Origin of the sequence: Asaia spathodeae NBRC 105894, assembly GCF_025994195.1 — a bacterium.
GTDB lineage: Bacteria > Pseudomonadota > Alphaproteobacteria > Acetobacterales > Acetobacteraceae > Asaia > Asaia siamensis.
In genome coordinates this window covers 1-57,671 of sequence record NZ_BAPY01000037.1, presented here as the reverse complement: position 1 = coordinate 57,671, position 57,671 = coordinate 1, and the positions used below count along the sequence as shown (strand labels likewise).

Below are 57,671 nucleotides of genomic sequence, written 5' to 3'. Positions count from 1 at the left end.
ATGCTTGTACTGGCCATGGCAGCCTTCGTGACGCTGCTGACGGAAATCATGCCAGCCGGGTTGTTGTCGTCCATCTCGACCGGGTTGCGCGTTCCGCAGGCTGTGGGGGGGCAGTTCATAACGGCGTTTGCCCTTGGAGCCCTATCGGCCGCTCTGCCTTCCACAGCGTTTACTCACCGCCTGGCGCGCAAGAAGCTCCTTCTTGCCGGGCTGATCGGTTTTACGCTCGTCAATTTCGGCAATGCAGTCGCGACCAGTTTTACCCTATCCCTGATCATCCGTTTTATTGCCGGGTGTTGTGGGGGCCTTATCTGGGCGATGTTCGCAGGCTATGCGACGCGTCTTGCCCCAGAGGGGCAGCGAGGGCGTGCGATCGCTCTGGCCGGATCGGGGGTAACGCTGGCCCTGGTGCTCGGAGCGCCGTTGAGCGCCTTTCTCGGGCAGTTCATAGGGTGGCGCGGCGCCTTTGCGGCTTTGGGTGGGCTTTCTGCCCTGCTGCTGCTCTGGGCGATTATCGTATTGCCCGATGCGCCAGGGAGCCAGGGCGAGGTCAGTTTCAGTATCCTGCGTACCGTGAGACTTCCCGGCGTGCTGGCCAATCTCGCCATTATCTTCAGCTTCGTCTCGGCGCATAGCCTGCTTTATGTCTATATCGAACCTCTGCTCGTGCCATCAGGGCTGAGTGGCCGTATTGATGCGCTGCTGCTTCTGTTCGGTGCCGCATCAGTGTTGGGGCTGTTTGTCACAGGGGTGCTGATAGACAGGCACATGGCCTCTCTTATCCCAGCCAGTATCACGCTATTTGCTGGTGCAAGCCTGATTTTTGCGTGCGGATTGGGTCACCCGGTCGCGGTATGCCTTGCGATTATCCTCTGGGGGCTGACCACAGGCGGATTTGCCGCCCTGACGCAGAGCGCGATGGCGCATGTAAGCGGTTCATCCATCGATGCGGCGCAGGCTATGGCGACGACATCATGGAATCTGGCCGTCTCTTCTGGTGGTTTGATAGGAGGAATTCTCCTGACCCAGGCCACCATTGCGGTCTTGCCACTCATCGCCATCGCGCTCCTTCTTCTCGGTCTGGCTGCCTATATCCGGGGCTTGAGCCCTCTTGTCAGATAGCCAGATCGGAAGTGCGCGCTCAGAGCGTCTTGATATGGGAGGTATGAAGACGCTTTTTCTTCGCCGCCCTGACAGTCACGGCGATGACTGAAACAACAACCAGTGTTGCAACGATACTCAGTGCCAATGACTGAACGTCGGTCATGGCATAATGCTCATGGATTGGACCCCACCATTTCATCACTAATACTCCCTTTTAACGGAATAAATACAAGACCGCATCCTAACTGAGGATAGGAATTGTTCTATGGAAGCGGGTCCGTTCATTCCTTGCATTGACGATGCGCTCAAGGAATGGCGGTGGTCAATATTCAGTTTGGGAAATAAACTTCACGTTCAATCGATATTGATATAGATCAATACACGAACCAAAATGCGAAACATAAATAAAAACTTTCGTGTTCGTTCTAACAATTTCCTGTGCAAATGGAAGTGACACGATTTGTCGCGAATAGTGACTTTGTTTTCCCGGAGGCTGGAGGTCAGATTCGTGCAAAGTCGTCACTCGACTGATCTGACTATCTCATTGTTTATCTGCTGACATTTCACACCAGATGATGAAGGAAGATGCCCATTTGTCGCTAGATCGGGTTTATTAGACTATTTACTTTTGCGGAAGTTAATGGGGCGGCTTCATAAAGGAATTCCACAGTATCTATATAATATTCTCTTTTTATTTTCAAAATTGTAAAGTTTATGAATTTTTATTTACGTATATCGAGATTTTACTATAGTGATACATAATATTCGTAAGTGGAAAATATCATATTGTCGACCGGATTTCCCCAATATCCATGCCGTTGCTTGCAGATAATGTATCTGATTATAACGAAACATCTCGCGAGATAGTTTGTCGCAACAAAACTCGGGGTAATCGTCTAGACTTGGTCTACAAAAAAAAGAGAAAAATGACGTGAGCACAGTTTCAAATCATCTTCCGAACCAGATTTCCAGCGTTTACGCTTATCGCTTGAACGTGGACGGAACCTTGACCGCGTTGTATGGCAATGAAGCCATTGGCCCCCTTACGGCTAAGTATACTAGCAGTTACTTGCAATACGTCGACTCGCAGGGAAATATCATCCTAAACACGCAAAGTCCTACTGCGGGCATATATCAGACGTCGAACGGGTTTATTTCTTATAATTACCAGGCTCCCGATTGGGGCATAACACTTTTTACAAACGACCAAATTCAAAATCCGTCTCAAGTACATTGGGTCAACCAAAATGGCGTGCCTATTGGTTCGAAAGCCCCCGCAGATTATTTCGGTAATTCTACCTCGTTAACCTTGTCTGATTCGTCCGGATATTATCCAATAACGTACCCACAGGTTCTAGGTGGTGCCAACTCATCGGCCGGAAGTTACGACGAAGCGGCTCATGCCAACATGCCCGGGGTGGCTTACCCCTATGGTTATCTGCCGACCACATTGCACAATGTTTATCTTTATGTCCTGAAGGCCGATGGCTCGATCATGGCTGGCTATGACAACGAAGCCATCCCTACCATGACGGCCAGTTATGACGGCACGACCTGGATCTATACCGATGGCGATGGAAATCGGGTGTCAAGCTCTCTGGCAGGTATGACCGGTATCTATCAGACAGAAAACGGATTTGTCATCCATACCGACTATAATCTGACCTATCTGATCAGTAACGACAAGATTGCCAAGCCCGCCGAGGTAAGTTGGTCCAATCAATCGGGTGCCGTACCCGGCGCCGCCGGCTTTCCAAGTTTTATGGGTTCGACAACCTCGATCACGCTTACTGACAACAAGGACAATCAATCAGCTTCTCTGTCAATCGTGCCGGGCGGGGTGACCTCTCAGGGTACCTATGATCCAAATGCCCATAATGTTATGCCGGGCAATCCACTCCCTGACGTTTTTCTTCCGAAAAACATCAATAGTATCTATGTGTATTTGCTGAATTCAGACGGCACTGTAACGGCGACCAATAATAATGCAGCTATCGGACCGCTCCAAGCCAGTTTCGACGGCAAGACCTGGACCTATACGGACGCCTCCGGAAACATCGTTGCGACATCGCCAAATGCATCAACGGGCATGTACCAGTCCCGCAGTAGCTTCGTCACCTATGATTCGTCTCGTGGGGCCCTTCTGTTCAGTAATGACCCGATCAACGATCCCGAGCATGTAAGATGGTCCAATCAGGCTGGTTCTGTTCCGGGCGCTAACGGGTTTCCTAACTTTGCGGGATCGACCAGCTCGATCGTTCTTTCGGATACGATTGTCGATAATTCGCTGTACCTTTCGCAGGTCTCCGGCGGCGTTGTTACGCAAGGCAACTACGATCCTAACGAGCATGTTCTCATGCCCGGGTTGCCGCTACCGGACACTTTCCTTCCGACGACGCTCGATAATGTCTACGTCTATCTGCTGAATGCAGATGGTACGGTCACAGCAACCAATAATAATAACGCAATCGGACCGCTCAAGGCCAGTTTTGACGGCAAGACCTGGACCTATACGGATGCTTCTGGAAACGTCGTTGCGACATCGCCCAATGCATCAGCGGGCATGTACCAGACCCAGAACGGCTTCGTGACCTATGATTCGTCTCGTGGCGCCCTTCTTTTCAGCAATGATCAGATTACCAATCCTGAGCATGTTAAGTGGGCCAACCAGGCAGGTTCGGTTCCTGGCTCCACAGGCTTTCCGAATTTTGCCGGGTGGACGACCTCAATCAAGTTGTCGGATACGGTTGTAGACCAATCGCTCTCGCTCTCGCAGGTCTCAGGCGGCGTTGTCACGCAAGGTAGCTACGACCCCAATGCTCACGCTGTTATGCCGGGTGTGCCCTTCCCAGAGGGCTATCTTCCGACCAATCTCGACAATATTTATGTTTATCTTCTTAATTCGGATGGCACGGTTACGGCGACCCACGGCAATGCGCCAATAGGGCCGCTCACGGCGAGTTTCGATGGCAAGATCTGGACGTATACCGATGCTTCCGGAAATGTCATCTCCAGTTCGCAGAACGGTGCAACCGGGATGTATCAGACGTCCAATGGTTTTGTTTCGTACGATGTCTCTCAAGGGATCTTGCTCTTCAGCAATGATAAAATTTCTGATCCGTCGAAGGTTACCTGGGCGAATCAGAACGGGTCGATACTCGGGTCGAGCACCATCCCTGATTTCATCGGTTCTAGTACCAGCATAAAATTGAGCGATACGGCGGGAGATTCTTCGCTCGCGTATGGGCAGGTTCTCGGTGGCGTCGTCTCACCAGGAGTATACGATCCGAATGCCCATGCTGCCATGCCGGGTGTGGCCCTTCCATCGGGCTACCTGCCCTCAGAGCTGAACGACGTCTACCTTTATATCATGAACAGTGACGGCACTTTGGCCGCAAAAAATGCCAATGAGGCAGTTGGTCCACTCAAGGCTCAATATGACGGTACAACGTGGACTTATGTCGATGCCGAAGGCAATATTGTCCTGACTGGGCCAAATACGACCACAGGTGTCTACCAGACCGAAAACGGCTTCGTCTCCTATAGCGTTGGTGGCGGCTGGATACTTGTGAGCAACGACAAAATTCCCGATGCTTCCGAACTCCGCTGGTCAAACCAGAGCGGCGAGACACCAGGCAATACACCATTTCCTATCTGGGCGCCGGGGAGCACGTCGCTCATCATTCAGAATGCGACGGGAGACAAAAATGTCTCCTACGATTTTTCGACTGGTGGTGCTACCGCACCGGGGGTGTATGACCCGAATGCGCATCAGGATATGCCTTGCTTCCTCGAAGGCACGCGCATCCTGACGGCGGCCGGATACAAGAATGTCGAGGCGCTTGCGCTGACGGATGAAGTGGCTGTCTTCAGGAACGGTGAAGCAGTCTGGCGCCCGATCAAGGCGCTGGCTGTGGGGGTATGCCAGGTCAAGGCTACAGAGCATGATGACCGTGCAGGCTACCCGGTTGTTATTCGTCAGGGTGCGCTCGGCCATGGTGTGCCGTTCAAGGACCTGCGAGTGACTGCCGATCATGGGATCGAGGTCGAAGGCCGACTCTTCTTGGCAAGAAGCCTGGTCGATGGAGAAAAAATTTACTTCGACAAGAGCATTAGTACTTATCGCTATTTCCATATTGACCTGCATGATCATGAGGTGATCGAGGCTGACGGTGCTCGCGTTGAGAGCTATGGCGATGATGGTTATCGCGCCTTGTTCAACAATGCCTCGATGCTCATCAACACAACGCTGAGCTTTGATACTGCCATTTCTCTCAAGACAGTATGCGTCGAGCCTGACGTCATTCTGGCCATGCGCGAGAAGCTGGGTCTGAAGGAGATGCAAGACGACGGCGCAACGCCGGATGCCCTGAACTTCCACCTTGTCACAGAGGATGGTCAGGAGCTTCGTCCCCGTTCCATGGCGGGATCGCGTTACAGCTTCCTTCTGCCGGAACATGTTTCGACTGTGCGCATGGTCTCGGCGGCTGCGCGGCCATATGACGTCATCGGTGTTCACCGAGACGACCGGCGCGCGCTTGGTGTTCTGATTGGCGAGATCACTGTTTTCGAGGCCTCGGCAGCCATCCGTCAGGATGGTCATCTTCTGAATCGTCGCTGCGTGGGATGGACCGCTCTCGAGAACGACCAGTGCCGCTGGACGAAAGGCGATGCCCGCCTCGACCTCGAGCGCGAAGACACGGCCAATGCAGCGATCATCTCGATCGACGTGCTGGATGATTGCGTGCGTTTCGGCAGGGCCTGATTAAATAAGCATGCCTCTGTTTCGTTCAGCGCCCGGCGTCTGAACGAAACAGATTAGAGGGCATGAACGAAAAGCGCCTCGGCGACGGCATGATGTCCGCTCGCACGAGGCGCTTTTTTTATGGGGTGGGAGCGAACTGCGTTACGCTGGCTTGAGGGAGCGGACTTGACGTCTGTTGGCAGGGAACGGCCCTATGCCGTCGTCAGACAGACATCCGGGCCTGATCAGGGCTCAAAACAAAAATGCTCTGGAATACCGGATCGACATCGCGGCATCCCAGAGCGTGAAAGGTCCGATCAAGGACATATCGAAACGGGATTATCCCGGCCGAAGAGGCCGGAACGGAATACCCTCAGTTCTTGGGCCAGTTGCTGATCACGGCATCCTTTACCGACTGCGGCAGCGGGACGTAATCCAGCTTGATCGCATCAGGGTTGCCGCTCTTGAGGCCGAAGCTGAAGAAGTCCCTCACGGCCTTGCCCTGCGCGGGGTCCTTCGGATCGGTCGGAACCAGAACAAACGTTGCGCTCATGATCGGCCATGCATTGGCGCCAGCAATATCCAGCAGATCGACTGCATAGCGATCGGCGTGGTCCCAGTCGGCATGAGAGGCGGAAGCCGAGAATGATGCAGCATTGGGGCTGATGAAGGCGCCGTCATGGTCGCGCAGTTGCGCCATGTTCAGATGGTTGCGGCTTGCATAGGCATATTCGACATAGCCGATACCGCCCTCGGATTCCTTGACGCCAGCGGCCACGCCATCATTGCCGCGGGCGCCTGCGCCCCCGGCCCAGGCGATCGACGTGCCTGCGCCGAACTTGCCCTTCCATGTGGCCGAAACCTTGGAGAGGTAAGAGGTAAACACGAAGCTGGTGCCCGATGCGTCGGCGCGGTGAATGGGGGCAACATCTGAGTCAGGCAGCTTCAGGCCTGGGTTCAGGGCGGCAATACGTGGGTCATTCCAGGTGGAAATCGTGCCGTCATACAGGCCGGCGATGGTCGGGCCGTCGAGTTTCAGCTTGCCCGGGGCAATGCCAGGCACGTTGACGATCACGACAATGCCGCCCATGACGGTCGGGAACTGATAGAGCTTGTTGCTGTCGAGCTTGGCCGCTTCCATCGGCTTGTCCGACGCGCCGAAATCGACCGTGCGCGCGATAGCCTGGTTCTGTCCGGCGCCCGAACCGACGCTCTGATAATTGACGGAGGTGCCAATGGCTTTCTGCGCCGTCTCACCCCAGGCGCCATAGATCGGCGCGGCGAAGCTCGACCCGGCCCCGGTGATGGTGGCTGCGTGCGAAACGCCGCAGCTCAGAGCCAGGGAGAGGGAGAGAGCGCCGAAAATACGGGAAAGCTGCATTGTATGACCTCAATAGATCTAGATGACGGCTCGTTCTATCGGCGGCAGCAACAAGAAGATACAGATATAAGATGATAGTTTTATGAAATGCCCACCCCTCGGAGGCCACCCGTGACTTGCCCTTTTTCTTGACCGTATCTGACGGAAAGGGCGGGGCTCAAACGACAAACGCCCCTCCGGAGAAGGGCGCTTCCTTAAGCGTTGTGACGGGCTTCAGAAGGTGACGCCTGTCTCGAAATCGAGGAGAAGGGCATTCTTGTAGCGGTTCGTCCCGCCGGGATGCCAGATATACTGCAGGCCCGGTCGCACAGTGAGCCATTGCGTAGGACGCCACCCATAGTTGAGTTCGCCAGCATGTTCACCGCTCGGCTTCAGCAATCCGTTATCGGCGCCTTGCTGGACCTGTAGCGCGCCGACATAGGCACCGAGCTTGGGATTGACGAAGTTGAACTTCCCGCCAAGGCTGATCGTATCGTTCGGTCGGTTCCAGAACGTTCCCTTGCGCACGACACCCCAGGTGATGAAGTAGGGCGCAATGGCAGTGCGTGGATCACCCCAGGTGAACGACAGGAACGCCACTGTCGAGCGTGATGAGTCGCTTTTGTCGCGCTGAAGCATCTGGTCGGCCATGAACCAGCCGCCGTAACGGCCGCGCACCTTTTCGATGGGCAGATTGCCAAGCGCGGCATTTGACAGTTCAAAGCCAGCAAGCTGCGCATAGACGTTATTGACTTCAGACGTGTCCCAGTAGCCGCCAAACTTCACATTGGTGGGCAGGCGGCCCTTGCTGTCCGTGCCACCGAAATGATAGCCGACCTGGAAGGGAAGATAGGCGCCTGTCGAATTATGCAGGCCAAGTTTCCATGCATAGCCGGTGTTCGAGATGGTGGGGTCGACGTTATAGATACCGGCTGACACCAGCATCCGCTCATCACCAAACGGGTAGAGCTTGAGGAAAGCGCCTGGATGCGCGGTCGGGTAGTAGCCATAGCCCGAATTGCTTGCGAGTGCCTGGGGCATACCGCAGATGGCGTTCGATTCAAACTGGCAATAGAGACTCATGCCCCAATGCATGGTCGACTGACCGAAATCGTTTTCGGTATTGATCCAGCCGATTTCGGTATCGGCATATCGGCTCCACTGCATCTCCCACGAAAGCCGTGTGAAACGGATCGTCTCGCCCGAACCAAAGATCTGCTGCGGGCTGTTGAGTGTCGGGATTTTCTGGCCGATGCCTAGACCAGCACGCTCAGTCAGCAAGACGTGGAACATGCCGTAATTATGGCCAGTCAGCTGCGCGAAATTGACGTCAGCGCCGATACCGACTTCGTGAGCGTAACGAACCGCCTGCGTCTTGCCGCCAACAGGGTTGCCGGCACTGTCCTGCAGATAATGGCCCTGGGGCGTGATGCCCATGTTCTGCAACCGTGTGCGCAATCCGCCCCAGTCACCCGTCATGGTCGGCTGTTTGAGCCAGTCGGAGAAACTCTTCGGAAAAAGGGCCTCATTGCCAGGAACGGGGATATAGGGGTGACGAACCGTGCCGAGTGTGGGCTGTGAGCGGTCATATGGGCTGCCGAAGAGGCTCGCCGGGCTATCTTTGTTCACGCCGGAACTATTGGTCGTTGTCGAGACCTTTTCGATCGGATCGAGCGTTGCGGCGGTCTCGTTACTTGAGCTCGTCTGCTGGCTTTTCGTCTGGGCGTATGCCTGAACGCCGAGGAAGCAGCTCCCCAGAACGGTTCCGGCAACCCAGAGAGAACGGAGCCTCCCGGTTCTTGAAACAAGCATGTTCGCGCACACTCTTTAGGTCTGAATGTTGGCCTCCTGAGTGGCCGATTGGCCCCGTCCTATCAATATTTCATTCTATGACAAGCGGATTGGAATTTTCGGGCCGAAACCCATGATTTGAGCAAGTTAGCGTGATTTTTTCGCCACACTTACGGTCCGGGTGTACAGTCCGGAGAAATTACCTGATCCTTACTTCATATCCTTACTACATTGACGGTACTGATCTATATTTGCTTGATTACATGCGAAATTCTCTAATAGATAATGCCTGTTTCTCTCATCGGTTTAACTATATCCTCAGGTCGGGTGACGGGTCATTGACGATCTTTGTGCGAACAGTGGTCAGGTCCGATCGGGGCAGAGACGGGCTCAGTCGGCAGAACAGGGAGAATCGAAGCCAGGACCGAGAACATCGCGGATACCATCGGATTCAGGGTGACTGAGCGATCGCAGGCACAGGCATGAGCGCCATGACCCGTTCCTCGCTATGCATTCCCCCGGGAGAGGGCGGAAATTCCGTAGTGAGGAAACGAGGGTGGTCCTGCCTGCTGGTTTCAGAACCAGCTTCTGATGCCAAATGTCAGACGCAGATTGCCCGCGCTGTCGTTCCGCTCGCGGGCGAACCGGCGTGCCTGTTGCAGGGCGCCGTCATAGGTCATCGCGACATAGGGGGCGAATTTGCGCCATATCTCATAACGCAGCCTGAGCCCCGTATCGATTTCGGAGAGTCCGGCGCCGTTGCCACGCGCCTTGTCCTGTTTCGAATAGAGATTCAGCTCTACCTGTGGCTGCAGGATCAGGCGGTTGGTGATCGGGATATTGTATGATCCCTCGAACCGACCGGCAAAACGGCCACGATCGCTCACATAGGCCGTTGCCTGCACTTCAAACTGATAGAGTGCCAGCCCCTGTATGCCGAACGCCCCCCAGGTGCGGGTGGGGCCACTATCCAGATCCACTCGCACACCGCCCTGAACGTCGAAATAGGTCGAGACCGAGCGGCTGTAGAGAAGCTCCTGATCGCCGTCGCTCATGCGCCCCTTTGTCAGCGTGCCCTCTGATCGCAGCCAGAGGCGGTTGTAATCACCTCCCACCCAGGCTTCGCCGTCCCAGCGAAAATTCGAGTTCTGTCCGGCCACGCGTCCCTCGAACTGGTTGAGCAGGCCATGAACCCAGACACCCTGATCCATCACGGGCATGATGCCGTCTATATAGCTCGGCATGGGCTGCATGGCAGTTGTCGAGGCGGATTCAGCTCGCGCCTGTGAGGCACCAGCAAGAGACAGGGCGGCAAACAGGGCAGGTCGTATCAGGTGCTTCATGACACCACCACCGTTCTGAACATGCCAAGATGCATATGGTAGATAAGATGACAATGAAGCGCCCACATACCTGGCGTATCTGCCGTGACGAGATAGCTCAGCTTTGAGCCCGGCTGCGAAATGATGGTGTGCTTGTTGGGGCGCAGATTACCCTGGCCGTTTTCAAGTTCGCTCCAGAACCCGTGGAGATGGATCGGATGCTCCATCATCGTGTCATTGATAAGCGTTATTCTTACCCGCTCGTTAAGCGCGAGATGGATCGGCCCCGCCTCTGAGAACTTTCTGGCATCGAAGCCCCATATATAGCGCATCATATTACCCGTCAGATGCAGAATGATCTCCCGGCTGGGCGGGCGCAGATCGGGAGCAGGTTTGAGGGCCCGCAGCATGGCATAGCTCAGCACCTCTCGCCCATTCTGCTCCAGCCCGTCGCCGGGTTCTGCCAGACGATCGACCGGGTTTGTCGCCACGTTCTGGTTTTCAACATTTTTCGGCGGTGGCCCGGGGTCATCCACGACGAGGGTTGGCGTCGCGACGGACGGTGTTTCATGGGTTGACGGCGTGGATTGAGGTGATGTCATGCCGCTCATGCCGCTCATGCCGCTCATGCCGCTCATGCCGCTCATGCCGCTCATGCCGCTCATGCGACCCATACCCATATCCACCATGCTTCGAACCGGGCGCGGGTCCATCGGCGGAACAGGGCCTGCCATACCCTTCTGGGGGGCAAGCGTGCCACGAGCGAAGCCGGTGCGATCTTCGGACTGCGCGAAAATCGTCCAGGCCCTGCCATCTGTCGGCTGCACGATCACATCATAGGTCTCGGCGGGAGCAATGCGAAACTCATCCACCCTGACAGGCTCGACATCCTGCCCATCAGCCGCAATGACATCGAATGACAGTCCCGGGATACGGAAATCGAACAGGGTCATGGCTGAGGCATTGATGACCCGCAACCGGATACGCTCGCCCGGCCTAAATACACCCGTCCAGTTGGCGTCGGGTGACTGCCCGTTGATCAGATAGGTATAGATCACGCCGCTGACATCGGAGATATCGGTGGCGGACATACGCATATGCGACCACATCAGCCGATTATCGATGGCATTGCCCAGCCCGCTCTCCCGCGCTTCGCGGAAAAGCGAGGCTACGGTGCGCTGGCGGAAATTGTAGTAATCGTCCTGCTGCTTGAGATTGCTGATGATGTCATGCGGGGCGACGTCGCTCCAGTCTGAAAGCACCATTACATAGTCGCGGTCAGGATGATGAAGTGGCGCGCCCATCGGGTCGATCACGAGGGCGCCGAATAACCCCTGAGCCTCCTGCATGCCGGAATGGCTGTGATACCAGTAGGTGCCTGACTGCCTTACCGGGAAGCGATAGGTGAAAGATCCTTTCGCAGGCACACCGGCGAAACTGACGCCAGGGACACCATCCATATTGGCGGGGAGGCGTATACCGTGCCAGTGGATTGAGGTCGGTGCATCAAGCCGGTTGATGACATCGAGAACCATGTCATCGCCCTCGCGCCAGCGCAGGGTTGGCGCTGGCACGCTGCCATTCACCGTGAAGCCGCGACCGGTCTTCCGCCCGATTGTCCACGGGCAGGTATCGATTGTGAGGGCATAGCGAGAGGCGGCGGCAGGCGGGATCGCAGACGCATCGGTCGCAGCCGAAAGAGGCGTATCGGGCTGCAAATTTGTGCAGGCAGCAAGGCCAAAGCCAGTCAGCCCCGTGACGAATTGTCGGCGGGAAAAACCGGCCCCTGCGCGGGGACGAGTAATCATGAAACAAGACCTGAGCGAATGAAACATGGCTTGGCAGGACGCGCGCGGCGTCGCTGCCAGAACGAAGTCAATGCGTCAGGAAACTCTCGGTGGTCTCAGATCAGGCGGTGCCCTGCGCCCTGAAAGGGCAGGGGGAAGAACCGGTTCGAACCGTGCTGCGTAGATCAGACGCGGCGTTGAAAGCGCGCCACTTACAGGGGCATCGAAGCTGGAGATGCAGGAGGAACTCGGAAGACAGCTTCCGCAGGCATGGCCGTGCTCATGACCAGGCACTGGAGCCTCATGATGGCCGCTGCATCCGGATTTGAAGGCAGCCGCAGAGAGGCCATGAGCAGGAGACATCGACGCGCAGCCGCTCTCACTTGCCTGAACAGGCGTAATGCCTCGCAGTACAAGAAAGAAAATCATCAGGACGACGATCCAGAAAGGATGGCGCGGCCGGTTCATGAGCCTCATGATCTTAGTGAATTCGGTTCACTCTCTCAGAGGTGCGAGTTGATTGCAACGGGTTTGATGCCTAACTAGAGGCTCTGGTGACCGAACAGAGGAAAACATCATGAGTGACGTATTGCATTTTCAGGTTGAAGGCATGTCCTGCGGTGGCTGTTCGAGCAAGCTCGAAAAGAACCTGGCCGAAATCCCCGGCGTGGAGGCAGTTAAGGCCAGCCATGAGACAGGCGCTGTAGACGTGACTCTTGGCGGCCAGTCCGTGCCGAGAAGCGCTGTCGAGACGGTAATTGAGGAAACCGGTTTCGACGTGGTGCGGGGCTGAGACCGGCTCCTTCCGGGGCTGCATCCGGACATACGGCCGGGAAAGTACGCTCTTTTCTTATCTGAAGCAGATCGGGGCTCCAGCTGATGTCTCTCCAGACCCTTGATCTTGAAGTGACGGGTATGAGCTGTGCCGCCTGTGCGGCACGGCTTGAGAAAGTGCTCAACCGTCAGACGGGTCTGGAGGCTGCCGTCAATTTTGCTTCCTCGCGTGCCGTCATCACACGTGCGGAAGGGGCGCCCGATCTCGCGGCCATCGAAAAACTGGTGGAGAAAACCGGGTTCGGGCTCGCTCATAGCGAGGTAACGCTTTTGATTGGCGGCATGAGCTGCGCTGCCTGCTCTGCGCGTGTCGAGAAAATTCTCAATCGCCTTCCCGGCGTCACGGCCTCGGTCAATCTGGCCACGGAACAGGCGCTCGTACAGGTGGTCAACGGTGCGGCTGACGAGACTGTTCTTGTCCGCGCGATCGAGAAAGCCGGTTTCTCAGCCGAGCCTGCGCAGGAACAGGCGCCTTCCCGAAAAGACGGATCGGAGCAGCGCCGTGCGGTGATCGATCTGGCGATTACGGCTCTGTTCTGCCTGCCTTTTCTGATCGGGATGATTGGTATGGCGGTCGGGCGGCACGACCTTGTGCCCCTCTGGCTGCAAGGCATCTGTGCGTCTGTGGTGCAGATCTATTCAGCGCGCCATTTCTACCGCAGTGCCTGGCATGCGCTGCGCACAGGCGCTGCCAATATGAATGTACTGGTTTGCCTGGGCACAAGCATTGCCTATGGGTTCAGCCTGATCGTCACCATCTTTGATATCGATCTGCCTGTCTATTTCGAGGCAAGCGCTTTTGTAATCCTGCTCGTTTCTGTTGGTCGTCTCCTTGAGGCGCGTGCGCGGCACAGGGCGGCAGCCGGGCTTGAGGCCCTGCTTACCCTCAAGCCCGAGACGGCCAATCGCGTCGAGGGAGACAGAATTATCGTCTGCCCGGTTGCATCGCTACGCCTGGGAGATGTCTTTCTTCTACGCCCCGGCGAGGCCGTGCCGGTTGATGGCGAGGTCATTGATGGAGAGACGGAAATCAATGAATCCATGCTTACAGGAGAGGCCAATCCGGTTCTGCGCCGTAGCGGCGATACGATCTATGCCGGAACGCTGAATACAACCGGTATTCTGCGCGCACGGGCGACTTCTCTTGGCGCTGATACGGCGTTGGCTCGCATAGTTGCTCTGGTGTCACGCGCCCAGGGTTCCAAGGCGCCGATACAGAGACTGGCCGATCGGGTATCGGCGGTTTTCGTGCCGACGATCATCGTGATCGCTCTCCTGACCTTTTTCATTGGCTGGGCTGTGACGGGCAGCATGAGCTGGAGCCTCGTTTCAGCCATTTCCGTTCTCGTTATTGCCTGCCCTTGCTCACTCGGTCTTGCGACACCCACTGCGCTCATGGTCGGCACAGGAAAGGCGGCATCGGTCGGGATCCTTTTTCGCAACGCCGAGGCTTTGGAGCGTGCCTGTCGTCTGACTGTGCTGGCATTTGACAAGACGGGCACCATCACGCTTGGCGAGCCTTGCGTTCATGATATTCTTCCGTCTGCAGATATGACGGCTGAGGCTCTTCTTGCGCTTGCTGCGGCGCTTGAGCTCAACTCCGAACACCCGCTCGGCCGTGCGATCGTTGCCGAAGCGAAGGCGAGGGGGCTGGGCCGTCCTTTGAATTTCGAACGCTTCCGCGCTGTTCCGGGAAAAGGGATTGAGGCCTGGCTCGGAGAAGATCGCTATCTCATTGGTACGAAAGACTATCTCGTGTCAGAGGAGGTCGTGGGCGCGAGTGAGATTGTGACGGAAAGTGCGGCAACGCAGGCCGTTGTGGCACGAAACGGCTCCTGCCTTGGCGTGATTACCCTGACAGACCGGGTACGCCCTGAAGCGGGAGCAATCATGAGCTGGCTTCACGAAAGCAATATCCGCTCCGTCATGCTGACGGGAGACAGCCAGGTTATGGCTGAGACGATTGCCAAAGAGGTCGGTATCGATCAGATCTCGGCCTCGCTCAGGCCGGAGGGCAAGGTTGCAGCCATCGAAGCGTTACGTGGCCCGGGGGAGGTTATCGGTATGACCGGCGACGGCATTAATGATGCTCCAGCACTGGCAGCAGCCGATATCAGCATCGCTATCGGATCGGGTTCAGCCGCAGCGCTCGAAACCGCCGATCTGGTGCTGATGAGTGCCGATCTGCGCGCCATACAGGATGCGCTTTCGCTTTCGCGGGCGACTGTAAGAAAGATAAAGCAGAATCTCGGCTTTGCTTTCGGTTATAACCTGGCCGCCATCCCGCTTGCCGCCTGTGGCTTTCTGAGCCCCGCGATTGCTGGTGGTGCCATGGCGCTTAGCTCCGTCTCAGTCGTGACGAATTCGCTGCTGCTCAATCGGTGGCGGTCGCAACGTATACCGACCAGATCGTCGCGCGGTATATAAAACGGCCTCTGGCTGGCAATCTGGCGTGCCGCCCTTTCTCAGTGCCGATGGACGTAGAACCCCACGACGATAGCGCCGACTTCGATCAGGAAGGCGCCCAGAAACATGAGGCTTGCAAGCCTTGTCTTCGGGTTTTTGCGCGCATCGAATGGATAGGGTTTGTTGGTCAGCGCCCATGACAGCGTTCCAAGCCACCCTGCAAAGGTGAGCCCGGTCACAAGATTGCAGACAAATAGCTGGCGCAGGTAGGACCGCCGTAGCACTGCGGCGACAAGGCTTGGCAGCAGGAAAAATACAATGCCAAAAGCACCGGCCCAAGCATAGATCTTCATAGGTCACCGCATTCTGTAAGCAACTCGAGTCTCCGTCAGCGTTAATGTTACGATAATAAAACATACAAGCTGAGTAAAGCCGGTAATTATCGCAGGGTGATTTCGGCGTTCATCCGGGGGCGTAATTTCTGAGAGTGTGCCGCCACTATTTGACTATTATCCGGCCGTTCAACGCCTGAGACACCAGCCTGCCTCGCTCTTACCGCAGACAGGAAAAGAGACAGCTTTGTTAGGTGGACCGCGCCGCAGATGGTGCTCTGTGTGCGTGGGCAGCAAGCACTGTTAACTAATGTTGCGCGTTTACAACATAATTGTTGCATTATTGCGTTTCTTTTCGATTTCGTAACCCTGACCGTTGCATGTCATGCGGTGTTTCTGCAACGAAACCGTATCGAAACATTGTTTCTCCTCTCTCCTTGGGTGACTTTCTGTATGAAGTGCCATTCGATCCTCGCAAGGGTTCTCGGTGCCACCGTTCTCACGTCGTCGTGGTGCGGCGTTACTGCAGCAATTGCTGCAACTCCGGCGCATAAACACGCCACCCATCGTGCCGCCAGCAGCGTGAAACCTGCGGTCAGGCAGAGTGTGGTAGCGACTGACGGCAGCCGTGCGGCCATCCCGACGGCTGCGCCTGCCGCCAAGCCGGCGAGCCGCGCACGCGTGCTCTCCACCGCCATGACCGACGGCGGTAACGAGAATATCGTCGTTACAGGCTCGATGCTCCGCAGCTCGAACAACCAGAACGCCAACCCGGTGCAGATCGTCACGGCAAAGCAGATCCAGCAGACCGCTGCAACCACCCTCGGTGACTATCTGCAGCGTCTGCCGTCCATCGGCAATTCCGGTGCCTCTAACACCCAGACCAATGGCTTCGGCGGCGTGTCCTGCACGGATATCCGTAACCTGAGTTCGAAACGCGTTCTCGTCCTGATTGACGGCAAGCGCGTGGCCCAGGATCCGGGCGCGGCTTGCGTCGATCTCAACACGATCCCGATCGAGCAGATCGCGAGTGTCGAAATTCTCAAGGATGGCGGTTCGGAGCTTTACGGCGCCGACGCGGTCTCGGGCGTGGTCAATATCAAGCTGCGTCATGATCTGACAACCGGCGGCATGACGATCCGCGGTGGTATCACCGATCAGGGCGATTCACGCACGGGTCTGATCTCGGCCTATAAGGGCTGGAACTTCGACCACGACAAGGGCAACATCACTCTGGCGGGTCAGTATCTGAGCCAGGGTCCCGTGATGCAGCGCGATCGCGACTGGTCGCGCCTTGTCCAGGCATCAAATGACCCCGGCGTGGCCCCCATCTATGGTTCTGGCTACGCAGCGAATACGCGCGTTCTGAGTGGCCCGGGTGCCGGTCTGATCTCGAATAATGATGGGTCGACCTTCTCGAAATACACGGCGGCAAACCGGTACAATTACGGCGACAACCAGAGCCTGACGAACTACGTGCAGAACTCGGTTCTTTCCGGCGACGCGCATTACAAATTCAGCGACCATTTCAATCTCTATGCCAATGTGCGCTATGCGCATAAGACGGCTGCTGCGTCGCTGGCTCCGTCGCCGGTCGCTGGCTCCATCTATCCGTCGCAGCTTTCCAATCCGCTCACCCTTCCTGCCGCGGCGCCCTACAACCCGTTTGGCGTCGATACAATCGTGCAGAAGCGCTATACTGATCTCGGCGACCGCCGACAGGAATATGCGACCGACAATCTGCAGATCACCGGTGGCATGAACGGCCTGATCACTCATAACTGGTATTACGATGCCTCGATGGGCTACGGGGTGAGCCAGGCACGCTACGACACCAATAATATGGGCAATTATCGTCATATTCTCCAGGAATATGGCATTCGACAGACGGACCCGACCGACGCCAGCAGCTCTGTGGTCTATGATCCGTCGGTCTGCCAGGCCGCCGCCGGTTGCACGCTTCAGAGCCCGTTTGCCCCCATGTCGCAGCAGGGCGCGTCTTACGCCAAATTCAACCAGCACGATCATTCGCAGTATATGATCCGCGATTTCAATTTGCGTGTGAATAACGATAAGGTCGTCAAGATGCCTTACCAGCATGGTGGCGATCTGGGTCTGGCGTTCGGTCTTGAACACCGCAGCGAGCAGCTGAGCTATTCACCCGATCCGCTTGCCGTCAATGGTGATACGACCGGCAACACGCAGTCCTATACAGGTGGTGGCTTTAACGCCACCGAGATTTATGGCGAGGCCAAGCTGCCGCTGTTGCGCGATGCATTTCTTGCCAAGGATCTGACCGTCGACGCCCAGGGCCGCTGGTCGCATTACAACACCTTTGGCAACACCCAGAACTGGAAGGTCGGCATCAACTGGTCGCCGATCCGCGATATCCGCTTTCGTGCGACGCTCGGTACTTCCTATCGCCAGCCCAACGTCTATGAGCTCTACCAGGGCCAGTCTCTGGGCTATGCAGCGGCAAACGATCCCTGCTCGGGAGCGACCAGCCCGACTGTCGTCGCCAACTGCATGAAGCAGGGGATTAACCCGGCCACGTTCGAGGTGGCCAACTCAGGGCAGGTGCCTTCCATCAGCGGCGGTAACAAGAATCTGCGCCCTGAGACGGGACGTACCTATACCGTCGGTACGGTCATTACGCCGCGCTGGATCCCCAATCTGTCAGCGTCGGTTGAATATTGGCATTACACGATCAAGAACGCGATCAGCGCCGTCTCCGCGCAGTATGTCCTTGATTCCTGCTATAGTGGTTCAGCACCGCAATATTGCGCCGATATCGTGCGATCGTCCAACCAGCAGATCAACTATGTCAACACGCTGTACGACAATTTGGGTGGTCTCAAGACGTCTGGTATCGATTTCGACCTCGACTATCGCTTCCGCATCAATCATGCGAACACACTGACCCTGTCGAACAATCTGCAGCAGATTGTTTCCTATCTCCAGCAGAACGAGCCGGGCGGATCGTGGTATAACTATGCCGGGCGCCTGTTCTTCCAGGGGTCGTCAGCAGTTGGCATGCCGAACGGTATCCCGCGTGTCACCAACTACACGACCGCATCCTGGCAGCATAATGCGTTCACCTTCACCTATATGCTTCACTATACCGGTGGCATGGTGTGGAACGACATGTCGGAAGACCTGACGCCGAAAACGGGTGGCCAGTGGCGTACGCCGGGCATCTTCACCCATGACGTTACGGTCAACTACCGTTGGAACAAGTGGAACTTCGAAGGCGGTGTGAACAACATCCTCGACAAGAACCCGCCTTTCGTTTTCGACACAGCTACGAACACCGCCAACGCGATCTATTCCAGCGCGATGATCGGCCGTTATGTGTTTCTTCAGGTCAATCGGACGTTCTGAAGCACCCCCAGCCCCTTCTGACCGGTCACCTAGGCCGGTCAGAGGGTCAGCCTCATGCCATACAAGACTAGATCTTCTGACGAAATCTTTAGCGTGTAATAAGACTGAGGGTCAGTACCCCACCCGCTGGTGTCAGTTTGACGGCGCAATCGTCGAAGCCCGGTGGCCCGTAGCTTACTTTGGGGTTACGTGAAAAACCGATGGGTTCTTTCGGGATCCCTATGAAGGACCGGTCGAGCTTCGCGTTACCATTGCGGTCCTGAAAGGCCTGCACCGCATAAACGCCCGGTGGAACATCCGCAAAGCTCACGCTCACCTTCTGAGCCACAGCTTTGATCTCGGCATGGTAGCGGCAACTTGGTTTGAGAAACTCATCCTCTGTGCAGATAGCGACACGTATCGTACCGCTATCATCGGGAACGTTTTCGACGACTGCCGTCACAGGCCCCGCGAAAGCGGGCAAAGGCGCCAGTACGCAGGTCAGGACGGCACCAGTCAGAAAATAGCGAGAGAAACTGGGCTTAAGTCTCATAAAGACGTCCTTTCCAGGTGACGGGGCGGCCAGTCATGTGGCGCAAACGCGCATGAAACTGGATCAAGAGCAGTAGAATCATGCCCAAGGGGCTGAACAACACGGTCAGCAAACCCTGGCGGCAACGCAAAGCCACCAGCAGTCTCAAGGCAATACTTGCTATGCGCGCAATCCATATCAAGGGGCTGGCGCGGAGGAAAAAAGGCAGTATGTGCCCACCCGCCAGAAGCGCGGTCCATATTGGCAGAGAGACCGGGCCAGCGAGCCCCTCTACGGCATTCTTCATCAGCCCGGCATAGACCTGGCTTGCACTGCGATACATCCGGCAATGAGCGAGATCGGTTGCGTCAACCAGTCTCGTGCCAAACCCGTGCTGGCGCAGCGAGCGCGCCAGAGCGAGGCCATCATGTAGTCGCGAACGGATCGCCTCGTGCCCGCCGGCTTCACGATAGGCCTGTGCCTTCACCAGGACGAGCTGGCCACATGCGGCAGCGAGGCTCGCCGTTCGCCCCTTGTCGAGCGGCAGCGGCAGATAGCCGAAGAGCAGAACATTGATGAAGGGCAGGAGCAGCCATTCAAAGAAGGAATGCGTTTCCTGATGGGGCACACCACTGACGAGAGAGATTGTCCTCTGTTTATTAACCACCGTCATCAAGCGACGGACAGCTTCAGGAGCGAGGCGCACATCAGCGTCGAGAAACAAAAGCCAGTCCTGGCGCGCGTGACGGGCAAGCTGCGCGCAGGCATGGCTTTTACCACACCAGCCGGGGGGCAGGGATTTTCCAGAGACGATCCTTATCCTCGGGTCCCCGACCTCCCTGGCCTTTATGATCGTATCGTCAGACGAATTATCGTCGAGCACGATGATCTCGCGCACCAGGGATCCATTGGCGAGTACCGCTTCCAACGCCTCTCTGATCTGACCGGCTTCATTGCGAGCCGGGATCAGGACGGAAACACCCTCGTCGGTCGACGGGGTGGGTTGAGGCGCGCGGGACAGGGCTCGCAGATTTAGCAGTCCCAGAATGAAAGGGAGTACAGCAAAAGCGGCCAAGGCTGCTTCAGCCCGCAAACGTGTTTTGTTCTCAACGTCGGGCATGGCTTGGCTCGTGACGGCGTTTGTGCAGCAATGCAACAAGACGCTGTATCAGGCTGTAAGGCCCTCCCATGCCTGTTCGACCGTCCATGAGTGGTCTGAAGGCCTCGTCCTGCTTTCCGATAACCTGCTCCGCGAGTGCATCACAGGTTTGTTCGAGGTGCAGCGCAAGATCTGCAGTCAGAGCCTCAATAGTTTGCGCCTGATACTTCATGGGTGCGCCGAAACGTATGGCGATATCCGGCCTGCTTTCCGTGCCGACGGCATAGTCGAGTGCAACAGGCACAACCAGAGCTTCCGGGTTGCGCCTAATGATATGGGCAAGGCCGGGCTGTAGTCTGATCGGCCTTGCGCGGGCGTCGGCAAACGCTCCCTGCGCCGTTACCCAGAATGCTCCGCCGGTTTTCAGAATGAGGCTTGAAGCATCCAGTAACTGGCGCACTGAGCGCGGAGAGGATCCATCAAGCGGCAGAAACCCGGCTTTACGGAGCAGTGGATAGTTCTTCACGGCCTGAGCATCGATGGGACCAAAGCCGGGGCGGTTCGGCATGAAATGCTGCTGAATCACGGAGAAAAGGGCAGGGTCCCACCATGACGGATGATTGGTATAGAGAATGATGCCCTGTCTTGGCCGAAGCAGAGGGAAATCTCCGCTCCAGCGGACCCTGCTGAAGCTTCCCTTGACGCGGTGCCTCAGTGCACGGCCCACCCAGTGCGCCAGAAATGGCGACCGTCCGCTTAGCCTTGCCGGATCAGACGGCGAGGGCAAGCGCGGGATCCCTGCTTGCCTGGCGATCCTGGTCAAGACAATCTGCAGCGATCCATCCCGACATCAGCGCCATGGGCATGCCTGGTCCGGGATGGGCGCTTCCACCGGCCAGATACAGACCGGCGAGATCACGCGAGCGGTTGGCGGGCTTGAACCCGCCTTCCAGACGCCCATGACTGGCAAGGCCATAGATCGCGCCCGCCTGCGGCGAGTATCGCAGGTGAATGTCCATGGGCGTCAGGTGATGCTCGGTTACGATGCGGGATTCGAGATCCGGCATCCCCCCCGCTTTCTTGAGCTTGTCGAGAATGACCTGACGATAGCCCGGGAACATCTGGGTCCAGTTCTGGCCGGGTCGTAGATAGGGGGTATGCACCAGCAGATAGAGCGCTTCGCCACCCGGCGGGGCGGTATCCGGGTCGGTCCGGGCTGTGGCCGCCAGATAACAGGTCGGGTCCGGGGCAGGGCGACCGTGTTTGTAGATCGCATCGAACTCCTCTTCCGCATCGCGGGAGAAGACGAAGTTGTGATGGGCAAGATGGTCGTAGCCGCGGTTGAGCCCGAGATAGAGCACAACGCCAGAGCAGGCGGGTTCGCGATGCTTCCACTGCCTCATGAAGCGGCGATAGGCCTGCGGTGCCACCTTGCGGTCGATCAGTTCGCGCATGGTGCGTACGCTGTCCATGTTGGAGATGACTGCGGATGCCTTCAGCGTTTCGCCGTCTTCCGTCACCACACCGGAAACCCTATGTTCGTCATGCATGATGCGCGACACACGGCAATTGGTTCGGAATTCAACCCCGTTTTCCTCTGCAAGACGTCTCAGCGCCTGCGGGACAGCCCGAGTGCCGCCCATCGGGTACCAGATTCCCTCGTCGACCTGCATATGGGCGATGCCTGTCAACACGGCAGGGGCCTGAAGGGGGTTTGAGCCGACATACTGCGTGAAATGGTCGAAGACCTGCACGGCCTGAGGGTTCGCAATACGCTTGCGTATCTCAGCGCCCAGCGTGGCATGCATCCGCAGGGCAAGCACGTCGCGCATTGTGCCAGGAGACATGGCCTCGCCGATCTTGAGCGTGTCCCTCAGACCGCCAACAGACTTCCAGAAAACGAAGCGGCGGGAAATATCATGCAGCTTCTCGCTTACGGCCAGAAGGTCTTCATAGCCTTTGCCGTCACCTTCATGGCGCTTTTCGAGCTCAGCCGCCATACGCGTGACATCCTCGACCAGATCGAGCGGTGTCCCATCATCGAAGAAACAACGCCATTGCGGATCAAGGCGATGCAGATCGAGGCGCTCGTCGATACGTAATCCGCTCTCGCCGAAAATGCGTTTCAGCACCGAAGGAAGGGTGAGAATGGTCGGCCCCATATCGAAGCGAAAGCCGTCCTGACGCCATTCCGCGGCCTTACCGCCCGTCCAGTCATTGGCCTCGCAGACAATGACCTTGTGTCCCCTCGCGCTAAGCGTGCAGGCCGCCGCGAGCCCGCCAAGTCCTGAGCCGATAATGATGATCGGTGCGGAAGAACTCGTCATGGTCGTATTCTCCGCTTATGGCTCAACCGCGTGAGCATTCAGGCACAAGAGCAATACCGGGCCCCGGAATTTCCGGAAGCCTGGCCGGTGTCCTGGCAAGATCCTTGATCAAAAGGTCAGCGCTGATACGTGCGCCTTCGAAAATAACAGGCAAACCACTACCGGGATGGGTGCCGCCGCCCGCGAGGTAGACACCCTTGACGTCTTCGAAACGGTTATGCGGCCTGAGATGCAGCATCTGGCCAAGGGAATGGGCCAGATTGAACACCGCGCCGCGATGGACGTCATGCTCTTGCTGCCAGTCCATGGGTGTGACCACTTTCTCGACCATGATCCGGCTTTCAATGTCGCCGAAACCAGCGTCCTCAAGCCGCTTGAAGACGATCGCCCGCGCTTTCGCGACGGCGTCCTCTGTCCACTCAAGACCGCCTTCACGAAGATTGCCGACGGGCATCAGCACGTAGAGGGCTGTGCAGCCTTCCGGCGCCAGGGCAGGGTCTGTGACGCAGGCATTCTGAACGTAGAGTGAGGCCCGTGAGGAGATCTGTTTGCCTTCTTCGATTTCCGCGAAATTGTTTTCATAATCGCTGGAGAGGAAGATCGTATGATGGGCTTTTTCCGGCATGGTGCCGCGCAAGCCAAGATACATCATGAAGGTCGAGCAGGAGTATTTCTTGCTGGCCAGCTTGGCATTGCTCCATTTGCGCCGCGAGGCATCGGGGAGCAAACTCTGAATGGTACGGGCGAAATCGCCGTTGACGACTACAGCGTCGACAGGCTGCACGCCCCCTGCCGTCTTGATGCCGACCGCCTTACCATCTCTGGTTTCGATCGTCTCGACGGCCTCGCCCAGTTTTATTGTGACGCCAAGGCTTTCGGCTGCGCTCTGCATTGCCGCCATAACCGCGCCGGTACCGCCTGTCGGGTGATAAATCCCGAATTCATGTTCCATATAACTCAGGATCGTGAAGAGGGAGGGGCACCGATACGGAGACATGCCCAGATATTTGCTCTGGAATGAGAAGGCAAGGCGCGTGCGGGGATCCTTGAAGTAACGCGAAAGATCCTTGTCGATAGACGACAGAGGGGAGAGCACCGGGAGTGCCTTCAACATGTCAGGCTTGAGCAAATCGCGCCATGAATTGAATGGCCGCTGAAGTGGTGCAATGAAGCGCGCGAATTTACCCTTGTTGTCGTTCAGAAAGCGCCGGACATTCTTCGCGTCAGCCTCGGATATCTTGGCAATTTCGGATTCCAGGCGAGACGGATCGGTCGTCAGAGCCAGACGCGGTCCATTTTCAAAGACGAGGTCATAGAGATGGTTTAGGCGCTTGAGCTCGACCATGCTGTCGAAGGCAAAGCCGCACCTCGCGAAGATTTCGCGGATGATCTCGGGATAAAGAAAAAAAGTGGGCCCGGTGTCGAAGCGAAAGCCGTCAAGTTCGAGACATGAGGACCGGCCACCGATCTTGGAGCTCTTCTCGTAAAGCGTAACTCTGGCCCCGGAATGGGCCAGCAGCATAGCCGAAGCCAGCCCTCCCGGACCGCCGCCGATAACCGCAATCTCTTTTGATGCGACACCTGAATGGGAAGGTGATTCGGGAAGGAACGAAGGGGCCATAAGGCGATAGATCCTTCCTGCGAGGCAGGCCTATCCGGAAATTTCCGGGTTGAAAACAACAATCAGCGCTCTTGAGGTCTAGGCTGCCGTTCAAGGTCGTGATTGTAGATGCTTGAAATCAAATCAGGTTGTGTCAACGGATCGTGATCCTGTAAGTTGCCGACATCAACGTGAAAATTTTCCATGCAAGATTCTGGCGTAATGGAGCAGGTGCAAAGCCCCGGAGCGGCGCGTTGAGACCGATACCGCCCGTGTCATTGAGAGCAATCCTTCCCGGCCTCGTGTCATGCCATAACCACTCGCTCTCGCCCCACCAAACGGAAGGCGAGGGTCCGCCGTAGGGGCAATCAGATCATTGATCGTGACAGACCCGGCCGGAATCTGTTTTGCCAACGCCCTGGCTTCCTTTTCTTCACCGAAAATGCTTGCACCCAAAGCGTGACGTGAGCGGGATTCGATCTCGATAGCCTCGGCCATGTCAGAAACGCCGATCAGGGCAAGCCATGGCGCAAACAGATCAACATCCGCAAGCCCTGCCTGGTCCGCGTCGAGCAGCAGGATCGTGGCAGCGCCCAGTTTCCTGACTGCCCCGCCCGCCTGTCCGACGGTGTGGGTAAGCTGATCAAGGGCGGGATAGTGCTTTTGATGGCTTGCGCCGGAGTTTTTCAAAAGCAGCGCCAATTGAGCTTCCAGCGCCTCACGATGGTTCCCGTGCACAAAAACGCGGCGCGGCGCGATGCAGGTAGATCCATGCTTGAGCGTGAGGCCGAAATGGAGGGCGCGAGCGACGAGAGACAGATTGGCTGACGGAAGAACAAAAACCGGGTCAGCCCCCGATAGCTCCATGATGGTCGGCGTAAGATTCTGCGCCGCTGCGAGAGCCACCTTCTTTCCCGTCTCCTCCGAGCCGGTCAGAACAATGAGATCGAATGCTTCCTGTACGGCCTTTGGCCCTGCGTCCTCAGGCAGAATATGGATTACGCCCTGAGGCAGGCCTGCCTGAGTGAGAAGGGACACGAAATGGGTTAGCAAAGCGGTTCTGCCCGGCGCAGGCTTGAGGGCAACAGTGTTGCCTGCGGCCAGAGCCTGCAGGGCCTGGATACCGGCCAGCATGAGCGGGTAATTGCCGGGCGCTATGATGAGAACCACGCCAAGCGGGCGGCGGTTTATATGGCTCCTAACCCCCCAAAGCCAGATCGGTCGTCCGAGCATCGAGAGCGGCGCGTCCTTGAGAAGAGACGTGGCTTCTTTTTCCAGAAACCGTATGGCCGATATCATAGGAAGGATCTCGGCCATCATGACATCGATCGGAGCATGATCCGGTATCAGCGCGAGCATGCCCGGTATGTCGAGAAGAAGCCGTTTTCTAAAACGTCTCAGGATCTGGAGCCGCCGGGAAACTGGTACGCGCGCCCATGCAGTCTGGTGAAGACGTAACGCAGCCACATCTGGCGCAAGAGCTTGCGGAGTGGGTTGCCCCTCTGGCACTCGCGTTTCCTGCGAGCCGAATGTCTCCTGACTGTCAGACCGCTCCCGCATCTGCTTTCCCCTGCTTGGTCTGATGAAACCCGGGAGCCAAGCATTGGTTTCGACGCTGTTTCTCGAAAAATCTCTAGTGCAGGAAAATAACCAGCTGCGCTTGGTTTAACCGTTTTCCGTTGTCAAGCGGCAGTCGAGCTTGCGTCCGTTGGGTAGTCGGCCAATGCCCGGAGATAGACCACGAGGTGACAAGATAGAGAGGAATTGGAAGCTGTCTCCCCCGTCTTCATTACCCTTACGCAGGCGTACCCTCTCGATAGGTCATAGGCCCAAGCAGATGCGCCGGATTCGAGCACCTTATGACAAAACTATCTTATGCCTTGTAGGCCTCCTTACCTTTGCTGCCGCGAGGGTTTGTATTGGTTCTCTCGCGGAAGCAATTTGGATGTTTTGATCCTAATCACGGTGTCTCCATTCAGGAGGACGGGTGATACTGGTCTGCCATTGCCAACCCGTCAGACTGTTTCTTAAGGTCTCGGGAGCAGGGAGGGGAGCGAGAAAATCCATAATTTGTAGATCCACGCGCCCTTCTCAGGCATTCTCAAAATCTAGGTCGGCGATATCGCTGAGCAGGTCGTGCCCCCGTGGTGTCCATCCCAGCCGATCCTGAGTTTTTGTGCTTGAGGCCGTCATGTTTTTGGACACAAACCCTTGCAGCCAGCCAAAATGTGACGATGCGTCTTTTGCAGACAAGGCCACAACCGGCATGCCAAGCCGTTTCCCGATGGCTTCAGCTATTCCGCGAACGGGCACCCCTTCCTCTGCAGTAGCGTGAAATCGTGCCCCTGTCGTCCCTTTTTCCAGCGCGAGACGAAACAATTGCGCTGTATCGACCAGATGGGCGGCAGACCACTGGGACACATTATCATCGATATAGGCCGATCGTCCGGTCTGCAGAGCAAGTTGTACGAGGAAGGTCACGAGACCCTGACGCGTCTCATCGTGAATTTGCGACAGACGTACTAACGAGACATTCATACCCCGCTCAATCATCTCCTGGGCCGCAATTTCGGAGAGGATGCGGGGGTTGGTATGAAGCGTGTTGAAAACATCTTCATCCGCGATGTGCCCAGGCGTCGCCTCTCCGAACAAGGTCGTCGATGTGATGACAAATGGCCGATGTGACCCGCACAGTGCCGCACCCAAAGCCTCAATGACGCGCCGATCCTGTTCGCAATTGGCAACGTAATTTGTGAAATCATGGTCGAAAGCTGTGTGAATGACGCCATCACAGTTTTCGGTACCGGCCTGTAGGCTGTGAAGATCCTCCAGATCACCTCGGTGAACTTCGGCACCCAAAGCGATCAGCTTCCGAGCACCTGCGTCCGAACGCGACAGACCCAGAACCTGATGCCCTGCGTTGATAAGCTCAGAGACCAGTCTGGATCCGATGAACCCGTTGGCCCCTGTCAGAAAAACTCTCATGGTCAAAACCTTCCGATTGTCTGACCTTCCTCATGATCCTAATATCTATCCCGTTACAGTAGTGACGTTATCCTGGTATAAAAACCAACAGGCTCGCCTTGACCTCTGCAGCATCTTTCGGCGCTTATCTCAGAGACCGTCGCGCGCGGCTTGACCCTGTGGCGCTTGGTTTCTCCGCCACAAGGCGGCGCACGCCGGGGCTTCGTCGGGAGGAGGTGGCCCAGCGTTCCAATATTAGTCCAACCTGGTATACATGGCTCGAGCAGGGGCGAGGCGGCGCGCCTTCCTCTGATGTACTCGATCGCCTGGCCAAGGGTTTGCTTCTGACAGAGCCCGAGCGTGACCATTTGTATATGCTGGCGCTCGGTCATCCCCCTGAGGTGAAATATCGGGCGTCGGAGGGTATTACGCCGCGTTTGCAACGCGTGCTTGACGCTTTTGAATACAGTCCTGCGATTGTTAAAACGCCCTTATGGGATATCGTGGCCTGGAACAAAGCCGCCGCGGCAGTTCTGACCAATTACGATGAACTGGCTCCGGACCAGCGCAATATTCTTAAGATCGTTTTCTGCACGCCTCATATACGCCAGATGCAGGTAGACTGGGCGCTTCTTGCAAGATCGGTTGTCGCCGCTTTCCGAGCAGACGTCAGTCGCGCAGGGGCCTCCACCGAAATCCATGAATTCGTAACGGAACTTGGCGCGCGCAGTCCCGAATTTCTGGGGCTATGGCAGAGCAACGATATCGAGCAACAGGGTGAAGGAACAAAACGTTTGCAGCACCCGGCAGTAGGCTTGATCGAGCTGGAATATTCAGGATTTACCGTAGAGGGCAGGTCAGACCTTGGGCTCATCGTCTATAATCCCTCTACAGATCAAGACCTGCAGCGTGTCAGAGAGCTGATGGCGATACCCTATTCGAATACGAATTAATGAATCTCGATTTGAAATGACCTGTCAATATTCTGCAAGGCACAAAAATCCGTGGTACTCCCGCTTTAGGCGAGTGAGTGATGTCACCTCAAATGCCTCGGGCAGGTCGCGCTAAGCATAGTAAGTCACCGCCATCCGCTGCGCAAACGAGCACCTCAAAGCTGTTCATGGAGTTGAGCAATCTGATCTGCTCGGCGCGATCGCAAAGCGTGCAAGAAATTGTGCGTTCGAAGATATGTTTTACAACGCTTGTACCTACTGCAATGATGCTGAAAGCAGACTATGTTAGCGATTTTTTCGTCTTGTAAAGCGACCGGGCGGTGATGAGCAGTGCGAGTCCGATGGCCATAACGGCTGTGTGGAACAGCCAGAAACGCGTCGAACCCCAACCCGGCAGGTTCTGGCCGATCTGACCGGCCATAATGTCTGCCAAACGCGCTACTAAAGCATAGGCAGCGGCTGCCATGCTTTTGGCGCTGACGGGCGCAAGTCTGATGAACAAGGCGAGGCTGATCGGCATGATCGTCGCCATGGCAAGATCATTCACGAAATGGAATATGAGCCCCCATGACATACTGATTTGACCACCATCAGAATGTAGTACGGAGGCGTAGGCCAGTACGAGAGGCGCCAGCAGCCCGATCATGCCAAAGCTGACGATCTGGCCCCATTCTCCGGGCGTCCCGCGATGACGCGTGTAAAAACGCCAAAATGCGATCGCTATGATCTGGGTGATGAAGCTCACGCCTGCGTCCAGCGACATGAGCCAGCTTGCCGGGAAGACCCACCCGAAGAGATGGCGGTCGTAGTGTTGTTCGCCCCAGATCAGATAGGTGTCATAGATCTGCTCATTGCAGATGAAGATCATCGCGAGCATCGGGATCAGAAGCGCAATACGCAGGCCAAGCCTGAGCAGCACGAGGGGTGACGACCCATGGCCCCGTGCTCCATCGCGCGATGGGGCAGGCGACGGCAGATGGCGCCAGCCCATGCCATAGGCAAGAGTGCCGGCAAGCATGACGCTTCCCGCGGCAGCGAACCCATAATGCCAGCCGTAACGCGCCGCCAGCCAGCCGCAGAACGTCGGACCGATGATGACGGCAGCCTCCTGTACCAGCGACATGATCTGATAGGCATCCGGGCGACGAGGATCGTCATCGACATACAGATCCCCCACCTGGGCGAAGAGATTCACGGCAAGCGAGAGGCCGAGAACGAAGCAGGGCAGCGCAAGAATGAAGCTTTTATCAAACGCCCAAAAGACCGGGGCCAGCGTCAGGAAAACCAACCCGGTCATGGCACCGTAGCGTCGTCCCAGGAAGCGATCTGACAGAAAGCCGCCGAGAATCTGTGTCGGGATCATGCACAGGGCCAGCAATCCGATCGTCGTCGAGGCCAGTGCTTGAGGGTTAGTGGTCTGTGCCTCCCATGAGAGGAGGCGACGCAAAGCATCAACCCCGGGAAAGGCGCCGCCCTGTGGCGCGGCGTATACGACATGGGCGAGATAGAGGACCAGTATCGCCTGGGTGCTGTAGCGAGAAAAATACCAGGCCCCCTGGGCGGCGGCTATGAAATACAGGCCCGCCGGATGTGCCTTGAGAGGGCGGGGCGCGGGATCAGACATGCAGCAGCACTTTCATAGGGCAGTGCGTGCCGCCCATTCGTGAATGACGAGGCTCAGAACACCTACCCCCAAATCGGTGGCGAGAGTACCGAGCGCGGCGTGGCCACCGAAGGGGCCGAGCCAGGAAAAAACGAGCAGACCAATGAGATAGCCCGGCATCCAGAGCACTGACCGGACCACGTTATCATTGCGCTTGCAGAACAGCATGAAAGCGCTCGCAATGACAATGACGAAAGGCAGAAGCCAGCTCAGTGTGGCCCAACCTGTCCAGACAACGATGAGACTTGCGATCATGAAAGAGACAGGAGAAAAAAAGCCAAAGCCGCGCAGCCGGAACGGGCGAGGCAAGGCAGGTTGGCTACGACGCAATGCGGCTGCACAGAGCGGTGCAAAGGCGTAACTCAGCATCAGGGCCGACGAGACAACCGAGATCAGAGCCTGCCATGAGGGAAAAGGGAGTGTCCAGAACAGGGCGAGGCCGAAAGTAAGCGCGAGAGCAGGATCAGGTACACCGGTCGTGGCATTGATACGTTTAAATACTGGGAAGAAAACGCCTGCTCTGGACCAGGCATAGATTACTCTCGGCGCCGCCGACATATAGACATTGCCGGTTCCGGTTGGAGAGAGGATTGCGTCGAGGACGACCACAATCGCGAGGCCGCCCAGACCAAGCAACAGCGCGATATCATGAAAGGGCAATGGCAGATGGCTACCGATCGCCCCCCAGCCATCATGCATCAGTGCGACAGGAAGACTGCCGATAAAGGCTGTCTGAAGTAGCACATAGACCAGAGTGGACAGAACAACCGAGGCGATAAGGGCTATCGGGATGGTGCGTTGTGGGTTTTTTACCTCGCTGGCCACCGACAGGATGGGTGTCAGGCCCAGATAGGCAAAGATTATCCCCCCGGTTGAGACGGCCGTTTCAATCCCCTTTGCGCCGAACGGTGCAAAGCCCTGCGCCGTGAAATTGTCAGCATCGAAATGCATAAAAAGAAGGATGATGACAGCAAGCGGAACAAGGAATTTAAACAGGGTGATCACATTATTTGCCAATGCGAAGCGTGACATGCCACTTCGGTTGAGGGCAAAGAGCCCAAGTAGCACGACGGCCTGCATCCCCCAGCCGAGCCATGTCGGATCGCCCGCTGCGTTGCGGTTGAGCCCGGTAATCCAGGCCCCCGCATATTGCCTTGCTGCTACAATCTCGATGGCTATAAGGCTCGTGAAGGCTATTGTTGTGATCAGCCCCATCACAAATGCAGCGGCCGGTCCATGAGAACACTCTGGGTAGTGAACAACACCGCCCGCCTTGGGTAAGGATGCACCGAGCTCGCAATAGACGAGCCCGATCAGAAGTACGGCCACGCCGCCTGTAAACCAGCTGACGATGCTGGCGGGGCCGGCTATATCTGCCACATGAGGCGCCGCGAAAAGCCAACCCGAACCGAAGATCGAGCCGAAGCCGATCATAGTGAGGTCGAGCAGGCCGAGCGATTTGCGAAAACCTTCGCTGTCATCCTGTAACATCGGTCATCCTCCGATGGGGGGGGGGCGCATGGTGAGGGCGATCACACTGTGAATGTGTTATATCGCCGGATCGACCCGACGTGGCAGCGCGAGAGGATTGGCATCCTGAAGCCCGTCAGGAAGGAGCTCATCGGGGATATCCTGATAGCAGACGGGTCTGAGGAAGCGTTCGATTGCCCCGGTGCCGACAGAAGTACTGCGTGGATCCGATGTCGCGGGGAAGGGACCGCCATGGACCATCGCGGCCGATACCTCGACCCCCGTTGGCCAGCTATTGGCAAGAATACGTCCGACCCTGCGTTCGAGAATTGGCAACAGATGTCGCGCGACCGGCAGATCCTCTGAGGTTATCTGCAGCGTGGCTGTCAGTTGCCCCTCGAGGCTGCGGGTTACATCCAGCATGGTGTCGATCGTGTCGCAGGCGATGATGAGCGAACAGGCGCCGAAGATCTCACGGCCCATGACAGGATCGGCCATGAAGGCCTGTGCGTCGCTTCGGAACAGGGCTGCGCGGCATCCGGCCTCGTGGTCGAGAATCCCCTGCGCCACGAGCACGGCACCCGGGCGGGAAGCCAAGGCTTCGACTCCTTCGTCATAGGCATGACGAATGCCCTGTGTCAGCATGGTCGCCGACACCGCTTTAACGATCGCGCCTTGTGCGCGCTCGACGAAGCGCTCCAGATCGGGGCCGGCCAGAGCCACAATGAGGCCCGGATTGGTGCAAAACTGACCCGCTCCCATGGTCAGAGATGCCACGAAACCCTCAGCAAGGGCCTCAGCCTTTTCACGCAGGGCACCGCCTAGGAGATAGACCGGGTTGATGCTGCTCATTTCGGCATAAACGGGAATGGGAACAAGGCGTGCCGCTGCGAGGCGGGAGAGCGCTAGCCCACCCTGACGTGACCCTGTGAACCCGACCGCTTGGATGGCGGGATGCTGCACCAGCAAGGCACCGATCTCATGGCCTTCGCCGCCGATAAGTGAGAACACCCCCTCATGCAGTCCACAATGCTGACGCGCCAGGATGATAGCATTGCCGATGAGTTCGCTCGTGCCGGGATGAGCGGAATGGGCGCGTGCCACGACCGGACAGCCTGCGGCAAGCGCCGAGGCTGTGTCGCCGCCTGCGACCGAGAAGGCCAGAGGGAAATTGCTGGCACCGAATACGGCGACAGGACCGATCCCGATGCCGATCTGCCTCAAATCAGCCCGGGGGAGTGGCTTTCTGTCAGGCAAGGCCGTGTCGATACGGACGTCGAAACAGCTTCCATCTCGCAGGAGAGAGGCGAACATCCGTAGCTGGCCCATGGTACGTCCACGCTCGCCTCTGATCCGTGCCTCTGGCAGACCGCTCTCGGCGCAGGCCCGGACAATGAGCGCGTCGCCGAGCGCCTCGATCTCGTCAGCAATTGCATCGAGGAATTCGGCGCGCATCTCGGGTGAGGTCGCGCGATAGGAGTCAAAAGCGGCATCGGCAAGCTGGCAGGCCTGGTCGACATCCTGGGCAATGGCGTTCGTGAAGTGGCCGTCGAGCGTCGCGCCGCTTCGGGCATTTCGCGCGCGGAAACCATTGGCGCGCGTGATACGCTGGTCGCCAATCAGGAGGGCACCTGTAAGGGTCATGAGCATTGTTTCCTCATTCTGCGAAAGAGCGGGCGGCCGAAGCGATCAGGACTGAAAGCCCGCATGGGTGCGCGGCCTGCAACGCTGTCCGCAAGCATCTCTGCTGTGATGGCAGCCAGCGTTAGACCGAGATGGTTATGGCCATAGGCGGCATGCAGCCCTGGCATGGTGCGGGAGGGACCGATTGCAGGGAGATAATCCGGCAGGGTCGGTCTGGCGCCGTGCCAGCGGGTGAAAGGAGACGCGACCGGCAGACCCAGCCTGCGTACCTGGTCTTCGAGCCAAAGCCATTTCCGTGGATCGGGCAGGCTGTCCGGACTGGTAAATTCGACAAACGATGTCGCGCGTAACTGCGTGCCGAAGCGGGTCACCACGAGCGCCCGATTTTCGAAGATCAGATTAGGGAGTGCCCAGTTCCCCCCATGCGCCCATTGGATATGATACCCCCTCTCGGCGATGAGGGGCACGCGCAGGAACGGGACCAGCTTGGCGGAACGCACGCCGCAGGCCAGAACAACATGATCGGCCTCCTGCGCGCCGCGCGTGGTCTCGACGCATATCACGCTGTCACGACGCTGAAGGGAAAGGGCCTCTGCCTCGATCGACCTTCCTCCCGCGTGCAGAAACGCCTCGAGAAGGGTATCAAGAACGCGGCGTGGATCGGTGACATGCGCCGTGCCCTGATATCGAAGCCCCGCATCGAGCGGTACCGCGATGCGGTCACGTATGGCGGAGAATTCGGCTTCAACGAGGGGCATCACCCTCGCTGTGCCGTGATCGGCGGATTGCGCAGCCAGTTGAACGTCCCGCGCCCGGGTGCCTTCCCATAATTTGACGACACCATGCCGGTCGAGAAGATCGGGAGCGCCTAGATCCGTTACCAGCCGTTCCCATGCGGGCAAAGCATGCCTCATCAATCGGCCGAGCGCTGCATCGCCACGGGCAGTCTGGTCGGGCAGACAGGCACGCATGAAGCGAAGGGACCAGGGTAGAAGGGTTGCAGGGCGTTGCCAGTCGATGGCGACCGGCCCGGCCGGAAAACGCTCAGTGAGGGCGCGGCGCATGGTTGAGAAGTGGGCGAGAGGGGTGATCTGTTCGGTGGCGATATGACCGGCATTGCCCCACGATGCCGGCTGCAGGTCCGGGATGGCCACAAGGGTCACGGCATGACCGGATTTCTGCAGCCTGTAAGCTGCGGCGCGACCGATGATTCCTCCACCGATGATGACGACGCGGCTCATAGCGGCTGGCAGACCTGATTGAGCCAGGCGCATTCATCATCGCCGAGATAGGGCGACAGCATCCGGAAGACACGCGCATGATAATGATCGAGCCAGTCGATCTCGGTCTGCGTGAGGAGTGTCACGTCGATGCCCCGGCGATCGATTGGTGCAAGGGTCAGGGTTTCGAAGCGCAGATATCGCCCCGCCTCGCCGATAGTGTCCAGCGTGGCCAGCATGGCGTTCTCCAAACGCATGCCATGCGATCCGGGGGCGTAATAGCCCGGTTCGTTTGTCAGAACCATGTGCTCGTGAACAGGGTCGAGCACCGGACGACGTGTGAAGCCAAGCGGCCATTCATGCACGCTCAGATAGCTGCCGAGCCCGTGACCCGCGCCGTGATCAAAGTCCAGTCCTGCCTCCCAGAGTGAGTGGCGCGCAAGAGGATCGAGCCGATAGCCGGGAGTAGCTTCGGGAAAGACAGCGCGGCTCAGCGCGATAAGCCCCTTGAGGACCCTCGTGTACTGATCGCACCATGAGGCCGGCGGCCGATCGCCTGTCCAGATCGTGCGGGTCACATCCGTGGTCCCGCTGCGATACTGGCCCCCACTATCGATCAGGAAAAACATCTCCCGACCGATGACAGCGTCCTCGCCGCGGTGCGGCATGTAATGCATGATAGCGGCGTTCGGCCCGGCGCAGGCGATGCTGTCGAAACTCGCTCCAAGACAGGAATCGGCCTCGAGACGGAAGGCGAGAAGACGCCCGGCCAGGTCGGTCTCGCTCAGCCCGATCCCGTTTTTCTCGAACCAGCAGAGAAATCGGGTGAGCGCGATCCCGTCGAGAAGATGCGCTTCGCGCATACCGTCACGCTCAGCTGCCGTCTTGCAGGCTCTTGGAAGCAGGCAGGGATCGACCCCGTCGAGGATGGTTGCGCCTGCTTCCCGCAGCGTCTGCGCGAACCAGACAGGACATCTCGCCTGATCGATGCGTATGGTTTTTCCGCCAAGAGCGATCAGGGCCCCCTGAAGGGCATCTGGGGTGTGGATCTGCGTTGTGGTGCCCAGATGAGCCCTTACCGGATCGGCAAGGCGACCGGGATCGATGAAAAGATCCACGGTGCCTTCCGCATGCAGAATGGCAATACAGAGTGCTACGGGAAGATAGGGCAGATCTGATCCGCGGATGTTCAATAGCCAGGCAATACAGCCGGGATCGGGAAGGATGACCGCATTCTGCCCTTCATCCCGCAGCGTCTCTGCCAGTGTCGCGACCTTGTCTTCCGCGCTGCGTCCGGTCCAGCGATCGGGTTGTATTGTGACCTGCGAGGCAGGCACTGCAGGGCGATCCCTCCAGATCGCATCGACCGGGTTTCGCCCGAGAGGGATCATGAGGCAGCCCGCGGCTATGAAGGGACGAAGTTCGACCTCGCTGATGATCTTCGGGTCGTAGCCGATACGGGCCAGACCACCATGGCGTGCAAGCCAGTTCTGTGGAGGCGTCTCATAGAGATGCCCGTATTGCCAGAGAGCGGGATCGATTTGCTGTGCAAGCTGAAGCTGGTAGCGCCCGTCTGAAAATATTATCGCCCGGTCGGGGAGGATGAGCGCGCATCCTGCCGAGCCGGTAAACCCCGTCAGCCAGGCAAGGCGGGCGGCACTATCTGGAACATATTCACCTAGATGCTCGTCACCCCGAGGGAGAAGAAAACCGTCGACGTCCAGTGAAGAGAGTTCGGCCCGGAGGGCAGCGAGGCGCGTCGCATGAGACATCATGGCCAGGCAATCTCCTGTGAAGGGTTCGTAAGGGGCGGCAAATTCGCGGCCGCCAGTAGTGCCAGGCCGAAGATAGGTCCGGCGCTGAAATCCAGCTCGGGGCGGAAGGTTACCGTGATGCGGCGCTTGTCACGTGTGAGGGCAAGTGGAACAGGGTAGCGACGGTTGAAGAAGCTGTCGGGTGCATCGTTTTCGAGACGTTCACGGGCAATCTCGATCCCATCCACCAGAACCGAGAAATGGCGTCGACGCTCCCCCCCCCAGTAGGTGGTTTGCAGCAGAAGCGGATCGTGCGATCCGCACCCCATCTGACAGGAGAACCAGCCCCCAGAGCGTGCGTCACGCCCGTTACGACCGCGATAAATGACGGGGAACGAGAAGGCGCTCGTGACGGCGTGATCACGCTCGGATTGCATCTCGCCGGGGTGGACAACGTCGATGGCATGGGACGCAATCAGATGACGGCGTTTCTCCTGCTCGGCATAGAGCACGCTCTTCTGTCGCCATTCCGCCTCGGTGAATACCGGGAAATAGACAGCGGCCCGGCGATCATGCAGCGCATGAAAGGGGCGCAGGACCAGATCTTGTGGACGACCGATATGACTTGTCTTCCAGCTCCCGGGCATGGTGGGGTCGGGAATGAGGGCGTCCAGAATCGATGTCCCGACGAGCACAGGCGCCATTTCGTCCCATGCCGCTGCTGCAGGGGCGAGATCGGCGGCCAGCACGGTAGGACCGTGCAGGAGGGCGATGACGGACTTGCTATCCGGGGTCGTCTCACTGCGCAGCGGCAAGGCCAGGGTGAAGGACAAAACATCTTCTGGTTGCCAGATACGCTCGATCCGCAGCATGCCGGCAGCGGCCTGCACGTCGAACGCCTCCCCATTCAGCAAAACGGCTTCCAGATGGCTCCAGTGCGGGATGCGGAAACTCAGGGTGCGCGCCTGTGAGGGCGCTTGCTCGATCACAAGCCGGATGTGACCGTCATCTGGGTACCTAGTCTCCAGGCGCAGGGTGATGCCGCCCGCGCTCCAGAAGACGCGTGAGGGGATATAGAGCATGACGCGCAGTGCCCGCTCGTTCTCCTGCCAGTAGATTGAATCCCCATGCTTGGCATGGCTCTCCATGCCCGTACCGACGCAGCACCAGAAATCATCGAAAGGCGTGGAATAGTCGCGCTTCGCCCCCGCCATCAGTGGCGTCATATAGCAGAACATGCCGGTGCCCGGATGCTGCTGCGCGCGGATATGGTTGAGCTGAGTGCGCTCATAGTAATCGAAGAACGTGTTGTCCTGTTGCCGGGCATAAAGCTGCCGCGTGAGTTTGAGCATATTATAGCTGGCACAGGTCTCGCAGGTCTGTTCTGTAATATGACGCGATATCGTATCCGGCGGTGGGAAATACTCCCTGTCTCCGTTGCCGCCGATGACATAGCTGTATCGTTGCGTCACGGCGTGCCAGAATGTCTCCGATGCAACAGCGTCGCCTGCCGCTCCAGAAATCTCATACAGACGTTCTAGCCCGATGATTTTCGGTATCTGTGTATTGGCATGGAGATTGGCCAGATTGTCCTGCCCCTCGATCAGGGGCGAGAGGGTGCGGCGGTCCCGGATGAGCCGGGCGAGCCGAAGCCATCTGGGATCGCCGCTGCGTGCATAGAGTTCTGCAAAACTCTCATTTAGCCCCCCATACTCGCAGGCGAGGACATGTTGGATTTGCGCGTCGGAAAGAGGATTGAACACGCCCTCGATATAGGTTCCCAGCCTTGTCATGAGACCGCGCGCGCGCGGATCGGCGCAATGGAGTTCCGCATCCAGCAGGCCCGCGAAGAGCTTGTGCCAGTTATAGAGTGGTGACCAGGCGCCATTCAGATCGAAACCCGTCGAATGGATCTGACCCAGCCGTATCTGCTCGAAAACGGTTTTGCCCGGCAGGATCTTGTTCTGCTGACGACTGGTGAAGCCGCCGATGTAACCCGATGGATCGCGAGCCTGACAGAGTGCAAGCTCGGCGGTGATATAGGCAACGCGCGCTCGGAACGCAGCATCACCGGTCTGGGCATGATGCAGACTGAGGGCGCTCAGATAATGGCCGAGCGTATGGCCTGCAATCGTGTCGGATTCCCATCCGCCATAAGCAGCGCCTTTGGGCGCCAGTCCGGCCTGACTGCGATAATGATGGAGGAGCCTGTCAGGCTCGAGACGCATTAGATAAGCAGCATTCACGGTCTGCGCCTGCTGCCAGGGTGAAGGCAGCAACCGCACCTGGTGCATGGGGAGGGCGGTGAGACGTGGGCCGCCCTTCATTGCGTCGGCCTCAACATTTCCGGCGTCGAAGGGGGGCGTGTTGGCCATGGCTGGGCAGGTGAGAGCAGCCACTCCGCTCAGAAGGGCTCTGCGCGTGAGGGCCGGGCTCATCCGAAAGGGTGCCTGACGTCATGGGCAGGGCGTGTGAACCACTCCGGTCCCTGTTCGGTCATGTAGAAGTGGTCCTCCAGTCGGATACCGAAGGCATTCGGAACAACGATCATCGGTTCGATCGACCCGCAATGTCCGGCACGCAGAGGAGTCTTATTGCCGCGCACAAGATAGGGTGCTTCATGAATGGCCAGCCCGACGCCGTGGCCCGTGCGATGCGGTAGCCCCGGCAGCGCATAGTCTGGTCCGAGGCCACGCGCCTCGAGCACCGCGCGCGCGGCATCGTCGACGGCATGGCAGGGCGCTCCTGGCTCTGCCGCAGAAAAGGCAGCAAGTTGCGCCTCTTTTTCGATCGCCCATATTTCTGCCTGCAAGTCGGGAATGCTGCCGAAGGCATAGGTCCGAGTGATATCGGAGTGATAACCGGCGATGCGGCAGCCTGTATCGATCAGAACGAGACTGTCCCTTTCCAGAATCTGGTCGCCTGCGAGACCATGGGGAAAAGCTGTCGCTACGCCAAATTGCACGGCGCAGAAATAGGAACCTTGCGGCGCACCGAAGGCAACGTGCTGTTCATCAATCATCCTGCAGATGGCACTGGCCGTGAGGCCTGGCTTCAAGGCGTGGAAAACGGCCTCATGGACACGCAGCGTCAGGGACATTGCATGCTGGATGAGGGAAATCTCGGAGGACGATTTCTGAGCCCGCATCGGATCGATCACCGATTCCGCGCTGCCGAAGCGCAGATCAGGACGCGCGTCTTTGAAACCGCTAACGAAACGAAAGCTGAATTCGGGATCGAGCCCGACCTTGGCTCCAGCGAGGAATGCATCCAGAGCGACGATACAGGGCGGTACATCTTCCTCCCATGTAAGCAGATCGACATCGATCATGATGCAGTCACGCAACGATCCGACCTCGAAATGTGGGCAGACCATGCGCGGTCGTCCTGAGGCGGGAATAACGAGTGCTACGAGTCGCTCTGTCGGCGTCCAGGGTATGCCCGCGAAATAGTGAAGACTGGCACCCGCATTGACGATGACGGCATCGAGACCCTGCTTTGCAAGCATTGCACGGCAGGCGGAAACGCGCTGTTCGAACTCCGATTTTTCAATGCGAAGAGGGGGTGTCCCCGAGTGGTTCATCAGCCTGCCCTCAAAATTCATGTTGATTATGTTACGTATACGATAGACGATAATGAGATGAGGGAGCAAGTCGCTCCGCTATCGTAAGAGGTAAAGAAATCATGAAATGGTCAGGCGTTTTCCCCGCAGCTACGACGCAGTTCTCGCAGGATCTTTCGGTCGATCTCGGCGCGACGCAGCAGGTTCTCGATAACCTGATCAATGACGGCGTCCATGGGCTCGTGATTATGGGAACATGCGGTGAGAACAACTCGCTCGAACCGGATGAGAAGATCCGTGTGCTCGAAGCCGCTCACGAAGTTATTGCAGGGCGCGTCCCCTATTTTGTCGGCGTGTCGGAGCTCACGACGCCACGCGCGGTCGCATTCGCCCGTCAGGCGGCACGTGTGGGCGCAGATGCGCTGATGGTGCTTCCTGCCATGGTCTATGTCCCCAAACCCCATGAATTGGAGCATCATTTCAAGCAGGTTGCTGCGGCTTCAGATCTGCCGATCATGCTTTATAACAACCCGACGGCCTACCGCGTTAACATCGAGATGGACGTTCTTGCGCGTCTGGCTGAATGCCCGACGATTCAGGCCATCAAGGAAAGCTCTGCCGATACACGTCGCTATACCGATGTCGCCAATGCGTTTGGCGATCGCTTCGTCATCATGGCCGGGCTCGATGACGTAGCCTTCGAAGGCCTGTTGCTGGGCGCAGAGGGCTGGATTTCAGGTCTGACCAGCGCTTTCCCCAAGGAGTCGGTCGCCCTCGTCGAGGCGCTGCAGCGCAAGGATCTTGAAATGGCGCTGCGTATCTATCGCTGGTTCATGCCCTTGCTCCATCTGGATGCAGATCATGACCTCGTCCAGTCCATCAAGCTGGCAGAGCAGATCATGGGGCGTGGCTCCGAGCGCGTGCGTCTGCCGCGCCTGCCTCTTGAGGGCGCGCGACGGAACGCGGTGACCCGTATGGTCGAGACCGCCGCCGCCAGTCGTCCGTTCTGATCTCAGGCAAACCGGGGATATCCATGCGTCACACTTTTTTCTGTATCGACGGCCACACGGCCGGTAACCCTGTGCGGCTCGTTGCGGGAGGCACGCCCCTGCTGCGTGGTGCGACGATGGGAGAGAGGCGGCTGGATTTTCTCGAACGCTTCGATTGGATCAGAACCGGGCTTTGTTATGAGCCGCGTGGTCACAGCATGATGTCCGGAGGGTTCTTGTATCCTCCGAGCCGGCAGGATACCGATGGCGGTATCCTTTTCATCGAGACGAGCGGCTGCTTACCCATGTGTGGCCATGGCACGATCGGTCTGGTCACATTCGCCCTCGAGCATGGGCTGCTTGTGCCTCGCGAGCCGGGGACGCTGAAGCTCGAAGTCCCGGCCGGATTGATCGATATCTCATACACCGAAGAGGCAGGGCGGGTTACGAAGGTGCGTATTCGCAATGTGCCTTCTTATGTCGCCGCCACCGGTATCAACATCGACGTAGCTGGCATCGGCCCTCTTGTAGTCGACGTGGCGTATGGCGGTAACTACTATGCAATCATTGAGCCCCAACCTGGATATGAAGGGCTGGACGCGCTGGGGGCACAACGCATTTTGGACCTGAGCCCGCGAGTCAGGCTGGCGGTGCAGGCGAAGTGTCACCCGGTCCATCCACTCGACCCTGCCATCAACGGCGTCTCACATGTCCTCTGGGCGGATAAGGGACTCTCACCGACTCAAGGTCGGAATGCCGTATTTTACGGCGATCATGCGATTGATCGCAGCCCATGCGGCACCGGGACCTCGGCACGCCTCGCCCACCTCCATCACAAAGGGCTTTTGCAGCCGGGCCATCCTTTCATACACGAAAGTTATATCCACAGCCGGTTCATCGGTACGATCGAGTCGGTCACTTCGCTCCCCGGGCCGAACGGGACCGTTCCGGCAATAATACCGCTGATCGAAGGCCGTGCGGTGTCAACCGGTTTCAATACTCTCTGGATCGATCCGGAGGATGTCTTCTGCCACGGATTCCAGGTCTCATGAGGGGACTCGTCTCAGCCTGCGCGGCTGCGCTTCTTTTCGGGTGCTCGGCGGCATTCGGTGGTGTCACGCCGATGCCTTGCATGAAGGGACATGACGGGCATTTTCATCTGGAGATCGATGGCAGACCCTTCTTTGTTCTCGCGGCCCAAATGCATAATTCAAGCGCCTGGCCGGAGTACCTTCCAGTTTTCTGGAAGGCAGCAGATGCCCTCTCTGTCAATACGGTGCAGGCTCCGGTCTACTGGGAAATTATGGAGCCTGCTGAGGGGCATTATGATTTTTCGATGGTCGACACCCTCATCACCCAGACACGCACGCATCGCAAACGCCTTGCTCTGCTTTGGTTCGGCACCTGGAAGAACGGCGCAGGACATTACGTGCCGCTCTGGATGAAACGCGACACCAAACGTTTTCCTCGCCTGCGCGATGCCGATGGCCGTCAGCTGGATGGTATGTCGCCCTTCGGTAGCCAGACACTCGAGAAGGACAAGCAGGCTTTCAGCGCGTTGATGAAGCATCTGCGTGAGCGCGATTCCGTCGAACATACGGTGATCATGGTTCAGGTGGAGAACGAGCCCGGACTGCTCGGCACTGTACGCGACCATAGCCCCGAGGCTGAGGCTGCTTTCCACGCGTCGGTCCCGGCCAATCTTGCAAACGGTGCGCGGGGAACCGACTGGATGGGGCGTTTCGGTAATGATGCCGCCGAGTATTTCGCGGCCTGGTCTGTATCACGTTACGTGAATGCTGTCGCCGCAGCCGGAAAGGCAGAGTATCCGCTGCCACTCTACGTCAATGTCTGGTTGCGCTATCGAGGCCTGACACAACCAGGGATCGAATATCCGAGTGGCGGCGCCACGGTAAATGTGCTCGATCTCTGGAAGAGGGAGTCCCCGGCAATCGACGTGATCGGCACCGATACCTATACGGGTAATTTTGCGGAATATCAGGCGGGGGTACTACCCTATCAGCGGATAGATAACGCGCCCTTCCTGTCTGAGAGCGGCATAACGGAAGAAAATGCGCGATGGGCGTGGGACATGCTCTCACGCGGGGCGCTCGGCGCCTCCGTGTTCGGTGTCGATGATCCGGGTCTGCACGATGCGGCCATTCGTCTCCATGGGGCCGATAACCGCCTCCTCGCGCAAGCGGCTCCTGTATTGGTGCCTCTTGCAACACGCGGTGACGTGGTCTCCCTCATCGAGGAACCCGGGGCGCCGTCGCCCACGCGTCGCCTGGGCAACTGGATCATCAAGGCGAGTTATGGCACGCAATGGGGACAGCCCGATCCTTCATCGGCGCCGATCCGCGACAAGCCAGTGGGGCGCGCAGTCGTCGCGCGCCTAGACGAGATACATTTCCTCGTTATCGGCGCCGCGTCGCGCATCGGTCTGACGACGGCGCTACACGACACCAGCCTCCACGAAGTAAGGCGTGTCGAGCAGGGGGAGATCGACGCCCGGGGAGTTTGGCATGGAACGCGTATCTGGAACGGTGACGAGACCGATAGCGGGCTTAACTTGCCGCCTGAGGGTGTCATGCTTCGGGTTGAACTGTCGCCTTGATGGGCTGCTTGATGTCCAGCTCGGAGCGTAGATCCTCCAGCGTGTCCTGAAGATGCTCGACAAGCAAGGTCTCGACAGTCAGAGCGTCGCGCTCAAGCCAGGCGGCAAGGATTTCCCGATGTTCGGTATTGGCGCGCGTGTCACGCCCCAGGGGATGGAGGTGGAAACGGACATAACGCTCGGCAATCACACTTAACGTCTCGATCACATGAAGTGTCAGACGCCCGGCGCCCGGCCGCACGAGAGACAGATGAAACACGCGGTTGAAATTGCTCAGATCGGTACGATGCTGCTTTGCGGCAGTCTCCAGCTCCTTGAGCGCCTTCTGGGCAGTTTTCTGATCTGCGGCCGTAGCCAGGAGGGCGGCCTCTGCCGCAGCGCTGGGCTCGAGCCTCAGACGAAGCTTGAACACGTCCTCTGCCTCTCGTGAGGTAAGCTCACAAACGGTATAGCCGCGCTTGGGCTGCGTCTTGACCAGACCATCCTGCTCCAGACGCGCCAAAGTCTCGCGCAGAGGGATTTTGCTGATGTTGAACTCGGCTGCCAACGTATCCTGGCGGATCGGCTGACCTGCGGGAAGTGCCCCGGAGAGGATCTGTTCACGCAACACGCCATAGAGCTGGTCCGTAATGGACCTGACGATCAGAGGCTGCATCTTGCGCGCGGCGAGGGTCATGAAACGGCGTTACCTTTTCGTTGCGGTCTTGTCACGATTAGCGAGGAGTGACACAATCATATATCGTATACAAAACGAGGCTACCAGTCATTTTGGGTGGCGCACTGTGTCTGAGGCGGCCGATCGAAGAGGTTGTGCCGCGTCCGCATGCGTCCTGCAAAGAAGATTCTCGGACAGGCCCTCGGTCTAATCGCGGCGGAGCGAAAAATGATGAAGAGAAGGATGATTCTGACGGGCGGCGTACTCTCTGCCGCCAGCCTCGCGATGCGCGGCATCGCGCTGGGGCAGGGGGAAACTGTCCGGCCTGTATCGTCTGGCAGGGAGCAGGCATGGAAGATCGTCGAGGACAGGGCAACACCCGACGGAGCGCTCATGCTCCTTTCATCGACAGGTGAGACGATCAGGCTCAGTCGCTTTCTCGAGAGTTACGAGGCCCCCGCCGGAGTGCCCTATTGCGGCCTTTCCTTTTCCCGTCTTGCCCTCGCCGAGGCCGATCTGCTGGCCGATACATTGCTGCGTGGGGAAGACGACCCCGACGAGATGGCGGTGCGCGATGCCGCACCACCGGTAGATAGTCATTTCGAAAGCGAGCAGGTTGGCCGCATCATCTGGACCAGTTTCATTGGCACGCCTCAGGCTGATGATGTCATGCCGCTCACGCCTGCAGGTAATACGCGTAACTGGCATGTCGATCGTATCGCCCCGGAACTTCATGCCGGAGCACCATTGGTAGCCCATCGTCGGGAGGGGCTCCTTGGTGGGGATCTGCCGATCATTGTCAAACAGTTCCAGACAGGTCCAGGTCGCTACTGGGAGGTCATGGTTTTCGCCGAGACAGACATTACGGAAATCCATCAGGTGCCAAGCTGGCAGCGGGTCACGCTTGTTTCGAATGGGAAAGTCGAACGGGTGGTCTATGGGACGAGCTATCCGCCTTTCGGACCATTCCGACCCGATCCAGATGAGAGCCAGTTCAACGCGGCGCTGCTGCGCTGCGTATTTTTCTGGCGCAAGACCCAGATTGGTCAAATGCAAATTCACCTTCCGCGGGCAGACTGGAGCGATATTGCCACCCATGGTTTCGTGAAGGAACTCATTGTGCGTCGCGGAGGGACGGGCGCGCGTTACGGTGTGGTCGACAGGGATTATGCCGGTCCGGAATATGACGGGTTCCAGGACATATTTACGGCCTCGCTCTATGCCAATCTGGTTTGGGGTCGCTTCGATCAGGCGAAGGCGATCCTGATCGACCAGTTCGAGCATTTTGTGACGCCGGACGGGCTGGTCGCAATGCGCGGCCCTGAAGTGGGGCAAACAGGGCTGACGCTGTCTCTGCTCGCGCTTTATGCGCGGCTGAGCGGCGATCTTGCTGTGCTGCAACGCTACCAGTTGAAGATAGGCGCCATGGCTCAGGTGCTGGTCGCGCTCCATGACAAGGCCCTTGGGTTACCGGATGCGGACCCGGCCCACGGGCTGATTTCGGGCTGGAGCGAGAGCGATGCGTGCCTGTTTCCCGATCCATCGATCTGGTGGAAGCCCTATTTCAGCAATTCCGGTCTCGCCGCGCGTGGCTTGGAGGATGGCGCCATTCTCTGGAGGGCTCTCGCCCCCGGCGAAACAGCTCGCAGTGAGGATTGGCTGAGACGGGCGAAACAGCTGCGCGCTCGCGTCAATGAAGCGCTGTCGTCCTCGATCCAGCACGACCAGTCGCCTCCCTATGTTCCCATCCTACCCGGTGTGTCCGAGAGCTTTCGCAAGTCTCTACTCACGCATCGATACAGTGAGCAGCAATGGGCGCATCGGGTTTATGCCGAGTTGCTTCAGTCCGGGGTGCTCACGCCAGATCTGGAAAATCAGCTTATCAATTCGATGCGTGCCCATGGCGCGACGGTCATGGGCGTTGTCGGCAATCTGGCTCCTCCGAGTGCCGAAAGCCGAGACATGCTTGGATTCATTTCCTACGGCTATGCGCTGGCTCTTCTGCGTCAGGATCGTATCAGGGAATTTATCTTGTTCCTCTATGCTCATCGCTATCACATCCATACGCGTGGAAGCTGGACGGCGTCCGAGGTGGCAGGGCTGAGAGGGGAGCTTGCCCTGTTCTGTCTCCCCGCACAAATGACCCTGCCCATCCTCCTCCGGGAGGCGCTTGTGCATGAGGATGAAAATGGCACCACTCTCCATCTTGCCCGTGGCGTTCCACGCAGTTGGATGTGGTCGGAAAGCGGCATTGGCGTGTCGGACGCGCCGACGCCATGGGGCAAGATCAGCTTCACTCTGAGGCGGCGATCGGACGGATCACGCCTCGATATGCGGGTGACTGCTGAGCGTGCTTTGCCCGGCACGATCAGGCTCGCTCTGCGTTTGCCAAAATCCAGAATTCCCCAGTCGGTGACGGGTAGCCTGCCGCCTCATGCTCTCGTCCTGTCAGGATCGACACTCATTATACACCCGGGTGGCGTGCAAGACTTTCGGATCGAGATCATTCTGAAGTCGGCCTGAGATAGGGAATATCATATCTTAAATGGAACGTTGCAGAATCGTAGCGTATACGATATCTGGTATCTCATCGGTGGCGGTGTTGCCACGTTGTGGCCAGAGAAGGACATGAAGTTCCATGAGACAGTCCCATCGCCTCATGCTCTGCGTCGGAGCGTCATTCCTTGCAATGACGGCATCCGCACAGGCAGCAGGACTCACGCAGGATAGCAAGGGCAGGAAAGTCGTGTCTGCCAGCGCCGCCCGGACCAAGGCAGGTACGATGTCAAAGCGAAGCGTGTTGTCGAACGCAGCGTCTGACAGTGGCAGGATCGAGACGGTCACGGTGACCGGCTCGGCGCTGAGCCAGAACAAGGACCAGAACGCCAACCCGGTTCAGATCATCACGGCTCGTGAGATCCAGAAGACATCGGCCGTTACAATCGGAGATTATCTGCAGCGCCTGCCGTCCATCGGTACCGGTGGAGCAAGCGGCACCTCCACCAATACCCAGTCTAATGGTGGTCTGGGTATGTCCTGTGCCGATCTGCGCAATCTGGGTCCTAACCGCGTTCTGGTTCTGGTGGATGGTAAGCGTCAGGTCCAGACAATGGGGCAGGGCTCCTCATGCGTTGATCTGAACGCCTTGCCGGTGGATCAGATCGCTTCGGTCGAGATTCTCAAGGATGGTGGCTCCGAGCTTTATGGTGCCGATGCGGTATCGGGTGTCATTAATATCAAGCTCAAGCACGATCTCACCACAGGCGGGATCACGGTACGCGGCGGCATCACCGACGTGGGCGATGGCGCGACAGGTAAGATTTCCGGCTACAAGGGTTTCAATTTTGACCACGGTCGCGGCAATATCTCCGTTTTTGGCCAGTATCTGACCACCAGCGGCGTCATGCAGCGTAACCGCGACTGGTCGGCTCTGCCGTGGAACGCGAATGTCGCTCCAGGGGCGACCATCCCTTATGGCAGTTCCATTACAGCAAACACGCGCGTGTTTGTCGGCGATAACAGCTATGTTTCGAATGGTTCCGGCACGGCAGCCGGCTATCACAGTTTCACGAACGCCGACCGCTACAATTTCGCGTCGGCGCAGAACCTGTCGAACAGCCTACAATCGTCCAATTTGAGCGGTGACGCCCATTACGACGTCAATGATCATCTCCAGCTCTACGCGAATGTGCGTTACTCGCACAAAACCGCTAATAATTTTCTGGCCGGATGGCCCACCACGGGAGCGTCCTACCCGTCGACCCTGGAGTCCTCAATCATCCTGCCCAGCGGCAGCCCCTATAATTACTGGGGTCAGGATGTCTCGCTATATCGCCGTTTCACGGATCTCGGGTCCCGGCGCTATGAGGAGGCGGTAGACACGACTCAGGTTATGGGCGGGGCCAAGGGACGTATCGTTGCCAACTGGTTCTATGATGCGTCTATGACCTACGGCACCTCTCAGGCCATGCTGAACGCGGAAAACTCGCTGAATTACGCGCATTATCTGCAGGCACTCGGCTCACGTCAGGTCGATCCCACGAATGCGGCCAGCGCGGTCGTCTATGACCCGTCGATCTGTGTTGCCTCTACCGGGTGCTCGCTGATCAATCCCGGGACATCGCTGACGACCGCCCAGGCAGCTTATCTGCGCCACACGCAGATCGACCATGCCTATTACCAGATGCGTGATTTCAATCTGCGTGTGCACAATAACGACGTGGTCAAGCTGCCCTATCAGCATGGCGGCGCCGTCGGTATCGCGCTTGGCATGGAGCATCGTAGCGAGCAGGGTAGTTATTCTCCCGATCCTTTGGCGGCAAATGGCGATCTGGGCGGTGGCTCCACCTATACCGGTGGCGGATATAATGCGACCGAAGCCTATCTTGAAGGTAAAATTCCGCTGCTGCAGGACGCGTTTCTGGCCAAGGATCTGACTATTGATGGTCAGGGGCGCTGGTCGCATTACAATACGTTCGGCGACGCCTATAACTGGAAGGTCGGAATCAACTGGGCACCGGTACGCGATATCCGCTTCCGTGCAACACTCGGCACATCTTTCCGCGCACCGACCATCACCGAGCTCTACGGAGGCCATGCGATCGGTTATTATTCGGGCAATGATCCCTGCGCACAGGCCAGCAGCTATGGGGCACTTTCGCCCATGGTCGTGGCGAATTGTGCCAAGCAAGGGGTCAACACGGCTACCTTCGTCAACGCCAACTCAGGACAACTCCCTCAGCTTTCAGGCGGCAATGCCGCGCTCAAGCCCGAGGAGGGGCGTACCTATACGGTCGGCACGGTCATCACGCCGCGCTGGATTCCCAATCTACAGGCCTCCGTCGAGTATTGGCATTACACACTCAAAAACATGATCGGCACCTTGCCCGGCCAGTATATCGCCGATGAATGCTACACCGGTGCCAACCCGTCTTATTGCAGCTATATCTCTGCACGAAACGCCTCCGGACAGATTACGCAGATCAACGATACCTATCAGAACCTGGGCGGACTGAGGACGAGCGGCATCGATTTTGACCTGAGCTACACACTGCGTGTCACGCGATATGACAGTCTTACGGTGAGCAACAACTTCCAGCAGCTGGTCAGCTATCTGCAGCAAAACACGCCTGGCGGTTCATGGTACAACTACGCTGGCAGGCTCTTTTATCAGGCGGGTGGCGGTCAGCCGCGCGTGCGCGATTACGCGACAGCAACATGGCGCCATAACAACATCTCCCTGACCTACATGATGAATTATATAGGGGGAATGCACTTCAACGACGGCTCGACCGATCTTTCCTGCAAGTCGTTCGTTTATTGCAAGGTTCCGGGCATCTTTTCGCACGACGTGACCGTCGATTATCGCACGGGGCGGTGGAATTTCGAAGGCGGAGTCCAGAACATCCTGGACAAGAAACCGCCCTTCGTTCCCGATGGCGCAACCAATACGGCTCTTTCGATGTACCCTCAGCAGATTATCGGTCGGTACGTCTTTCTTCAGGCGGGCGTCAGCTTCTGAAGCTTTCAATATCTCGTTGTGATCTGCATTGGCTCCAAGCAGATCACAAAAAGGAAAAAAGATCAGGGTTTTCACCTTGTGAAGGCTGTTCTTTGATTCTTCTAAGGTGGCCGAAGGCTTTTGACGAAGTGGCGGTCACTTTACATCCATCTATCCCAGTGGTGCGCAGGTTCGTTGGGTTGGGGCAGAGTTGCCGGACAGAGGCCTTACGTTCTTTTTGACCAACGATCCTTACGCGTTAGCTGCCACCTTCCCGAGTATCGTCGCCACCTGTAACGCTCTGCCTGCACGATCCGTCTTTGCCCGGACATCAACGTCGAGCTATCATATAGGCATTCGGTGCTGCCCTGATGGAGCTCTCTATGCGCCTGCTTCTACCGATTGCCTTAAGTCTGCTGACCTCGACGGCATCTGCAGCCGCCCCGTTTGACCGCAAAGCGTGGCAACAAGATTATTCACAGCTCAAATCCGAGCTGGTGGACCGTTACGCTAATCTCGCATGGAAGGCGTCCGACGCCGGCGGAATCGACTTGCCTGCGCTTGATCGTAATACTGAGGCTGCAGTGGCGTCGGCGAGTGACGACACCCAGGCGGCCGACGCTATTCGCGCTTTTATCGCTGGCTTTCATGATGGGCATCTCTCGGAGTTGCCGTACCTCGCTGTAGCGACGACACCTTCGGTCGAGCCCGGCCGGCACGTTCTTGATCCGGCGGCGCCGATCAAAGGATGCGCGGCGCTGGGATACGCCTCGACCGGATCAGTCGCTTTTTCTTTGCCACTGGAAGGGCTACCCGGCTTCAAGTTGATATTGGACGGGCTTGGTTCGACGTTCCGGGCCGGCACCATCACGCGATCGGGCGTGATGCTTGGTATCATCCGCATCCAGAACTTCCGTGCCCGCGCCTTTCCTGCCGCCTGTTTGCATGCCTGGGCAGACCTACGGCAGGCTGGCAGGGCAATCACTCGCGATTCAGTGCACGGCGCGGCGGAGCTACGCTGGTTTCAGGATATGGCGGCTGAGATCAGGACGCTGCGTCACACCGGGGCCACGGCCCTTGTCGTTGATATTGGCAATGACAGCGGAGGCGACGATAGCGGCGATTGGACGCCCCGTCTCTTTACGGAAAGGCCGGTACGATCCGCACGGCTTCTAATGGCAGACGCATCCGATGCCGGTCGTTACTTCGCTGACGAGATCAGAGATATTAACGAAGCGCTCGCCGCCACTCAGTCGCACGACGCCAAGGCTGCGCTCACAGATGCACGATCCTTTTTCTCCCAGCAGACCGCGGCGATCGGTGAGCATCGTTGCGACCTGTCATGGGTCTGGCGCGAACAACGCGCCTGGTCGCCGACGAATTGCAATCGGCTACTCTCTGCGGGTTATGCTGGGGGCTACTCCGCTGGCTTGGCTCGAAGTGCGCTAGGCGACAGCAAAGCTGCAGCCGCTCTTTCTTCTGCATCCACAGTTCAGTCATTCTTTGGCAGCTGGACCGGGCCGACTTACGTTCTTGCCGACCAGCGCTCCTATTCGTCGGCTGAAATGTTTGCAGCCGTTATGCAAGACAACCGGATCGCGAAGCTTGTTGGCAATCGCACAGGTGGAGATGGGTGCGGCTTCATGACGAAAAGCGACCCAATCATCCTTCGACATTCGCGTCTTCGTTTCCGAGTGCCGAATTGCATGAGATTACGTGCGGAAGGTACAAATGAGGAAGCTGGCATTGTGCCCGACATTTCCGTGCCACCAACCGAAGGCGAAAGCGAACGGGCACGGGCCGAACGGGCTTTGCTGGCGATCATCAACGACTTGGCAGGCGCTTCTCGGAAGCCCCACTAAGCGCAGATCTAGGCGAGAGTTAGCTTACACGCCTGTCGAACCCGACTAGGAAAACTTATGGCAGCAGGCCAACCACTAATTGCCAGTAGTGCATCCGCGAGTCTGTCCTGCATGCCGCCCCCTCAGTGGCTTCCCAGATCTTCCGTTGCGACTTTCCGCGCAATGCACCTACTTCCGATAACAGGAGGCAATGGAAGTGTTCACCTTCAGTCATAATCCGACTGAGCGTTATGCCGGACAATCGCCAACGGCCTTCCTGGTTCTTGCTCGAACTTCAGTTATGCGAGTTCATCGTTAATAACTTTATCATTTTCGATTAATATTCGATAATATCGTCAATGATCAATTAGGTTTGATGTCTGCTAGTTTTTTAATACTGTTTTTATAATGGAAAAGGCGTAAGGCGCCGGGCAACAGGAATGTTGCAGGTGTATCTACGATGAAACGCAGTATTGCGCGTCTTTCTCTCCTCTCCGTGTTTGCTAATGCATTCATGGCAATCCCCGCTTTTGCTGCTGCGGAACAAGCGCCACTTCCCACTACCCCGACAGCATCTCCCGCAACTGTCTCCGGGTCGGTGGGGGACTGGACCTATCGTTGCATCTATCCCGCCGGTTCACTGAACGGTGCGCCAAATATTTGTACGGTTGAGCAAAGACTCTCCAAGCAGGAAGCCGACAAGAAAGACGTACCCATCGGAGGAGTGATTCTGGCAAAGGCGACGCCGGATGCGGTCAAGATGCCGATAGCAAGCCGTCCATGGCGCCTGACGCTCATGACACCTCTTGGGCTATCGCTGGTCAAACCGGCTCATCTGGTTGCAGACGCCAATGCTCCCCTGACCCTTGCCTGGCAAAGCTGCATTCCGACCGGGTGTTTGTCGGTTCTGGAACTGACGGAGCAGCAGTCTCGCGCCCTCAGGCATGGCAAACAGGGGCATATGCAAATCAACAAGCTCCTAGACGGCGTGCTGACGATCAATTTTGCGCTCGACGGTCTCGATGGTGCCTTGGCTGCCGCCGAGCAGTTGATGGCTCGTCCTGCTTCGCACTGACGTCATCTTCAAGCGCATCTCTTAAACCGGGCCTGTTTCAATGTCTGCGTTACGCGTTATCCGCCTTGCCCTGACAGGTGGATTCTCTCTTTTTTACTTCGCTACAGCACACGCCCAGGCTCAGATGCGGGCTGATCCGCCTGCATTGATGCCAGCAGGCCCAGGGTCGTCACAGGATCAGTTCCAGCGTTTCAGGCAGCGTCAGCAGCAGCTGGATATGCTGCCTCCACCAGACAGCGACACCCAATTTCATAATCCGTCCCCGATAAAAGGCGGGGGAAGCTGCGTTAGGGTCTGGTCTCTTTCAATCGAGAATGCGCCGCATCTGGGCGATGCAGCCAGGAGCGGGGTGATCCAGCGCTACGCGGGACGCTGTCTCGGGGTCAGTGACTTCAATCATGCGCTTGATGATATCAACCGTGCTTATGTGCAGCAGGGTAATGTTACCTCACGTGCTTATCTGCCTGAGCAGTCCCTGTCGTCAGGCAGGCTGCGCATCGTGGTGATAGAAGGTACGCTCTCTTCGATCCAGTTCGCTGGCATCTCCGCGCGGCATCACGAACTCATGGGGTTCCCTGGGCTGCGCGACCATCTCCTGAACCTGCGCGATCTCGAGCAGGGTCTGGACCAGATGAACCGTATGCCGAACTGGTCGGCAAAGATGCAGATCGTTCCCGGTGACAAGCCGGGAAGCTCTTCGGTTGTCATCCAGGAGCAAAATCCTGGCATCCTGCACGGGCAAGTCTGGGCGGATAATAATGGTCAATACCAGACCGGCCACGAGACGGGCCATGCACTTCTGACGGCTCAGGACGCGCTGGGCCTGCTGGATATGTGGTCAGTCGAATATGACCACTCTCTGGTCGGATCGGCCGGTCACCGGGGCACTCAGTATTTTTCAGCCGATGGTTCGATCCCCTACGGCAAATGGTCGGTCTTCAGCGGGTTCTGGATGTCTGATGATGTCTATCACCTGCAGACACTGGGTGAGGATTATCGTCTCGGCGGGCGTCGCCGTGATTTCCGTTTCGGCGTCTCGCGCGTTGTCGCGCGCAACAGTGTCGGGGTAACGACCCTGCAAGCGCTTTACGAACTCAAATCATTCAACTCGACTCTCAACCATGTCCGGCTGAATACGCAAAGTGCCCGCCAAGCCTCGGTCGTGACCCAGGCCAGTGAGTCTCTCAAGGTACTCGGCGGGCTTTGGTATATTACGCTCGGTGTTCGTTTCGGCACAGACGGCGCAGGCACAAGGTCAAGTTTCGCGCATCCGATAGAGAGCGAGCCGCACACAAGATACGTCAAGCCTGCGCTGGATATTGATGGCTACGAGCCTCTTCCATTCGGGATGTCCTGGCACGTCTCCTTTCATGGCGAACTCAGTTCACGCAATCAATTCGCGACGGAGCAACTGCAGCTCGGCGGCCCCTACACGGTACGCGGCTTCCTGAGCCAGATGCTGGTGGGGAACAAGGGGCTCTATGTCCGCGACGATATATCCTATCGCCTGGCCCCGCTCGATCTTCATGAACGCTGCGGCGTGTACCGGGGCCTCTGTCGCCTGTTTGTCGACGGTACAGAATTTTACGGGATCATTGATGGCGGGTTCGTGAAGCTCGGATACCGAGCGGATAATCTGCCGCCAGCGCTGCGAGGGGGATCCATTGCCGGTGCCGGCTTCGGGCTGCGCAAGGTCAGCGGCCCGGTGTTCTGGGGCGCTTCTGCAACCCATGCCATTGCTCATGGCCCTCTCCCTGACGAGGGCTGGATTGCTGCATTCCAGGCAGGAGTGCGTTTCTGATGAATGACACTCTCATGAAGAAAAACCTTCGCAAACTTCTGGCGGTTTTTCTTTCCGCAGATATGGCCCTGTTTCCCGCCATAGCGAGTGCCCAACAGGCCGCGCCGTCAATCGTCATCGATAATCATACGATGCCGAGCGCCCCTGCGCCCAATCTGGACCGAACCGCCAATGGCGTGCAGCAGCTCAACATCGCCACGCCCAACGGCGCAGGTCTGTCGCATAACATGTTCACGGAATATGGGGTCGAGCAGAAGGGGCTTATCCTCAACAACGCGACAAAGGCGGCCCAGACCCAGTTGGGTGGGTATGTTTATGGCAATGCCAATCTGAATGGGACGAGCGCCAAAGTCATCCTCAATGAGGTGACAGGCCCCCATGCCAGTCAGATGCTGGGGACAACGGAAGTCGCCGGGCAAAGTGCCAATGTCGTTGTTGCCAACCCCAATGGTATCACGTGTAACGGATGCGGCTTCGTCAATACGAGCCGGGTGACGCTTGCCTCCGGTCATTCCGAGATCGATACAACCGGAAAGCTGGCTGCGCTCAAGGTGCAGGATGGTTATGTTGCATTTGAAGGGCAGGGGGGTAATTTTACCGCGGTCCCAGTTCTCGACATCCTCAGCCGTCGCGTCACGTTCAATGCCCAGGTCAATGCCCAGAACGCGCGTCTTGTTGTTGGGCAGAACCGTATCGATTACGAAACTGGTCAGGTTCATCCGCTCGACAAGGATGGAAGCCCGGCACCGGCTTTTGCGATAGACAGTACCGCGTTGGGCGGGCTCTATGCCGGACAGATCTCCATGCTCGTCAATGAGGCAGGTGCGGGTGTTCGTGTCAACGGCACAATGGCTGCCAATGCTGGTGACATGACTCTCACAACGGATGGGCAACTCGTCCTGAATGGTAAAATGAGCGCATCCGGCCGGGTCGAAATGGCGGCTGGAGAGACGCAGCAGGCAGGATCAATCCAGTCGGGCGCCTCAACGCAACTGACATCGACCGGGGCCATCACCCAGTCAGGTCAGATCGACTCACAGCAGGGGATCGCGCTCTCGGCTACAACTGTGCGCAATACGGGCTCCCTGAAAGCGGCTGGGGGTGCTGGCATTCGTATCGCGGCACGTAACGACGTTCGCAACAGCGGTACGCTCGCAGCGAGCGGCGGCGCTCTCTCTGCATCCGCGCAGTCTATCGGTAATGAGACCGGCGGCGTTCTGGCTGCACAGGGACAACTCGACCTGCAAAGCGCAGGAGATATCGCCAATAGTGGACAAATTGCGTCACAGGGCAGTTCGGTCTCACTCCGGGCAAACGGTAAATTTTCACAGAGCGGGGGTGAACTTGCGGCCCAGGGCGGGGCTCTTTCGATCACCGCCAACGCGATCGCTAACGATGAAACAAGTCGTATCGCCTCGCGTGACGCCATGCACTTTACGGCGACGCAATTTGGTAATGCCGGGAGCATTATCGCCGGGCAGGATCTGTCTTTTGAAAACAGTCCATCCCTGGCCAATTCGGGCAATATTCAGGCTTACAGTTTGTCGGGAGCGGCTCTTCAGTCTCTGAGCAATTCTGGCACGATCCAGGCTGTATCCGGTGCCATGTCTTTCTCGGTGCAGACAGCGTTGCGCAACAGCGGCACGTTGTATGGCGCGACGGGTGCGACGATCAGGGCTGGTGGTGCGCTCGATAACAGTGACGGCCAGATCGGTGGGGGGAATGGTGCGGTCTCTATCACGGCAGGCTCTGTTGCCAATAACCGGGGCAGGATCATCGCCTCTTCCGGTGCGCTCGGTCTGACCGTATCGGGCGATATCGACAATAGTGACGGCACGCTTTCGACTAAGGGCGGCGCCTTGTCTGTCTCGGGGCAGACGCTGACGAATAACGGGTCGGGTGTCATTTATGCGTCCGGCCCTCTGACAGCGACGCTGGCACAATATAACGCCACGCAGGGTGCGTCTGTGGCGTCCGATGCTACTCTGGATCTTACTGCCTCGGGCAGCGTGCAGAATGATGGACAGATCCTGTCGGCGCAGGGCATGACGCTCGCCGCACAGAGTGGTCTGGTCAATGATGCCCACGGGCAGATGGTTGCAACAACGGGCGGTCTGTCGATCACGGCACAGGGCGCAGGTCTTACCAATAACGGTCAGCTGGGCACGCTGAATGCTGGTGCCGTTTCTCTGAATGGCGCGCGCTATGCGGGGTCTGGCCTTGTGCAGTCTGCCGATAGCCTGACCTTGCGTATGGATGGACTGGCCTCGGTCGGTGGGTCATTGCTGGCAGGCAAGGGCGATCTGTCGCTGACTGCTGGTGCCTTGTCTTCAACCGGTCAGATCGGTGGGCAAAACGGCTTGCTGAGCGTGTCCGTTCAGGATGCCTTGCGTAATAGCGGCACGCTTTATGGTGCGACGGGTGCGACGATCAGGGCGGGTGGTGCGCTCGATAACAGTGATGGCCAGATCGGCGCGGGGAGTGGTGCGGTCTCTGTCACGGCAGGCTCTGTTGCCAATAACCGGGGCAGGATCATCGCCTCTTCTGGTGCGCTCGGTCTGACCGTATCGGGCGATATCGACAATAGCGATGGTACGCTCTCGGCTAGGGGCGGCGCCTTGTCTGTCTCGGCGCAGGCGCTGAAAAATAACGGGTCGGGCGTCATTTATGCTTCCGGCCCCCTGACCGCGACACTGGCACAGTATCGAGCCGCGCAGGGTGCGTCTCTGGCGTCGGATGCCACACTGAACCTCACCGCTTCAGGGAATGTTCAGAACCAGGGCCTGGTGCAATCTGCAAGCGCCATGTCAGTCAAGGCTGAGGGTGGTGTCGACAACGGGTCTGAGGGGCGGATCATCGCTTCAGACGGTAATCTCGACATATCCGCTCAGGGATCAGGCCTTAATAATGATGGCAAGATAGGCACGGTCAACACAGGCACTGTGCAGGTTCGGGCGGCGGAAATGACGGGCGCCGGTCTGGTGCAATCTGCCGATGGGCTGGATATTGCGGCGGTCCGCAATGTTGCGATGACAGGCTCGCTTTTGGCAGGGCAAGGCGATTTGACCCTGTCATTCGATGATTTCTCGTCTTCCGGAGAGATCGGTGCCCAGGCAGGTGCGCTCAGGCTTTCGTCGCGCAATACCCTGCGCAATAGCGGCACGTTGTATGGCGCGACGGGTGCGACGATCAGGGCTGGTGGTGCGCTTGACAATAGTGATGGCCAGATTGGTTCGGGGAATGGTGCGGTCTCTGTCACGGCAGGTTCTGTTGCCAATAACCGGGGCAGGATCATCGCCTCTTCTGGTGCGCTCAGTCTGACCGTATCGGGCGATATCGACAATAGTGACGGCACGCTTTCGGCC

At 57.8% G+C, this 57,671-nt stretch carries 37 protein-coding genes (1 of these 37 running past the window's edge); 15 read left to right on the top strand and 22 right to left on the bottom strand.

The window, feature by feature from the left end:
• Positions 1-1,122, top strand: partial view of an MFS transporter gene (locus tag AA105894_RS11155; protein WP_267311782.1) — the 3' portion only. 15 nt of this gene lie to the left of the window's left edge; the window shows 1,122 of its 1,137 coding nt (coding positions 16-1,137); the start codon falls outside the window, past its left edge; the stop codon is at positions 1,120-1,122.
• A 19-nt stretch (positions 1,123-1,141) separates the two neighbouring features.
• On the opposite strand, the gene AA105894_RS11150 is transcribed toward AA105894_RS11155, so the two are convergent.
• Entirely contained in the window at positions 1,142-1,303 is a 162-nt protein-coding gene (locus tag AA105894_RS11150; RefSeq protein WP_267311781.1) for a hypothetical protein, read from the bottom strand.
• Between the two features lie 732 nt (positions 1,304-2,035).
• Between AA105894_RS11150 and AA105894_RS11145 the strand changes: the two genes are divergently transcribed.
• Entirely contained in the window at positions 2,036-5,869 is a 3,834-nt protein-coding gene (locus AA105894_RS11145; protein WP_267311780.1) for a Hint domain-containing protein, read from the top strand.
• Positions 5,870-6,221: 352 nt separating this feature from the next.
• On the opposite strand, the gene pstS is transcribed toward AA105894_RS11145, so the two are convergent.
• The 5 genes from pstS to AA105894_RS11120 form a co-directional block, all read right to left on the bottom strand.
• On the bottom strand, positions 6,222-7,229 hold the full coding sequence (pstS, locus tag AA105894_RS11140; RefSeq protein WP_267311779.1) for a phosphate ABC transporter substrate-binding protein PstS: 1,008 nt from the start codon (positions 7,227-7,229) through the stop codon (positions 6,222-6,224).
• A gap of 213 nt (positions 7,230-7,442) precedes the next feature.
• Entirely contained in the window at positions 7,443-9,020 is a 1,578-nt protein-coding gene (locus AA105894_RS11135; protein ID WP_267311778.1) for a carbohydrate porin, read from the bottom strand.
• Between the two features lie 554 nt (positions 9,021-9,574).
• Complete coding sequence (locus tag AA105894_RS11130) at positions 9,575-10,342, bottom strand: copper resistance protein B (protein ID WP_373316769.1); 768 nt, start codon at positions 10,340-10,342, stop codon at positions 9,575-9,577.
• Positions 10,339-12,129, bottom strand: a complete 1,791-nt coding sequence (locus AA105894_RS11125) for a copper resistance system multicopper oxidase (RefSeq protein ID WP_267311777.1) — start codon at positions 12,127-12,129, stop codon at positions 10,339-10,341. Before AA105894_RS11125 ends, AA105894_RS11130 begins: the two co-directional genes overlap by 4 nt.
• 75 nt (positions 12,130-12,204) lie before the next feature.
• Positions 12,205-12,576: a hypothetical protein gene (locus AA105894_RS11120; RefSeq protein WP_267311776.1), complete on the bottom strand. Its 372-nt coding sequence runs from the start codon at positions 12,574-12,576 to the stop codon at positions 12,205-12,207.
• A gap of 109 nt (positions 12,577-12,685) precedes the next feature.
• Here AA105894_RS11120 and AA105894_RS11115 point away from each other — a divergent pair, with 109 nt between their 5' ends.
• Positions 12,686-12,901: a heavy-metal-associated domain-containing protein gene (locus AA105894_RS11115; RefSeq protein ID WP_267311775.1), complete on the top strand. Its 216-nt coding sequence runs from the start codon at positions 12,686-12,688 to the stop codon at positions 12,899-12,901.
• Positions 12,902-12,987: 86 nt separating this feature from the next.
• On the top strand, positions 12,988-15,369 hold the full coding sequence (locus AA105894_RS11110) for a heavy metal translocating P-type ATPase (RefSeq protein WP_267311774.1): 2,382 nt from the start codon (positions 12,988-12,990) through the stop codon (positions 15,367-15,369).
• Between the two features lie 38 nt (positions 15,370-15,407).
• Here AA105894_RS11110 and AA105894_RS11105 read toward each other — a convergent pair whose 3' ends face one another.
• Positions 15,408-15,701 carry a superinfection immunity protein gene (locus AA105894_RS11105; RefSeq protein ID WP_188427338.1) on the bottom strand — a complete coding sequence of 98 codons (294 nt, stop codon included), beginning with the start codon at positions 15,699-15,701 and terminating at the stop codon, positions 15,408-15,410.
• A gap of 432 nt (positions 15,702-16,133) precedes the next feature.
• Here AA105894_RS11105 and AA105894_RS11100 point away from each other — a divergent pair, with 432 nt between their 5' ends.
• A complete protein-coding gene (locus tag AA105894_RS11100) occupies positions 16,134-19,061 on the top strand; it encodes a TonB-dependent receptor domain-containing protein (protein ID WP_267311773.1) in 2,928 nt (975 codons plus the stop codon).
• Positions 19,062-19,149: 88 nt separating this feature from the next.
• Here AA105894_RS11100 and AA105894_RS11095 read toward each other — a convergent pair whose 3' ends face one another.
• The 7 genes from AA105894_RS11095 to AA105894_RS11065 all read right to left on the bottom strand — a co-directional run bounded on the left by AA105894_RS11095 (position 19,150) and on the right by AA105894_RS11065 (position 27,583).
• On the bottom strand, positions 19,150-19,593 hold the full coding sequence (locus AA105894_RS11095; RefSeq protein ID WP_267311772.1) for a DUF2141 domain-containing protein: 444 nt from the start codon (positions 19,591-19,593) through the stop codon (positions 19,150-19,152).
• A complete protein-coding gene (locus tag AA105894_RS11090; protein WP_267311771.1) occupies positions 19,583-20,692 on the bottom strand; it encodes a glycosyltransferase in 1,110 nt (369 codons plus the stop codon). The genes AA105894_RS11095 and AA105894_RS11090 overlap by 11 nt, the downstream gene beginning before the upstream one ends.
• On the bottom strand, positions 20,679-21,458 hold the full coding sequence (locus AA105894_RS11085; protein ID WP_267311770.1) for a lysophospholipid acyltransferase family protein: 780 nt from the start codon (positions 21,456-21,458) through the stop codon (positions 20,679-20,681). Before AA105894_RS11085 ends, AA105894_RS11090 begins: the two co-directional genes overlap by 14 nt.
• On the bottom strand, positions 21,442-22,998 hold the full coding sequence (locus AA105894_RS11080) for a phytoene desaturase family protein (protein ID WP_267311769.1): 1,557 nt from the start codon (positions 22,996-22,998) through the stop codon (positions 21,442-21,444). The genes AA105894_RS11085 and AA105894_RS11080 overlap by 17 nt, the downstream gene beginning before the upstream one ends.
• Before the next feature lie 22 nt (positions 22,999-23,020).
• Entirely contained in the window at positions 23,021-24,619 is a 1,599-nt protein-coding gene (locus AA105894_RS11075) for a phytoene desaturase family protein (RefSeq protein ID WP_267311768.1), read from the bottom strand.
• Between the two features lie 165 nt (positions 24,620-24,784).
• Positions 24,785-26,158, bottom strand: coding sequence for an aldehyde dehydrogenase family protein (locus AA105894_RS11070; protein WP_267311767.1), 1,374 nt, complete (start codon positions 26,156-26,158; stop codon positions 24,785-24,787).
• A gap of 531 nt (positions 26,159-26,689) precedes the next feature.
• Entirely contained in the window at positions 26,690-27,583 is an 894-nt protein-coding gene (locus AA105894_RS11065; RefSeq protein ID WP_267311766.1) for an SDR family oxidoreductase, read from the bottom strand.
• Between the two features lie 98 nt (positions 27,584-27,681).
• Here AA105894_RS11065 and AA105894_RS11060 point away from each other — a divergent pair, with 98 nt between their 5' ends.
• Positions 27,682-28,515 carry a helix-turn-helix transcriptional regulator gene (locus tag AA105894_RS11060; protein WP_267311765.1) on the top strand — a complete coding sequence of 278 codons (834 nt, stop codon included), beginning with the start codon at positions 27,682-27,684 and terminating at the stop codon, positions 28,513-28,515.
• 280 nt (positions 28,516-28,795) lie between these two features.
• Here the strand turns inward: AA105894_RS11060 and AA105894_RS11055 are convergent, their stop codons facing one another.
• Genes AA105894_RS11055 through AA105894_RS11025 form a run of 7 tightly spaced genes read right to left on the bottom strand, consistent with a single transcriptional unit; the run spans position 28,796 to position 39,849 of the window.
• Positions 28,796-30,139, bottom strand: a complete 1,344-nt coding sequence (locus AA105894_RS11055; protein WP_267311764.1) for an MFS transporter — start codon at positions 30,137-30,139, stop codon at positions 28,796-28,798.
• A gap of 12 nt (positions 30,140-30,151) precedes the next feature.
• Positions 30,152-31,669, bottom strand: a complete 1,518-nt coding sequence (locus AA105894_RS11050) for an APC family permease (RefSeq protein ID WP_267311763.1) — start codon at positions 31,667-31,669, stop codon at positions 30,152-30,154.
• Positions 31,670-31,726: 57 nt separating this feature from the next.
• Positions 31,727-33,292, bottom strand: coding sequence for an aldehyde dehydrogenase (NADP(+)) (locus AA105894_RS11045; protein WP_267311762.1), 1,566 nt, complete (start codon positions 33,290-33,292; stop codon positions 31,727-31,729).
• On the bottom strand, positions 33,289-34,533 hold the full coding sequence (locus AA105894_RS11040) for an NAD(P)/FAD-dependent oxidoreductase (RefSeq protein ID WP_267311761.1): 1,245 nt from the start codon (positions 34,531-34,533) through the stop codon (positions 33,289-33,291). Before AA105894_RS11040 ends, AA105894_RS11045 begins: the two co-directional genes overlap by 4 nt.
• The gene (locus AA105894_RS11035) at positions 34,530-36,287 is read right to left on the bottom strand and encodes a M24 family metallopeptidase (protein WP_267311760.1); all 1,758 of its coding nucleotides are present in this window, start codon (positions 36,285-36,287) and stop codon (positions 34,530-34,532) included. The genes AA105894_RS11040 and AA105894_RS11035 overlap by 4 nt, the downstream gene beginning before the upstream one ends.
• Positions 36,284-38,704 (bottom strand): glycoside hydrolase family 127 protein, encoded by a 2,421-nt coding sequence (locus tag AA105894_RS11030; RefSeq protein WP_267311759.1) that lies wholly within the window; start codon positions 38,702-38,704, stop codon positions 36,284-36,286. The genes AA105894_RS11035 and AA105894_RS11030 overlap by 4 nt, the downstream gene beginning before the upstream one ends.
• On the bottom strand, positions 38,701-39,849 hold the full coding sequence (locus tag AA105894_RS11025) for a M24 family metallopeptidase (RefSeq protein WP_267311758.1): 1,149 nt from the start codon (positions 39,847-39,849) through the stop codon (positions 38,701-38,703). The genes AA105894_RS11030 and AA105894_RS11025 overlap by 4 nt, the downstream gene beginning before the upstream one ends.
• Positions 39,850-39,950: 101 nt before the next feature.
• Between AA105894_RS11025 and AA105894_RS11020 the strand changes: the two genes are divergently transcribed.
• The 3 genes from AA105894_RS11020 to AA105894_RS11010 are packed head-to-tail and all read left to right on the top strand — an operon-like array spanning position 39,951 to position 43,434.
• Complete coding sequence (locus AA105894_RS11020; RefSeq protein WP_267311757.1) at positions 39,951-40,838, top strand: dihydrodipicolinate synthase family protein; 888 nt, start codon at positions 39,951-39,953, stop codon at positions 40,836-40,838.
• A gap of 23 nt (positions 40,839-40,861) precedes the next feature.
• Positions 40,862-41,869 carry a 4-hydroxyproline epimerase gene (locus tag AA105894_RS11015; RefSeq protein ID WP_267311756.1) on the top strand — a complete coding sequence of 336 codons (1,008 nt, stop codon included), beginning with the start codon at positions 40,862-40,864 and terminating at the stop codon, positions 41,867-41,869.
• Complete coding sequence (locus AA105894_RS11010) at positions 41,866-43,434, top strand: DUF5597 domain-containing protein (RefSeq protein WP_267311755.1); 1,569 nt, start codon at positions 41,866-41,868, stop codon at positions 43,432-43,434. Before AA105894_RS11015 ends, AA105894_RS11010 begins: the two co-directional genes overlap by 4 nt.
• Here the strand turns inward: AA105894_RS11010 and AA105894_RS11005 are convergent.
• Positions 43,406-44,110 (bottom strand): GntR family transcriptional regulator, encoded by a 705-nt coding sequence (locus AA105894_RS11005; protein ID WP_267311754.1) that lies wholly within the window; start codon positions 44,108-44,110, stop codon positions 43,406-43,408. The two genes, AA105894_RS11010 and AA105894_RS11005, sit on opposite strands and share 29 nt — an antisense overlap.
• A gap of 207 nt (positions 44,111-44,317) precedes the next feature.
• Between AA105894_RS11005 and AA105894_RS11000 the strand changes: the two genes are divergently transcribed.
• The 6 genes from AA105894_RS11000 to AA105894_RS10975 all read left to right on the top strand — a co-directional run.
• A complete protein-coding gene (locus tag AA105894_RS11000; protein ID WP_267311753.1) occupies positions 44,318-46,612 on the top strand; it encodes a Tat pathway signal protein in 2,295 nt (764 codons plus the stop codon).
• 115 nt (positions 46,613-46,727) lie between these two features.
• Complete coding sequence (locus tag AA105894_RS10995) at positions 46,728-49,610, top strand: TonB-dependent receptor plug domain-containing protein (protein WP_267311752.1); 2,883 nt, start codon at positions 46,728-46,730, stop codon at positions 49,608-49,610.
• Positions 49,611-49,972: 362 nt separating this feature from the next.
• Positions 49,973-51,451 (top strand): S41 family peptidase, encoded by a 1,479-nt coding sequence (locus AA105894_RS10990; protein ID WP_267311751.1) that lies wholly within the window; start codon positions 49,973-49,975, stop codon positions 51,449-51,451.
• 439 nt (positions 51,452-51,890) lie between these two features.
• Positions 51,891-52,505, top strand: coding sequence for an invasion associated locus B family protein (locus AA105894_RS10985; RefSeq protein ID WP_267311750.1), 615 nt, complete (start codon positions 51,891-51,893; stop codon positions 52,503-52,505).
• 40 nt (positions 52,506-52,545) lie between these two features.
• Positions 52,546-54,306, top strand: coding sequence for a ShlB/FhaC/HecB family hemolysin secretion/activation protein (locus AA105894_RS10980; RefSeq protein WP_306414311.1), 1,761 nt, complete (start codon positions 52,546-52,548; stop codon positions 54,304-54,306).
• On the top strand, positions 54,306-57,671 hold a 3,366-nt coding region (locus AA105894_RS10975), incomplete at its 3' end, for a two-partner secretion domain-containing protein (protein ID WP_267311749.1). The genes AA105894_RS10980 and AA105894_RS10975, both read left to right, overlap by 1 nt.

Coding starts and splice junctions, on each gene's coding strand:
- AA105894_RS11080 (WP_267311769.1), bottom strand. CDS start 22,998: ATGACGAGTTCTTCCGCACCGATCATCATTATCGGCTCAGGACTTGGC.
- AA105894_RS11110 (WP_267311774.1), top strand. CDS start 12,988: ATGTCTCTCCAGACCCTTGATCTTGAAGTGACGGGTATGAGCTGTGCC.
- pstS (WP_267311779.1), bottom strand. CDS start 7,229: ATGCAGCTTTCCCGTATTTTCGGCGCTCTCTCCCTCTCCCTGGCTCTG.
- AA105894_RS11045 (WP_267311762.1), bottom strand. CDS start 33,292: ATGACCCTTACAGGTGCCCTCCTGATTGGCGACCAGCGTATCACGCGC.
- AA105894_RS11130 (WP_373316769.1), bottom strand. CDS start 10,342: ATGAAGCACCTGATACGACCTGCCCTGTTTGCCGCCCTGTCTCTTGCT.
- AA105894_RS11000 (WP_267311753.1), top strand. CDS start 44,318: ATGATGAAGAGAAGGATGATTCTGACGGGCGGCGTACTCTCTGCCGCC.
- AA105894_RS11065 (WP_267311766.1), bottom strand. CDS start 27,583: ATGAGAGTTTTTCTGACAGGGGCCAACGGGTTCATCGGATCCAGACTG.
- AA105894_RS11030 (WP_267311759.1), bottom strand. CDS start 38,704: ATGAGCCCGGCCCTCACGCGCAGAGCCCTTCTGAGCGGAGTGGCTGCT.
- AA105894_RS10995 (WP_267311752.1), top strand. CDS start 46,728: ATGAGACAGTCCCATCGCCTCATGCTCTGCGTCGGAGCGTCATTCCTT.
- AA105894_RS11100 (WP_267311773.1), top strand. CDS start 16,134: ATGAAGTGCCATTCGATCCTCGCAAGGGTTCTCGGTGCCACCGTTCTC.
- AA105894_RS11035 (WP_267311760.1), bottom strand. CDS start 36,287: ATGATGTCTCATGCGACGCGCCTCGCTGCCCTCCGGGCCGAACTCTCT.
- AA105894_RS11120 (WP_267311776.1), bottom strand. CDS start 12,576: ATGAACCGGCCGCGCCATCCTTTCTGGATCGTCGTCCTGATGATTTTC.
- AA105894_RS11050 (WP_267311763.1), bottom strand. CDS start 31,669: ATGTTACAGGATGACAGCGAAGGTTTTCGCAAATCGCTCGGCCTGCTC.
- AA105894_RS11115 (WP_267311775.1), top strand. CDS start 12,686: ATGAGTGACGTATTGCATTTTCAGGTTGAAGGCATGTCCTGCGGTGGC.
- AA105894_RS11090 (WP_267311771.1), bottom strand. CDS start 20,692: ATGCCCGACGTTGAGAACAAAACACGTTTGCGGGCTGAAGCAGCCTTG.
- AA105894_RS11070 (WP_267311767.1), bottom strand. CDS start 26,158: ATGCGGGAGCGGTCTGACAGTCAGGAGACATTCGGCTCGCAGGAAACG.
- AA105894_RS11095 (WP_267311772.1), bottom strand. CDS start 19,593: ATGAGACTTAAGCCCAGTTTCTCTCGCTATTTTCTGACTGGTGCCGTC.
- AA105894_RS11105 (WP_188427338.1), bottom strand. CDS start 15,701: ATGAAGATCTATGCTTGGGCCGGTGCTTTTGGCATTGTATTTTTCCTG.
- AA105894_RS11125 (WP_267311777.1), bottom strand. CDS start 12,129: ATGATTACTCGTCCCCGCGCAGGGGCCGGTTTTTCCCGCCGACAATTC.
- AA105894_RS11020 (WP_267311757.1), top strand. CDS start 39,951: ATGAAATGGTCAGGCGTTTTCCCCGCAGCTACGACGCAGTTCTCGCAG.
- AA105894_RS11005 (WP_267311754.1), bottom strand. CDS start 44,110: ATGACCCTCGCCGCGCGCAAGATGCAGCCTCTGATCGTCAGGTCCATT.
- AA105894_RS11135 (WP_267311778.1), bottom strand. CDS start 9,020: ATGCTTGTTTCAAGAACCGGGAGGCTCCGTTCTCTCTGGGTTGCCGGA.
- AA105894_RS11015 (WP_267311756.1), top strand. CDS start 40,862: ATGCGTCACACTTTTTTCTGTATCGACGGCCACACGGCCGGTAACCCT.
- AA105894_RS11040 (WP_267311761.1), bottom strand. CDS start 34,533: ATGAGCCGCGTCGTCATCATCGGTGGAGGAATCATCGGTCGCGCCGCA.
- AA105894_RS10990 (WP_267311751.1), top strand. CDS start 49,973: ATGCGCCTGCTTCTACCGATTGCCTTAAGTCTGCTGACCTCGACGGCA.
- AA105894_RS11025 (WP_267311758.1), bottom strand. CDS start 39,849: ATGAACCACTCGGGGACACCCCCTCTTCGCATTGAAAAATCGGAGTTC.
- AA105894_RS10985 (WP_267311750.1), top strand. CDS start 51,891: ATGAAACGCAGTATTGCGCGTCTTTCTCTCCTCTCCGTGTTTGCTAAT.
- AA105894_RS11055 (WP_267311764.1), bottom strand. CDS start 30,139: ATGTCTGATCCCGCGCCCCGCCCTCTCAAGGCACATCCGGCGGGCCTG.
- AA105894_RS11010 (WP_267311755.1), top strand. CDS start 41,866: ATGAGGGGACTCGTCTCAGCCTGCGCGGCTGCGCTTCTTTTCGGGTGC.
- AA105894_RS10980 (WP_306414311.1), top strand. CDS start 52,546: ATGTCTGCGTTACGCGTTATCCGCCTTGCCCTGACAGGTGGATTCTCT.
- AA105894_RS11150 (WP_267311781.1), bottom strand. CDS start 1,303: ATGAAATGGTGGGGTCCAATCCATGAGCATTATGCCATGACCGACGTT.
- AA105894_RS11075 (WP_267311768.1), bottom strand. CDS start 24,619: ATGGCCCCTTCGTTCCTTCCCGAATCACCTTCCCATTCAGGTGTCGCA.